This is a genomic window from Vibrio sp. CyArs1 (assembly GCF_022432925.1).
In the GTDB taxonomy this organism is placed as follows: domain Bacteria; phylum Pseudomonadota; class Gammaproteobacteria; order Enterobacterales; family Vibrionaceae; genus Vibrio; species Vibrio mediterranei.
The window spans coordinates 57,672-115,342 of the sequence record NZ_JAKRBO010000009.1; the positions used below are offsets into that span (position 1 = coordinate 57,672).

Genomic DNA, 57,671 nt, shown 5'->3' on the forward strand with positions numbered 1-57,671 from the left:
GATGCGCGTCCAGTGCATTTCTCATCTTGGATGGGGGGCGATCGCGACGGTAACCCATTTGTGACTCACAAGATCACGCGTGAAGTCATGCTTCTCTCTCGCTGGAAAGCAGCAGAACTTTACCTGAAAGATTTCCAAGAGCTGATCACTGAGCTCTCGATGGTCAAATGTAACGACCAAGTTCGTGAGCTTGCTGGCGAACAACACGAACCATACCGTGCAATTCTAAAACCAGTACGTACGTTGTTAATGAATACCCTTGAAGTGATTGAAGCACAAATCAATCGTCAAGAGGTGCCAAACAAACCGATTCTCGAAGATGCCGACCAACTTTGGCAACCGCTAATGGCGTGTTACAAGTCACTGCGTGAAAGCGGTATGGCTATCGTTGCCGACGGTTCACTGCTGGATACCCTACGCCGTGTTAAAGCGTTTGGTGTACACCTAGTACGTCTCGATATTCGTCAAGAAAGCACTCGTCACTCAGACGTTATCTCTGAGCTTACTCGCTACCTAGGTCTAGGCGACTACGACCAGTGGGGCGAGCAAGACAAAATATCATTCCTTATCAATGAGTTGAGCTCTAAGCGTCCATTGCTTCCTCGCGATTGGGAGCCATCGGAAGACGTTCAAGAAGTATTGGATACTTGCCGTGTTATCGCTTCACAATCTCGCGAAGCCTTCGGAGCCTATGTCATTTCTATGGCACGTACTGCCTCAGATGTACTGGCTGTACACCTAATTCTTCAAGAGTGTGGTTGCAAGTTCCGTATGGACGTGTGTCCGCTCTTTGAAACGCTAGACGACCTGAATAATTCTGAAGCTGTTATGAAGCAGCTGTTCGATATCGATTGGTATCGCGGCTATATTCAAAACCATCAAATGGTAATGATTGGTTACTCAGACTCCGCTAAAGATGCCGGTGTTATGTCGGCAGGCTGGGCACAGTACAGCGCTATGGAATCCTTGGTCGAAGTGGGCGAACAGGCCGGTATCGATATTACACTCTTCCATGGTCGTGGCGGTACCATCGGTCGTGGTGGTGCGCCTGCACACGCAGCACTGTTGTCTCAGCCACCTAAGAGTCTGAAAGGCGGCTTACGCGTAACTGAGCAAGGCGAGATGATCCGCTTTAAGCTTGGTTTACCAGAGATTGCTGTAAACAGCTTTAACTTATACGCCAGTGCGATTCTAGAAGCTAACCTTCTGCCACCACCAGAACCAAAACAGGCATGGCGTGACCTAATGGAAGTGCTCTCTGAAGTGTCTTGCGAAGCTTATCGTAAAGTAGTTCGTGGTGAACCTGACTTTGTTCCGTACTTCCGTCAAGCTACCCCTGAACTTGAGCTGGGTAAACTACCACTAGGTTCTCGTCCTGCGAAACGTAACCCTAATGGCGGCGTAGAAAGCTTACGTGCGATTCCTTGGATTTTCTCATGGAGTCAAAACCGCTTAGTTCTGCCTGCTTGGTTAGGGGCCGGAGAAGCGATTCAATACTCCATTGATAAAGGTCACCAAGCTCTGCTGGAAGAAATGTGTCGTGAATGGCCATTCTTTTCGACTCGTCTTGGTATGTTAGAGATGGTGTACACCAAGTGTAATATGGAAATCTCACGCTATTATGACCAACGCTTGGCCGCACCAGAGCTATTACCATTGGGTGATAAACTGCGAGCTCAACTGCAGCAAGACATTAAAGCGGTACTTAATGTAGAGAACCATAACCACCTAATGCAGAGTGATCCTTGGGGTCAAGAATCAATTCGCTTGCGCAACACCTATGTCGAACCACTCAATATGCTTCAAGCTGAGCTGTTGTATCGCACTCGTCAAAGCGAAGACACTGAAGCTGAACTAGAAGAAGCACTCATGGTAACTATCGCTGGCATCGCAGCAGGCATGCGAAACACCGGTTAGACGATATATAATTTTACAAAAAAGACAAAAGGTCGCACATTGCGGCCTTTTATTTTTAGTGGCATACTTATTGAGAGTTTTGTTAGTTTTTTGAAGTGGTATCACGTTCTATTCCACTTCTTGCTTATAGAATTCGATATACTTACTTACCACTGTTCGATAAAACAAAAATACTATTATATCGACAGTGCGGGTCACGTGATCACGTGGCTTCCTAGGTGACAAAGGCTTAAAACAAGGTTACACGTGCCAAGATGATTGGCATTGCTCTTTTGCGCGAGTTTCCTGGAATCATTTTTGAATTCCAAGGCGCTTTCGCAGTCGTACATCTGCGACGTGGAGCAACATAATTATTATTACGTTATTGACCATTTGGACTTAAGACATGTCACTACCACACGTAATCCTTACTGTTCTTAGCACTCGCGATGCGACTGGCTATGACATTACTAAGGAATTTTCTGCGAGCATCGGTTACTTCTGGAAAGCAAGCCACCAGCAAGTTTATCGTGAGCTAAACAAAATGGCGGACAAAGAACTGGTTACTTGCAAACTTGAACCCCAAGAAGGCAAACCAGATCGTAAAGTTTATTCAATCACTGACTCAGGCCGTAGCGCGTTAGGCGAATGGTTTGAACAACCAACTGTACACCCTACCGTTCGTGATGAATTCTCAGCGAAGCTAGCGGCCTGTGCGGTACAACCATCAGCTGCATTCCGCATTCAACTTGAAGAGTTGATCGAAGAATCGAAAAAGCTTGTTGCACACTACCGTGAAATTGAAGCAGCCTACTACGCTACACCAAACACATTAGACAAACACGCTCGCCTTGAGCGTCTAACACTGCGCCGTAACCTACTTGCTCGTCAAGCATGGTTAGAATGGGCAGAAGAAGCGCTGTCTGAATTAGAAGCGTTAGCGTAAAACAAATAGACAAGCTAGGGTCGCTATCGACCTAGTTTGGTTCTTGAGTTCAAAAAAGCGTCAGGAGTATCGTAATACACCTGACGCTTTTTTGTTGTAATTGAGGAAGTCTTAAGAGATCACTAAACTTGGGGGGCGTACGCCTAGTGTATGGCACAGTGCGTAAGTCATTTCAGCACGGTTTAGTGTGTAGAAATGAAAGTCCTTTACTCCTTCACGACTCAATACGCGAACCATATCAATCGCCTGACTAGCACCTACTAATTGGCGAGTCACAGGGTCGTCATCCAAACCTTCAAACTGCTTCTGCATCCAACCAGGTACTTTTACCTTGTTCATGCCGGCAAAGCGTGACGCCTGCTTAAAGTTTGAAACTGGTAGGATACCTGGAACAATTTCCACATCGATACCAGCGGCCACACAACGGTCGCGGAAACGCAGGTAACTTTCTACATCAAAGAAAAACTGAGTAATCGCTCGGTTTGCACCTGCATCCACTTTGCGCTTTAGGTTCAGTAGATCCGCTTGAGCACTCTTCGCTTCTGGATGTACTTCTGGGAAAGCCGCTACAGAAATATCGAAATCATGACGCGACTTTAGCAGTTCAACCAGATCCGAGGCATACATATCCGGCTGACCACCACCCGCAGGGATATCACCACGTAGCGCAACGATGTTCTTGATACCGTTGCTCCAATAATCCTCAGCAATATCAATAAGCTCATCACGAGACGCATCAATACAAGTCAGGTGCGGCGCCGCGACAAGTCCGGTCTCTGATTTAATTTCTTTGATAATTGAGTGAGTACGGTCGCGCTCGCCAGAGTTCGCTCCATAGGTCACAGAAACAAACTTAGGTTGCAGCGTTTTAAGACGGTGAACAGACTTCCAAAGGGTTTCTTCCATTGTTGGCGTGCTCGGTGGAAAGAACTCAAATGAAACGTTGATATTGTCAGAAAGCTCAGCAATATTCTGGTTCAAAGCATCGATGTGTCCAGCGTGTGTGTATCCCATGGTTCTCTCCCTAAATACCAAGGTTGGTTATCCCATCCAACCTTAGATAAAACCTGTCTGTCTATATCTGAATTTTATGTTTTGACGTTTAGACGTCTATATGTCTACAGAATGAAATGAATGGCATTTAAAGTCAATAGAGTCATTATGAATTTTTTTCATGTACTTAGTTAAGGAAACTAAAGCAGAGTCACGCGTTTCAGGAGATCTTCACTTTCGAGAAAGTAACGAGTGATGGGGTAAGAAGGGACATAAGGCAAAAGCAACAAATAAAAAGGCTAGCGGTTATCGCTAGCCTAGAGATAGAACTAATTTAAAACCAACAACTTGTTGTGCGCTAGAAGAAACTCGACATTAGATTTAAATCCGACTGAATCGCACCGGCAGTTACTTCACGTCCCGCTCCCGGACCACGAATTACTAATGGGTTATCTTTATACCACTTACTTTCGATAGCAAAGATATTGTCACACGGCAGCAGATTGGCAAGTGCATGCTCTTTAGACAAAGCTTCAATACCGACACGAGCTTTACCTTGGCGATCAAGACGCGCCACATAACGCAGCACTTTGTCTTCACGCTGCGCCTTCTCTAGACGTTCTTGTAGGATTTCACTCAGTAGCTCTGCCTTTTCAAAAAAGCCATCTAGAGACAACTCCTCAAGCTCCTCCGGAACCAGTGACTCCACCGCTACTGCATCAGGCTCAATATCTAAACCAGATTCACGAGCAAGAATAACCAACTTACGCATCACATCTGAGCCATCCAGATCAGCGCGAGGGTCCGGTTCGGTCAAACCTTGTTGCCAAGCCAAATCTACCAGCTCACTGAAAGGCACGCTGCCATCAAATTGCTGGAACAACCAAGATAACGTCCCAGAAAAAATACCGGACAACGCCACAATATCGTCACCGCTTTCACGCAAATCGCGCACTGTATGGTTAATTGGCAACCCTGCGCCTACCGTCGCGTTATACAGCCAGTGACGCCCCGTCTTCGAGAATGCATCTTGCACTGCGTGATAACTAACACTTGGTGCAGAACCCGCTACTTTGTTGGCCGAAATTAAATGCATGCCATTTTCCGCAATGCTCTGATACCGCTCGGCTAATGCAGGACTCGCCGTCACATCAAGAACAACAACTTCATCGTAACCTTGAAGATTAGCAAGCTGCTGTAACCAAACATCGCCTTGGTACGCCATAGCTTCATCCTCGTAACGCTCCAGCACGGTTTGTTCATTAATGCCTTGGTCATCAAGCCAATACGTTTGGCTATCCACCACGGCAACTAAGTTAAAACTCATTCCACGGCGCTTTTCTAGCTCGCTTTTCTGCTCTTTAAACAGCGCCAGCCAACTAGAGCCAATGTTACCCTTGCCACATAAGGCGACAGCAACGCGTTTTTGAGCTTGGAACAGCTGGGTGTGCACGGACTTAAGCAGAGGTTGAATGTCAGACTTTCTCAACACAGCAGCAAGACTTAACTTAGATTCTGCTTCCGAGAAAAACTCTACCGGCGCATGTTTAAGCTGCTGATAAAAACCAAAACAGTGGTTGGCATTCTTAGTCACACCAGCCCCTACAGCGGCCAGCATAGAATACCCTTCTCTTAGCTTAATCTCCGCTTCAATGGCTAGGTCTTGTAACTCATTGAGTGCACCTGACGCAATTTCTGCAGTATAAGCAAGGCGCAAACGTGCTTGGTCAGACTGCGCTTCAAACGCTAGCGGCTCAAGCTGTGCTCGCTTCAAACCATTCAGCACTTCGTTTTGCGCGCGAGCAAAATCATGACCACTGGCGAATGCGAGGTCAATCAACAGTACTTCATCTAACGAGGTAATTATCTTAGCACCGCGCCCAGACGCCAGTACTCGTTCTATACGCGTAGAGCCTGACTCAGGTTGATAACTGCAACGTAAGTTCAAATCCATAACACTTTGCGCCACAGGTTGAAGCGTACGGCTATGTAGCACAGGGGCGGCCAAGCGAGCCAATTCACTGGCTTCATCCAGCCTTAATAATGGGAGAAGACAGGCATCGCTCACCACACGAGGGTCAGCACTATAGACCCCTGCAACATCACTCCAAATTGTCACGCAAGAGACTTCGGCAAGTGCTCCAATCACAGTCGCCGAATAGTCAGAACCATTTCGCCCTAACAAAACCGTCTCACCTTCATCGCTTTGCGCCATGAAACCGGTAATCACAATACGATGATGAGCATGCTGAGCTAACACATCTTTAATCAAGGCATAAGACTTCGCACGATCGACTTCCGGCTGCGTGCCAAATTCTGCTCGTAAGAAAGCGCGAGCGTCTTGCGCCACCGCAGGCAAATCAGATTGACGTAAAAGCGCCGCCAGCAATCTAGAAGACCATACTTCACCGTGACCAAGCACAGCCGCACGCTGCGCCTCACTCAAGGGATAGCCCAGTTCACCTAAAGTACTGAACTCATCACTGAGCAGCGATTTAAGCTGCTCCGCTTCATCACCTTGCAACAGTTCATCAATGAGCTCGATTTGGAACTGCCTTAAAGACTGAAGGTGTTCGTGAGCAATACGACCATCTTTATTGAGTGCATCGAGAAACTCAATTAAACGGTTTGTGGTTTTGCCTGCAGCAGACACCACAATTAGATCTTCATTGTGTGAGTAATCTTTAAGAATGGAAACGACACGACGATAACACTCAGGATCCGCCAAGCTACTGCCGCCAAATTTATGTAGTTGCTTCTTCGCCGGAGCGGGTGTGGTACTCATAACTCAACTTATCCTTGGAACGTTTTCGCTTTATCAAATGCTTGCTGTAAATCGTCAATCAGATCGGAGGCATCTTCCAGCCCCACAGACAGACGCAGTAGTTGCTGGGAAACGCCCGCCTCTTCTAGGGCTGCTTCTCCCATAGCTCGGTGTGTCATAGAAGCAGGGTGACAAATCAAACTCTCGACACCACCTAGTGATTCAGCCAGTGAGAACAAATTGAGTTCACCCACAAAGTACTTCAACTGTTCAAAGCTTCCTGCAAACTCAAAGCTCAACATAGAGCCAAAACCTGACTGCTGTTTCTTGGCAATCTCATGTCCAGGATGTTCAGGCAAGCTTGGGTGATAAATCACTTTAACCAGTGACTGCTGTTTTAAGAACTCGAGAATATGTTGAGAGCTCTCTTCATGCACACGCATGCGAGCACCTAACGTACGAATACCACGTAGTGTCATATAACTATCAAACGGTGTCCCCGTTGCTCCAATACAGTTGCCCCACCACGCAAGCTCTTCCGCGTGCTCTTCTGTTTTGGTGATCACAACGCCACCAATCACATCAGAGTGACCATTGATGTATTTGGTGGTTGAATGGATAACAAAGTCAGCACCCAGCTCTAAAGGCTTTTGGTACACAGGCGTCAGAAAGGTATTATCAACCGCCACTAGCGCGCCGACTTGTTTGGCTTTTTCGCAAACAGCAGCGATATCGACGACACGAACCAACGGGTTGGACGGCGTCTCAAGTAAAATGAGTTTTGGTTTCGCTTCAAGTGCAGCATCTAACGCCGCCTCGTCGCTTTGGTCGACAAACTGAACTTTAAAATCACCCTTTTGCGCACGAGTATTGAATAGTCGGTAACTACCGCCATAGCAGTCATGCGGAGCTACGATAGTATCTTCAGGCCCTAAAAAAGCCGACACCCACAAGTTTAGCGCAGACGTACCACAGTTAGTGACAACGGCTCCTTTACCAGATTCGAGCTCATACAATGCTTGCTCCAGCAAACCACGGTTTGGGTTTCCAGAGCGGGTATAGTCGTAAGTAGGCACTTCTCCAAACGCAGGGAAACCATAGTTAGTAGAAAGGTAAATTGGCGGTACCACAGCATGGTGCTGGGTATCTGATTCGATACCAGTACGTACGGCTATTGTCGCTGGCTTCCGATTGCTCATAGAAACTTCCTTTATCAAATCGCATTGGGCTGATGGGCTGTTATTCAGTGTCTACTTTTGTCAGTGAATATGGAACCAACAAAAGTGGCAAACATTAAAAAATTAACATTGCGTTAAAATGAATGTCCACTTTACTTTCCATTTTGTGAGACGTCAACACTTCTAGACGTCTATATGTCTTTGCTTATGGCAGTAAATCCCGCTAAAATTGCAGCATTCTTATTACTACTACTTATGATTAATAGAGCGAAGGTGTGCAATGGCAGATTGGAACGGCGAATACATTAGCCCATACGCGGAGCACGGAAAAAAAAGCGAACAAGTAAAAAAGATCACGGTGTCTATTCCGTTGAAGGTGCTAAAGGTATTGACTGATGAACGTACTCGTCGCCAAATCAATAACTTACGCCACGCAACCAATAGTGAACTATTGTGCGAAGCCTTCCTACACGCCTACACTGGTCAACCGCTTCCAACCGACGAAGACTTGAGAAAAGACCGTCCAGACGACATCCCAACAGAAGCTAAAGAGCTGATGACAGCAATGGGAATTGAGTTTGAAGCGTTCGATGAAGAGTAAATTCTGACGTAGAATGAAAAAAGACGGCATTTATGCCGTCTTTTTTATTTACTCGAGTATGAGAAATTAAGCCATATAATTTTCTGGCATCTCAATTCGCGCAACACCGGAATCGACTGCAGCTTGAGCAACCGCCTTGGCTACACGTGGCAGCAAACGTGGATCCATTGGTTTTGGAATGATGTACTCCTTGCCAAAAGTAAGTGACTCTACACCAGCCGCTTTTAGCACCTCTTGTGGTACTTCTTCTTTGGCAAGCTCACGAATTGCCTCAACCGCAGCTAGCTTCATTTCGTCATTAATTTCACTTGCACGTACATCAAGCGCACCGCGGAAGATAAATGGGAAGCACAGGACATTGTTTACTTGGTTAGGGTAGTCAGAGCGCCCTGTGCCCATAATCAGGTCATCACGTACGTCATGAGCAAGCTCAGGTTTGATTTCTGGATCTGGGTTTGAGCAGGCAAACACGATTGGCTTATCCGCCATCAGTTTCAAAGCTTCTGGTTCAAGTAAATCAGGGCCCGATACACCTAGGAACAAATCTGCACCTTCAATGACGTCTTCTAAGGTACGCATGTCGGTGTTGTTAGCAAATAGCTCTTTATACTCGTTCAAATCGTCACGGCGAGTATGAATCACACCTTTACGGTCAAGCATGTAGATCTTCTCACGCATCGCGCCACATTTAATCAATAGCTCCATACACGCGATAGCTGCTGCACCAGCACCAAGACATACAATGCGCGCTTCTTTCAAATCTTTACCTTGAAGTTCAATCGCGTTTAGCATACCTGCTGCCGTTACAATCGCAGTACCGTGCTGGTCATCGTGAAACACTGGCACATCACAGCGTTCAATCAGTCGACGTTCAATCTCAAAACAGTCTGGGGCTTTAATATCTTCTAGATTGATACCACCGAAGGTATCAGAGATGTTTGCTACCGTATCAACAAACTCATCAATCGTGCGATGTTTCACTTCGATATCAATAGAGTCTAGACCAGCAAAACGCTTGAACAGTAGCGCTTTACCTTCCATAACAGGTTTCGACGCCAGTGGGCCTAAGTTACCTAGCCCCAAAATCGCAGTACCGTTAGAGATGACCGCAACCATGTTGCCTTTGGCTGTGTACTTATAAACATTTTCAGAGTTTTGTGCGATTTCACGCACTGGCTCAGCCACACCTGGGCTGTATGCAAGGGCGAGATCAGCTGCTGAGTCAGCAGACTTAGTCAGAGCAATTTCAATTTTTCCAGGGACGGGGTTGGCATGATAATCAAGCGCTTGTTGGCGAAATTCGTCGATTTGTTGGTCATCGGACATGGTGGCAATCCTGCTTATTCTACGAGTATTAAAGACTGAATGTGTGAGTATAAACCGCTTTGTAATTATTAGCTTTGCTTCTAAAGGGTTACAGACTCAACAGAGTGGACAACACGAACGGGGATACTGACGCATGGTCTGTGCGACAGCGGTTCGTCACTCTGATTTATTAATACTACGCTAGATAGTTAGAATTTTGAATGGATTGTATACAGAATTGTTTTATTTTTGCCTCAAAACAAAAAGGACGCCGAAGCGTCCTTTTCTAGAATCTGCAAAAGTAAGATTACTTCTTGCTAGATAGAGCACCGAAACGCTTGTTGAAGCGATCAACACGGCCGCCTGTATCAACGATACGTTGCTTACCAGTGTAGAATGGGTGGCACTTGTCACATACGTCTAGGTGGATAGAATCTTTACCTAGAGTAGAGTTGAATTCGAATGTGTTGCCGCAAGAGCAAGTTGCTGTTACTGCTTTGTATTCTGGGTGGATACCAGCTTTCATGGGGAAACCTCAAAGTTTAGGCCGTGTCGCCATCCGATTCTAAGCCGGACACCACACGTAGTTTAATAAAAGACTTATGATATCGCTGTTACTGCAATAAATGTAGAACAAGCCATACCATCAAGGCGCAGTATAGTAATGAATAGTGCCTTTAGGATCAACTAAAATTGCCACTTTTTTCGCCACCTTTAGGTGGATTGACTCAGTTTATTCAATTAACGGTTTCTCCTAACGGACATAGCTAGGTAGAATGGCGCTCTCTTTGAACAATATCGATTCCACTATGCGCCCAAACGTAGCTCGTGTTGCACTGCCAGTGCCACTGGATAAACAGTTCGATTATCTAGTCCCAACGCACCTTTTCCCTGTGGTGGGCGGCCGAGTATCAGTGCCTTTTGGACGCCAGACCTTAGTTGGTATTGTCACTCAATTCAGCCACCAATCAGACTTCCCTATTGATCAGCTCAAGCCCATCAAAGCGGCACTTGATACCAGCCCAGTCTGGCCAAAGCCACTGTTCGAGCTAATCTCTTGGTGTAGCCAATACTATCAACACCCATTGGGCGACACGTTAAACAACGCTCTACCCTCGTCATTGCGCAAAGGAAAGCCTGCAGAGTTTGCTGCTACCGTTGAGTGGCGTATTACAGAAGCAGGCAAGAATCAACTCATGGCTGGGTTTGGACGAGCTGTGCAACAAGCAAAAGTCATGCATATGCTGGAGTCTGGCCCTTGTGCTCATCAGGCGTTCATTGATAATGAAGTCAGCTCTAGTGTCTTAAAAACACTGACTGAGAAAGGCTGGATTGAATCGCATGAGAAGCTAGCCCCTACTCCACGTTGGCCAGAAACGATGACCAACCCACCGACAGAGCTGAGGCTGAATGCTGAACAAGCTGTAGCGATCGCGTCAGTAAATAGCCAAACCGAATTCGGCTGCTACCTGCTAGAAGGGGTGACAGGTTCGGGGAAAACCGAAGTTTATCTGCAAATGATCGCACCAGTACTTGAGCGCGGCCAGCAAGCGCTTGTCTTAGTGCCAGAGATTGGTTTAACACCACAAACCATTAACCGCTTTAAAAAGCGTTTCAACGTGCCTATTGAAGTAATTCACTCTGGGCTTAACGATACCGAACGGTTGAATGCATGGTTGAGTGCTCGTGATAAAGTCGCGGGTATTGTTATTGGCACACGCTCGGCGTTACTCACACCATTTGCTGATCTCGGCATTATTATTGTCGATGAAGAACACGACACATCATATAAGCAGCAAGACAGCCTGCGTTACCACGCGCGTGACGTCGCCGTCATGCGTGCCAATAAAGAACAGATTCCAATTGTACTTGGTTCTGCAACACCATCGATAGAAACTCTGCAAAACGCGCTGAGTGGTAAGTATCACCATTTGATTTTGAGCCAACGCGCAGGTCTTGCGGTGCCAACAACCAACAAGGTTATCGATGTCAAAGGGCAATACTTAGAAGCGGGCTTGTCCGCTCCCCTTATTGCTGAGATACGTCGCCACATAGAACTGGGCAATCAGGTAATGCTGTTTCTTAACCGTCGAGGTTTCAGCCCAGCGTTGATGTGTCATGAATGCGGATGGACCGCTGAGTGCCCTCGCTGCGACGCCTACTACACCTACCATCAATCCAGTAATGAGATTCGCTGCCACCACTGTGGTTCACAGCGACCCACGATTCATCAGTGCGAAAGTTGTGGCTCCAATCAGCTTGTCACCGTTGGTGTGGGTACCGAGCAGCTTGAAGCACAGCTTGAAAGTCTGTTCCCTGATTTTAATACCATTCGAATTGATAGAGACAGCACTCGTCGTAAAGGCAGCCTTGAGAGTGCGCTTGAGGCGATTAAAAAGAATGAATACCAAATACTGATTGGTACGCAAATGCTCGCCAAAGGTCACCACTTCCCAAACGTGACCTTAGTAGCATTATTAGATGTGGACGGCTCGCTATACAGCAGCGACTTCAGAGCGTCAGAAAGACTGGCACAGCTCTTCATCCAAGTAGCCGGCCGCGCAGGCCGAGCGAGTAAGCCCGGAGAAGTGCTGCTGCAAACGCACCACCCTGACCATCCTCTGCTGCAATCTCTACTGCATAAAGACTATCGTCATTTTGCAGAAACCGTGATTGAAGAGCGTAAATTGGCCATGCTACCACCGTTTAGCTTCCTAACTTTGATTCGTGCCGAAGCTAACAACAGCAATGACGTTGAGGCGTTTTTGCGTCAAGTGAGACATTCACTTGAGGCGCATCCGTTATTTGATCATCATTCGATGGTGTTAGGTCCTACACCAGCACCTATTGCTAAGCGAGCAGGGAAAGCAAGATGGCAGCTAATGCTTCAAGTACCCACGCGTCCATTGATGCAGAAAATCGTCACCAGCGCGAAGCCCGTCATCGCGCAACTGCCACTCGCAAAGAAAGTTCGCTGGTCGATGGATATCGAGCCACAAGATCTCAGCTAAACGGTAAGAATTGATTAATTTCAAAACTATAACTAGCTCTAGTTGTGATAAGCTTCACAATTGCAATGCAAAATATGTTAATCAGCCCGTAACTTTCCGTAGATAAATGAATAATATTTATTAATAGTTCATCATTAAAGCAAACGTTTCATTCGCGCTATTTATTAGATAAATGAAACATTTAACCAAGTTATAACCCGTTAGATTGCATAATAAAACATAATAAGTCGCAGTCTAATTAGTCACACTGAAAATAAGAGGACTCACGTTTATGGCGACAATGAAGGATGTTGCCCAGCTTGCAGGCGTCTCAACGGCTACGGTATCAAGAGCATTGATGAATCCCGAGAAGGTCTCATCATCTACTCGAAAGCGAGTCGAAGATGCCGTTCTCGAAGCTGGCTATTCTCCTAATTCTCTGGCGCGTAACTTACGTAGGAATGAATCCAAGACGATCGTTACCATAGTGCCAGACATCTGTGACCCGTACTTTTCGGAAATCATTCGTGGTATCGAAGATGCGGCAATGGAACATGGGTATTTGGTTCTACTAGGAGATAGCGGACAATCGAAAAAGCGTGAAACCTCGTTTGTGAACTTGGTCTTCACTAAGCAAGCGGATGGCATGCTTTTACTCGGCACCGACTTGCCTTTTGATATCAGTAAGCCAGAACAGAAAAACTTACCTCCCATCGTTATGGCCTGTGAGTTTGCCCCTGAACTTGAGCTCCCTACCGTTCATATCGACAACCTGACTTCAGCCTTTGAAGCAGTAAACTATTTGTCGCAATTGGGACATAAGCGTATCGCACAGATTTCAGGACCTGACACCGCATTTTTATGCCGCTTTAGACAGCAAGGTTACCAGCAAGCGTTGCGAAGAGCCGGACTGCAAATGAACCCTGCGTACACGGTGAAAGGTGACTTTACCTTTGAAGCGGGTGCACGTTTGATTCGCAGCCTACTTGCCCTGCCGGAGCCTCCAACAGCTATTTTCTGTCATAACGACATCATGGCCATTGGCGCGATGCAAGAAGCGAAGAAACTGGGACTGCGAGTTCCTCAAGATCTTTCCGTAGTTGGTTTCGATGACATTCAGTTCGCTCAGTATTGCGATCCTCCGCTTACCACAGTCTCACAACCTCGTTATGAGATTGGCCGCCAAGCCATGTACATGATGTTAGAAGTACTGAAAGGCGCCGATGTTCGAGCGGGATCGAGGTTACTTGATACTGAACTTGTGATCCGCGACAGTGCTGCTCCTCCAAGAATCCTATAGTTAGCACGATACTGACTTGCAACTTGACCTTGTGGTATTTACCATGAGGTCAGTTATTTAATTCAATTTAGAACCTATCTTCGTGGCAAACCGAGACTATGTAAGGCGTGGCAAAGGCACCAGTCGCCGACCAGCAAAAAAGAAACCTTCCGGCAAAAAACCATGGCGCAGTGGGCTATTGGCGATCGTGCTCGCGGGCGTTTTTGGCTATGGTCTTTACACATTAAGTAATGACCCAGAGCCACCAAAACCAACACCATCAGCGACAAAGCCAGTCACCAAGCCAAAGCCTAAACTGGCTAAGCCAATTCCACCTCCGCCAGAAGAGAAGTGGGACTATGTCGATACCCTGCCGCAACGCGAAGTTGAAGTAAAAGCCAAAGAGCAAGTGGTTTCGAAGATTCCGTACATCATGCAGTGTGGCGCCTATAAAACCATGGCTCAAGCCGAAGCACGTAAGCTTGATATTGCCTTCCAAGGGCTCTCAAGTACTATTCGCAAGAAAGAAGGCAGCAGTTGGTTCCGAGTGGTTCTAGGCCCTTACCCACTCAAACGTGACGCTGAGCGAGATAAACACAAACTGCAACGCGCCAAAATAGAGCCGTGTGCGATTTGGAAGGATTCGCAGTAGCTTACTCCTAAACGCGAATTTCCTGCCCCCTGTAAAAGCAGGGGGCTATTTCCGCAACGCAACAAGCCTCTAGAAGATTCCTGTATGCAAAGGTGAACAACCATCGGAATAACAAAACCTATAAAAACAATTCTCCCTCAGGATAACCCCACTTCCCCTTGAAATCCCTTTTCCTCGTCCACATATCCCTTTCATAACCGAATTGAAACCAATATGAGGCAAACGTCGTGACTACTATTGTATCTGTACGCCGAAATAACAAAGTCGTGATCGCTGGTGATGGACAAGTATCCCTAGGCAACACTGTAATGAAAGGGAACGCTCGCAAGGTTCGTAGACTTTATAATAACCAAGTATTGGCAGGCTTCGCTGGCGGTACGGCTGACGCGTTTACTCTTTTTGAGCGCTTTGAAAGCAAGCTGCAAATGCACCAAGGCCACCTAACTAAGGCCGCAGTTGAGCTGGCGAAAGATTGGCGTAGTGATCGTGCGCTGCGTAAGCTGGAGGCGTTATTGGCCGTGGCTGATGAAACTGCATCACTGATCATCACTGGTAACGGCGATGTTGTTCAGCCAGAAAACGACCTTATCGCTATTGGCTCAGGCGGCAACTTTGCTCAAGCAGCAGCAACAGCATTACTTGAAAATACCGATTTAGATGCACGTGAAATCGCAGAGAAATCCCTGAAAATCGCTGGCGATATCTGTGTCTTCACCAACCATTATCACACTGTTGAAGAACTAGAAAGCGACGCGAAATAACGTCCAAAAAACAAAATAGTGTCTGAATTTTTGTAAGGAATTAATTATGTCTGAGATGACTCCACGCGAGATTGTTCACGAACTAAACCGCCATATTATCGGTCAAGATAAAGCAAAACGTTCAGTGGCGATTGCACTACGTAACCGCTGGCGTCGTATGCAGCTTGAAGAGAGCTTGCGTGCGGAAGTATCACCGAAAAACATTCTAATGATCGGCCCAACGGGCGTCGGTAAAACCGAAATCGCTCGCCGTCTAGCTAAGCTTGCTAACGCACCGTTCATCAAAGTAGAAGCAACTAAGTTCACCGAAGTGGGCTATGTGGGCAAAGAAGTTGAAACCATTATTCGCGACCTTACTGACGTCGCGATTAAGATGACACATCAACAAGCGATGGAAAAAGTCACCTTCCGCGCTGAAGAGCAAGCCGAAGAGCGCATTCTTGATGCCCTACTTCCACCAGCTCGTGACGCTTGGGGCCAAAACGAACAGCAAGATGAGAGCTCTTCTAACACTCGTCAGGTTTTCCGCAAGAAACTGCGCGAAGGTAAACTAGACGACAAAGAGATCGACATCGAAACAGCAGCTCCACAAATGGGCGTTGAAATCATGGCGCCTCCTGGTATGGAAGAAATGACCAACCAGCTGCAAAGCATGTTCCAAAACCTAGGTGGCGATACTAAGAAAAAGCGCAAGCTGAAAATTAAAGATGCCTTCAAAGCACTCACTGAAGAAGAAGCCGCTAAACTGGTAAACCAAGAAGAGCTTAAAGAGCAAGCGATCTATAACGTTGAGAACAACGGTATCGTGTTTATCGATGAGATCGACAAAATCTGTAAGCGTGGCGAAGCCTCAGGCCCTGATGTGTCTCGTGAAGGCGTACAGCGTGATCTACTGCCTCTGATCGAAGGCAGCACAGTATCAACTAAACATGGCATGGTTAAAACTGATCATATCCTGTTTATCACATCTGGTGCATTCCAAGTGGCGAAGCCATCGGACTTGATCCCTGAGCTGCAAGGTCGTCTGCCAATTCGCGTAGAGCTTGAAGCACTGAGCAGCGATGACTTCAAACGAATCCTAACCGAGCCAAAAGCATCACTAACCGAACAATACATTGCTCTAATGAAGACTGAAGAAGTTGATGTCGAGTTCACTGAAGACGGCATTCAACAAATCGCCGATGCAGCATGGACAGTCAACGAAACTACCGAAAATATCGGTGCTCGTCGTCTACATACTGTTATGGAGCGTTTGATGGATGAGATTTCATTTGATGCTACAGATAAACCAGGTTCAAAGCTCACCATTGATTCAGGCTACGTGAAGTCGAAGCTTGGTGAATTTGTAGAAGACGAAGATTTAAGTCGCTTTATTCTGTAGATTTAAGCAATCTTAAGTTTGATGAGGTGTCATCTCCAAAAAGGCGGTGACACCTTTTTTTGTGCTACATTTCCCGTATACTAAAACGAACTGAAATTAGAATGCTTGGCTATGAATCAATCTGTTCGTATTTGGCTCGATGCAGCCAGACCTAAAACACTACCACTCGCTTTAGTCTCAATTATCACAGGCAGTGCACTCGCTTTCTCTACTGGCAACATGTCTTGGAGTGTCGCTTTACTTGCTCTGCTTACCGCGACCCTGCTGCAGATTCTCTCTAACCTAGCCAATGATTACGGTGATGCCGTCAAAGGCACCGACAACGAAAACCGTTTAGGTCCAATGCGTGCAATACAGTCAGGCGAAGTGTCACAGCAAGAGATGAAGAAAGCCATCGTGCTGAATATCATTCTGACTGTGATTGCAGGACTAGGTTTAGTCTTTCATGCGCTGGATTCAATTCAAAATATTTTGGCGTTTATCGGGCTCGGTGTCTTAGCTATCATTGCTGCCATTGCCTATACCGTCGGTAATAAGCCCTACGGCTACGTAGGACTAGGCGACATTTCAGTATTTATCTTCTTTGGCCTGCTTGGTGTCTCAGGTACCTACTTTTTACACACTGGCCATATCGACTCTCTACTCTTCTTACCGGCTGTCGGCTGTGGATTACTCGCGGTTGCCGTACTTAACGTCAACAACATGCGTGACATTGAAAATGATAGCGCCTGCGGTAAGCGTACTGTCGCGGTGAGACTGGGTGAGCACAACGCTAAGGTTTACCACTTCACACTGTTATTATGCGCAGTCATCGCCTTTGCGGCTTATCTCGTTCTGCAACAATCACCTTTGTGGATCAGCCTGCCTTTTGTCATCAGTCTTATTGTTGTCATCAAACACGGTAGAGCGGTTTGGCACGCAACACAGCCTGCGCAAATTGCCCCTATGATGCCGATTGTGGTGAAGTGTTCATTAGTCACTAATATCCTGTTTTCAGGAGTGGTTATAGCTCAAACTCTGATGACTTAATTGAGCCTTGTCATTGCATTGACCTATTCACCCGATATACTCGATTTATACCTTTTGTAAACTGCAAAGAAGAGTCGCCATGGAATACAGTACTTCAGCCCTATGTGATATCTACCTAGACCAGGTAGACGTTGTTGAGCCAATGTTTAGTAACTTTGGTGGCCGAGCCTCATTTGCAGGTCAAATCACTTCGGTAAAATGTTTTGAAGACAACGGCGTTATCCGTGAAATTTTAGAGCAAGATGGTGTGGGTAGAATTCTACTTATCGATGGTGGTGGTTCACTGCGTAAAGCTCTTATCGATGCAGAGATCGCTCAGCTGGCAGAAGATAACGAATGGGAAGGGATCATCGTTTACGGCTGCGTGCGCGAAGTTGATGAACTGGAAGACATGAACCTTGGTATCCAAGCCCTTGCTTCTATTCCTGTGGGTGCAGCTCAATCCAATGTTGGTGAAGTAGATGTGCCAGTTAACTTTGGCGGAGTGACCTTCTTACCGGAAGATTATGTGTATGCCGATAATACTGGGGTGATTCTTTCTCAAGAGCCGCTTGATGTGAATTTTGAGGATGAAGAGGCGGTTGAATAACTGTCATAGTACTTATCAGAATTGTGCTCGCTGAGGCAAGGTCCCTGCCTGCGCAGGGATGACGACAGGGTTTCTTTACGCCCAACAGTGGTAAATAACAGACACAAAAAAACGAGAACTCTAGGTTCTCGTTTTTTATTCAAATCAGTAATAGTTAGTCATTACCAAATAAGTCGCGCGTATACACTTTGTCGGCAACGTCAGCTAACTCAGGCAACATACGATTCGAGATAATCAAATCGGCTTCTTGCTTAAACGCATCGACATCTTGAATCACGCGAGAGTGGAAGAAGTGCTCTTCTTTCAGCACTGGCTCATAAACAATGACTTCAATACCTTTCGCCTTCAGACGCTTCATAATGCCCTGAATACTTGACGCTCGGAAGTTGTCTGAACCTGACTTCATGATAAGGCGATACACGCCAACAACCTTAGGCTCACGCTTCAAAATAGATTCCGCAATAAAATCTTTACGAGTACGGTTAGCGTCAACGATTGCACCAATGATGTTATTTGGTACTTCTTGGTAATTAGCAAGCAGCTGCTTAGTATCTTTTGGTAAACAGTAACCACCATAGCCAAAAGATGGGTTGCAGTAGTGGCCACCTATACGTGGATCCAGCGCAACACCTTCGATGATTTGGCGAGTATCCAATCCAAGCGCTTCAGCATAAGAATCTAACTCATTGAAGTAAGCAACGCGCATTGCAAGGTAGGTATTTGAGAACAGTTTCACCGCTTCAGCTTCGGTTGAATCAGTAAATAAGACATCAATATTCTCTTTTTGAGCCCCTTCCACCAACAGGTCAGCGAACACTTTTGCACGTTCACTGCGCTCACCAATAATAATGCGAGACGGATTCAGGTTGTCATAAAGGGCGCTACCTTCACGTAAAAACTCCGGAGAGAAGAACACGTTCTCAGTACCAAGCTCTTCGCGAACACGCGCACTGTAACCAACAGGTACGGTGGACTTGATAACAATGACCGCATCAGGGTTAATCGCCATCACATCTTTAATCACCGCTTCAACAGAGCTGGTGTTAAAGTAGTTGGTTTGTGGGTCATAATCTGTCGGAGTAGAAACAATCACATAGTCCGCACCAGAATACGCTAACTCTTTGTCCAGAGTAGCCGTAAAGTTTAAGTCATCACGCTTCAAAAACGCTTCAATTTCACTATCAACAATCGGCGATTGCCCATTGCACAGCATGTCCACTTTTTCTGCGTTAATATCAACTGCTACTACCTCATGATTCTGAGCTAGCAACATCGCATTTGATAGGCCTACATAGCCTGTTCCAGCAACCGCTATTTTCATTGTTCTGTCTTTTAATTTGTTTGTGATTTGTTTTGGTTGGTTTGTGCCCATACCAGATCGCTAATGCCGTCTGTTGGTACAAATCCCGTTGGAGCATCGAGCATCAACTGGCGCAACTTAGGTTGATCATAATCTTGCGCCGCACTCAACAAATCGTCAAGTAAATGATTGTATTCATCTTGCTCTATCGACACTTCGCTCGCAGTCATAATGCGATCGTGAGACGTCTTCAAAACCAATTCTCCAATGAGAAGTTCTTCAAATAACTTCTCTCCGGGCCTTAAGCCAGTATATAGAATTTCAATATCGCCATCAGGATTATGGCTATCTTTGACCTCTAACCCTGATAGATGGATGAGGTTTTTAGCCAGCTCCGCAATGCGCACAGGCTCACCCATATCCAGAACAAAAACATCACCGCCCTTTGCCATAGCTCCGGCTTGAATAACTAACTGTGCAGCCTCTGGGATAGTCATAAAATAGCGAATAATGTCTTTGTGCGTAACCGTAACAGGACCGCCTTTGGCAATCTGAGCTTTGAACAAAGGAATAACGGAGCCTGAAGAGCCGAGTACATTACCAAAGCGGACCATAGAGAAAAGTGTGTTATGTTCGGTTTGATATCCTTTGGCCAAAGCCTGCAAACCAAGCTCAGCAAGGCGCTTTGTGGTTCCCATTACATTGGTAGGACGAACAGCTTTGTCTGTAGAAATAAGAACAAACGACGAAACCTCAGCTTTAATAGCCGCACAAGCAGCTCGATAGGTCCCCAGTACATTATTTTGAACACCCTCGGTGACATTAAACTCAACCATAGGCACATGCTTGTAAGCTGCGGCATGGTATACAGTGTCGACTTTGTACGCCAACATCGTTTGCTCAAGTCGATTTTGGCTTTGTACATTGCCCATGATAGGCACTAAGTCGACGGTTTGTGTCAGTTGACGAAGCTCTCGGTCAATTCGATACAGCGAGTATTCAGAAGCTTCAAAAAGTATCAAAACCTTCGGCTGATGTTTGATAATTTGACGACACAACTCTGAACCAATCGAACCACCAGCACCGGTAACCATAACTGCCTTATCTTTGATATTTTTCTCTAATAGAGTCTGGTCAGGTGCTACTTGGTCTCGACCAAGCAAATCTTCTATTGCCACTTCTTTTAATTGATCGATCTGTAGTTCGCCATTAACGATATCGCTCAGGTTTGGAATCGTCATGACTTCAACTGGGTAATCAGATAAAAGCTCGATAACAGATTTACGCTCGCCGCGAGATGCTGATGGCATTGCCAGTAAGACTTTCTCAACATTATGCTTATCTATCAAACGCGGTAGGTACTTGCGCCGAAAAACCGTTACACCTTGGATGGTGGCTTTGTGCATTTTCCGGTTGTCATCAACGAAAGCAACAACGCGATACTCGTCACTCTGAGATACCACATTGTACAATTGCCTACCCGCTTTACCTGCACCGTAAATCAGTACTGGAACTCGTCCTGTCACCAAAAAATCCGACAACAAGAATCGCATTAGTAGCCTTGCACCACCACACAGACAAACGAGAAAGGTCGCATAAATAACAGGAACAGAGCGAGGCAAAAAGATCTGAAAATAATATGAGAAAAGCACAATAGACAGTGCAGAGATCACCGCGCCAAAGGCAATAGTCACGACAGCTTGAAGGCTCAAATAACGCAGGATCGCGCGATATAGTCCTGTATTAACAAACGTAATTAGCGTAACAACAGTGACCGAGGCAAGAACATACCAATATTCAGAATCGAGCCAATAGTCTTGGATTGAGCCCATACGAGAGTAAAAAGCCGTCCAAAAAGAAACAAAGATGAAAATGATATCAACAACAATACTGACCACTCTTTTAGCAGGCCTTGGCATTGCCCATATCGGGTTTAGAGAAAGCACCAGTTAACTCCTAGACGCAAAAGACGAACACATTACGATTTGGATACTCGATCACCCGCCCCTTTGCCTGTAGCGGTCGCGATAATATAACGAAAATAGAGCGTGATATTTAATGAATCCAACATTTGTCTATCGGTCTTAGCAAGCAGCTCCGGTGTTGACATATCAATATTACTGATTTGAGCAAGTCCAGTTATACCGGGCAACACATCATAAACACCTAGATTGTCTCTCTCTTCGATAAGTTCTAGCTGATTGAAAAGATTCGGACGTGGGCCAACTAAGCTCATCTCACCTTTTACGACATTAATAAGCTGAGGCAGCTCGTCAATTTTAGTTTTGCGCAAAAATGCACCAAGTTTAGTAATAGAGCTTCGATTTGCTAGATGGCTAGCCACAGACTCTGTTTCTACCGACATAGTGCGAAACTTAATAAGGTTAAATGGTTTTTTGTTTCTACCTACGCGCTCTTGGACAAAAATCGGTGATCCAGTATCAAACAAGCCTATTATTGTGACAATAATCAGTAGTGGCCATAAAAATACCAACCCAAGAAACGCAATTAAAAAGTCTAGAATACGTAACATCATTTTCTCGCAAAGTGTAGTGTGCGTTCTAACTACAGCCTCTTACGCATTTGCGCAAGGCTGTGCTCCATGGAAAATGGAGGGGTCCAGTCTAACACACGCGCATTTTTTTCAATATCGACCTGCAAAGAGCCAAAGAGACGATCAATCACTGCAGACTTCCCTGCGAATCGCCCGACCAATTTGAACAAACTCACGGGTATTGGAACCATCAAAACTTTTCGCCCCTGAGAGCTCGCAAGCAGCTCAATCAGTGTTCGAGTCGACACATCTCGCCCATCAGAGGCTAAAAATATCTGATTTGCGGCTTTAGGGTGTTCAAGACAAACTTCAATAAGGCTAATGAGGTTGTCTATTGAAATGAGGCTCCGACGATTCTCAGATGCGCAACCTAGAGGTAAAGGCCAGCCCTTACCAGCCAACTTGTACAGCATAGCAAAATTGGCTTTGACATTAGGGCCATAAACGAGTGGAGGTCGAATAATAACGACCTCCAATCCAGACTCCTTACCAAAGTCTAAAAGCTGAGTTTCTGCTTCCGCTTTAGACTTTCCATAGTCATCTTGCGGGTTACGAGTATCATCAGCGGTAAAAGCTCTAGCGGTTGTTGATTCGCCATTCACCTTGATTGAACTAATAAAAATGAAGCGTTTGACGCCGCTAGAGGCTGCCTTCTGAGCTAACTCAAGGGTCGACTTTGTATTTACTTTTCGATATTCATCCAATGGGTTGCTGGCATTATCGTTCATGATATGCGCGCGTGCAGCGCAATGAATGACTGCATCAAAGCCCGTAAAATCGACTTCACTTTCGCTAATTCTTTCGAGCTCCCCTGCTATAAACTCACCATTCCAATTAGGTGGGATACGACGCCCGTAGCACACAACGTCATGGTGTTGTGAAAACGAAGTCAGTACGTGCCCACCAACGAAGCCTGTCGCGCCAGTTAAGAAGATCTTCATTGTGTACCCTCTGTAATTGACAACAGTTGAGATGCGATGGCGCCCACAGAAAACTCACGACAGAGGAGTTGATAGCCATTATTTCCTAGCATCTTTCGATAATCCTCGGAATCAAGAATGTTGCGAGCAGACTGCAGTAGCTTTTCATCTTCCCCGTTAACGTGGACGATACCGGCGTTAGAATCATTAACGAGCTCGATAAGGTCATTCCCACTATTGACACTGCCTAACATCGGTTTGCTTTCGACCATATAGCCTAATAACTTACCCGGAAAATTATGAGTCTTGTGATGTCTAGATAACGAGAACAACCCCACATCGATTTGCGTCAGAAGCTTTTTAAACTCTTCTTGTGACACCGATGGCCAATAGGTTACATTATCAAGCCCCCACTCGGTTTGTTTTTTCAGCAACAGTTCGACTTCATCTCCCTGCCCGACAAACAAAAAGTGAGCGCGCGAGTCAGACTTTAAGTTACGAGCTAATCTCAGCAAGTTTTCCGTATCCTGAGAATGACCAATATTGCCTCCATAAAAGAAAACAACTTTGTCATTCCAGTGATGCTCCTTTTTAAGAGATGGTGAGTCACGGTCCACTGAATAGGGGTCCAAATCAGCCCAATTCCTTAAAACCTCCAAGTCATAACTTTGTGGATTTTTCTCTAAGAAATATTGGATGTTTTTATCTGACATCAGACCAATTTTTGTAGCGTTACGGTAATTTAAACGCTCAAAGTAACGAAAATATCTCGCAATCAAGCTTCGCTCTTTGATGAGCCCTTCATCGATCACCCACTGTGGGAAGATATCCCGAAGAATAAGATACACAGGACAAGCGCATGTCTTCTTGATCCAACTGACCAAAGGGCCGAAAAAGATTGTGGGAGAATAATTGATGCAAAGATCAAAATGGTCGCGCTTTACCCTAGAAGATATCGCACGCCAAGCATTCCATGAGATAAGAGACTCATTGATTGCACGATTGACTTTCCCGACTCCACGTGTGTAGCCATTTTTAAAACGCCAAATCTCAATACCATCGATAACGTCGACGACAAGCCGCTCAGATTGATTTGGCTTCCCTGGAGTAATGATTATTGGTGTATGTCCACGACCTTTTAACTCCAGCGCTAACTCATGAAACATTTTGGCATGTACAAGCGTACTATCAGGAAGGTAATCGTCTGGAAATAAAGCTATTCTCATCAATCATACTCACGCCAAACAACACGTTTAACGTAATCTGTATAAGAATGGATAATTCTAACCACTTTATCAGACACATTTGGCATGCTGTAGTCGTACACTTGACGCAGCATACGCTCATCACCGCTAGGCTGAGATTCTAGAACCTGCAAAGCCTGCATGACACGCACAACATTTAATCCAACCATCATAACAGAGGCTTCTTCCATGCCTTCCGGACGCTCATGAGCCTCTCGCAGGTTTAACGCAGGGAAGTTCATTATTGATGATTCTTCATTAATGGTTCCGCTATCCGACAATACTGCTTTGGCATTTTTCTGCAGGTGATTGTAATCATGAAATCCTAATGGTTTCAGAAGCTTAATATTGTCATTAAATTGAACACCTTGAGCCTCAATCCTATTGCGAGTTCTAGGGTGCGTCGACACTATAACAGGTAGACCATAGTGTGTAGCGACCGTGTTTAACGTTTCAGCCAGCTTATTTAGCTGCTTTGGTGAGTCAACATTTTCTTCTCTATGCGCACTAACGACAAAAAACTGCCCCTTAGTTAAGCCTAAGCGAGCCAACACATCAGAAGCATCAATTTGAGGCATGTAATGATTCAATACTTCAAACATCGGGCTACCTGTTTTGATAACGCGATCAGCCGGCAGGCCTTCGGCAAGTAGGTAGTCTCGTGCTATCGAGCTGTAAGTCAAATTGATATCCGCAGTATGGTCAACGATACGACGGTTGGTTTCTTCAGGAACGCGCTGATCGAAGCAACGGTTACCAGCTTCCATATGGAAAATAGGTACCTTACGACGTTTAGCTGGAATCGCCGACAAACAAGAGTTTGTATCTCCCAACACAAGCATCGCATCAGGCTGAATCTCTTCTAATGCCTGATCAACATTGATGATTACCTGTCCAATGGTCTCTGCTGCGTTTTTTCCCGCGGCGTTGAGGAAGTAATCCGGTTTACGCACGCCTAAATCATTGAAAAAAACTTCATTAAGCTCAAAGTCGTAGTTTTGTCCTGTGTGAACCAGAATATGCTCGCAATGTTCATCTAACTGTGCAAGAACTCGAGATAGTCGAATAATCTCTGGTCGCGTTCCAACCACTGACATCACTTTTAATTTTTTCATGATATTGGACTCGCAATCGTATCTGGCTTGTTTCGATCGAAAATTTCATTTGCCCACAGCATCACCACTAGCTCACTACTTCCCGAATTCGTTACATCATGAGACCATCCTGGCACCGTTTCAACAACCTTAGGACAATCCCCAGATGTTTCTATCGTGTGGGTCTCTCCAGTAATAATATTTTTGAACCGAAAAACGGCTTGCCCTTTAATCACTAGGAATTTTTCGTTCTTAGTATGATGATAGTGACCACCTCGAGTTACGCCCGGATGAGCCGTAAAGAAGGAAAATTGACCAGAATCTTTGGTTTTTAACATTTCACAAAACGTGCCCCTTTCATCCGTGTAAGACGGAATTGAATAGGCAAACTGTTCCGGTCGGTAGTAGCTCAGGTACGTAGCATATAATGCTCTCGTCAGCCCAGCCCCAACGCGTTCAGTTAAGAGTGCTGTTTTTGCATCTCTGAATGAATATAAAGCGTCAGCCACCTCGCCTACCGTTGTATCATAGACTTTGGAAATCGTCTTATAGCCGCTGTCACTGGTCTCAGTTAAAACACGCGAAAACTCATTACAAACATCATCAATATATACAAGGGATACGGGTGACGATCGCTCATTTATTTGTATAGGCAACGCATTCACAATATTGTGGCAAAACGTCGCGACAAACGAGTTGTAGTTTGGGCGACACCATTTTCCGAAAACATTAGGCAGTCGAAAAATTGAGTAGTGAGCTCCGGTGGCCTCCCCATACTGAACCACCAGTTTCTCAGCATCGCTTTTGCTAGCGCCATACGGATTATCCAGCTCTGCCTGTGTGGAGGAAGATAGAACTATCGGTGTTTTTCGACCAGATTGCTCAAGCTGGCTAACGATAAACTGAGTAAGACTAGTGTTTCCAGCCTCGAACTCATTAGGGTCTTTAGGGCGATTAACTCCGGCTAGATGAAAGATAAAATCCGCTTTACTTAACGCACCTTTAAACTCATCCTGAGCAGTTTTTCGAGTTACTTCAACAATATTGTCATAACCCAATTCACGAAGGTGCGTACATAGATTTTTGCCAATAAAACCATGAGCTCCTGTAACAACTATATGACTACTAGGCGTCAAGTTCATAGTCTTCTCCGGCTATTTTTGCTCTTACAAAAGGAAGTTTTAGTAGTAGCTGCTTCATTCCTTCTACATCAAGCCTTTCGGTATTATGAGAATTATAATCCTCTTTTTCAGAGATTCTTTTATCACCATCCTCAACATACTTGCCGTAATTCAAATCACGTAAATCTGGTGGAATACGATAATAGTCTCCCATATCTGTCGCTGACACCATCTCTTCTCGGCTAAGAAGCGCTTCATAGAGTTTTTCGCCATGGCGAGTACCTATAACACTGACAGGATGGTTTGTCTTATTGAACAACTCTTTTAGAGCAACGGCCAGGGTATCAATCGTAGCCGCAGGCGCTTTCTGAACAAAGATGTCACCATTGGAGCCATTCTCAAACGCATATAAAACGAGATCGACAGCATCTTCGAGCGTCATCATAAAGCGCGTCATGTTTGGGTCGGTTATTGTAATTGGAGCTTGGTTTTCAATGAGGTCGACAAAAAGCGGAATCACCGAACCACGAGAAGCCATAACATTTCCGTAGCGTGTGCCACAGATCACTGTATTAGTGCCATCAAGATTCCTCGATTTAGCTACCATGACCTTTTCCATCATAGCTTTGGAAATACCCATGGCATTGATCGGATACACAGCTTTATCGGTGCTCAAGCAAACAACACGTGACACATTATTTGTAATTGCCGCTTCAAGCACATTCTCGGTGCCCAGCACATTTGTTTTCACCGCTTCCATCGGATGAAACTCACATGACGGTACTTGTTTCAACGCTGCTGCATGGTAAATGTAATCTACCCCTCGACTCGCAGACAGTATGCTGTTGTAATCGCGAACATCGCCAATATAGAACTTCAACTTGTCAGAGCTATAACGCTTTCGCATGTCATCTTGTTTTTTTTCGTCTCTAGAAAAGACTCGAATTTCTTTGATATCTGTATCTAGAAAGCGGGTCAAAACTGCATTTCCAAACGAACCAGTACCGCCAGTAATAAGAAGTGTCTTACCTTTAAATGTCATAAGTTTCCCTATCTACAGAGTATATAAAGAGCATTTTTTAGTAGTTTAATCCTGTAACCAATTTTCTTAGATAATGGGTTAACTTTTTTTGGAGTTACATTGTTGTTATGTATTCGGTAGTTAATCAGAGCGCACTCTGAGCATACCACTTTCCCTCGCATCAAGTGCATTAAAGCTAAGTAGTGATCATGAGCATAAGCACTACTGGGAAAGCCATCAAAACCAATCTTCTTGAATGCCATACAGCACCCGTAATAATGATTGCTAGTGAATAATCTAACAATTTTTGTCAGTTTAGAACTGTCATTGTAGTTTTTTATGGGTGGTGTTGACGCCAGCTCTGAAACCCCCATGATTTCAGAATCAGCTACACCATTAGAGTCAATCAGCTTAAATGAGTGATGGAACATCGTCAGATTAGGCTCATCTGCAAATGAACGCCTAATCACCTCAAGCTTGTTATCAAACCAAATATCATCCTGATCAGATAAAACGACAACATCACCAGTAGCATGGAGAATCGCTTGTTCGAAGTTTTTTAGATGTCCTAGGTTAAGGGGGTTTATATGAACTCTTACTCGATCATCATTTTCTACCGTATCCCGAACCAAGGTAGTCGTCTTGTCACTAGAACGGTCATCAAAGATCAGCAACTCATCATCATCACCCAACTGAGGAAGTATGGAACGCAATTGCTCTATAACATAATTCTCACCGTTGTAGGTCGTCATACAAACGCTTAACCTAACCAAGCTTGCCTCCCAAGCGCTTTTTTAACTTTCTAATTCCAGGGACCCAGCTTGCGACAGAGACTAACATCTGCTTAACCGCAGATGCATATTCTTGACGGTAAACAAGGCTATTATATTCATGTCCATCAATGATGTTTTCATAGTCATCTCTGATGAAATCGTCGCTTTGCCCCATAGGATCAATATTCCATGAATCAGAGTGAGTCCCATCAAAACCGATGTTGTTAATATAATTAACTTTTGGTACTAAGCATCTCAATTTTTTATCTCTAAAGTATAAATCATAAGCATATGCCCATGAGTCAACCTGTTTTGTTTTGAGTAACCCTGACATCATTGTGACGAATAGCGCATCTCGAAACGAGCCATATCTTGTACTCAATAGCTTTTTTAGCCCCCATTGAGTGACGACATCATCAATTTTGAGACCATCAATTCGATTTCTCCAAGTGCCCCATCCCCAACAATAGAAGCGGTTCGAAGTAACTGCGGATGCGATAGGATTCTTCACAAGATGATTTCTGCCAGAGACGGATGAAATGGTTAAGTCATGTTCAAACGTTTCGAGTGCGTAACTCATATATTCAAAGAACGCTTTGTTTGGAATACAGTCATCTTCCAAGATGATCCCAGAGTCTTCTCTTTGAAACATATATTTGATGGCATAGTCGACACAGGATTGACATCCCATATTTTGAGCGTGGAATATCTCTACAATGTTACAGTCCCAATCAATTGCATCGAGAACCTTCTCCCTGATGTTTGATATAGTCATACTCTCCGTATCATTTCGCGGACCATCAGAGGAGAAGTATATCGTTTCAGGTTTGACTTCAGATAGTGCTGAAATCAAAGCTAGAGTCGTATCAAGCCTGTTAAATGTTAGAATTAAAATGGGTATTTCATAACCATTTAAATTTGATGTCATATAATTGGTGACCTATTAGATATATAATACCTCAAACTTAACGTGTTATTTTCTACTTTATGAAGTAAAACAGTAAATAGTTAAGAAATCCAAATATAGGGATAATAGAACAACAAACTAATAATCTTTGAGGAGTGGAAAGAAAGCAGATGGCAGAACATTATCCGTAATCAATATTCTTCTTCGGTCAGAGCACACCTGGCGTAAATAGTCTAAATACTTATTACTTACGTCAAACTCTCCAGCACTAATGAAACTCGCATCCATCGTTCTTGATAGGTCGTCAAACTCATCGTAGTTGATTTTCGTATATTCAACATTGTCGGGAGCCTCACTTATCAGAGCTAAAAATCCGGAGTTACCCTTTGATAGTTCGTTCACTGCATAATTTCCTATGCCGTATGCATGATCAATATCGTACTGAGTGGTGTACATTACTTCACTGCGCTGGTCAATTCCAGGAATAAAGGCTCTAGCTTGAATTCCGTGATCAATACAGTGATTAACTAAAAGTTGCGCAGCCAGATGTTTACTAGAGCTAAACATTACTTGCCCAGAATAATCCTTGACACCACCGACATTACCCACATCATAGCCTTCAGACATAACGACAATAGCTCTACCACGTTCAGCCACCATAGATTGTATTGCACTTATAACACGATCTACAGGTTGCTGATCTTCAGGTAAAAGTAGTAGCAAAGGAAGTTTTCGGTCCGGATCGGCTAATCGAGCCGCGCCGGCTATAAAGCCAGTCTCTCGTCCAAAAGTTTGTGCGACAAGAACCTTATCATGAGAATAAGCGCCAAGGCTTTCGTTATTGAGCATGGCTACCTTGTGCACCCAATAGTTAACTACACTTGGGAACCCCGGAGTGAAAAAGCAGCGAGATAGCTGGCTATCACCCAAATCGTTATCAACTGTCTTTGGTAAAGACACAAAAGAAACATTGTTTAATCGAGACTCTAGATCACGTGACTGCTTGGCAGTTCCGTTCCCACCAATATTGATCACAGAGGATATAGAGTACTTTTCAATAATTGAATTAAACTCTTCTATTTGACCGTCATCTAGAAACTCAACGCGAGTAGTCCCAATGGCACATGAAGAAGGGGTATATTTTAATTGATCTAACTCGACTGATGTAAGATCTGTCAACTCAACAATGTTATCGCTAAGAACTCCAATTATTCCAGGTACACCAGCAAAGACTCGTTCATACCTACCACTAGATTTTACGGCTTCGATAACACCGCATAGAGTAGCATTGATAACTTGAGTCGTTCCTCCCGACATCATCACTAACAAGTTAGACATTTATTATCCTCCATTTGCTTTCGTATTTGACCATTGAAAAACTCGTCGATACCTGAGCCAATTATTGATTCATTCAAGGGGTAGCCACTGTCATGTAGCCTTTCAAAGAATTCTACTAAAACTGGTTCTATTACTCTTAGTGAGTGCTGCCATTTATATATTAGATGTTCCAACACCCGAGCATCAGAATGTTGTGGTATGAAATTTCCACCTAGTAAATTCATTCTCATTCTAGTTATTTCCTCAATAAACAAATCATTATTGAGAAACCACCAAACACCAAATAAACCCAGATTAGCAAACTTTCTGCTTAAGACTGTAACCTCATATTGGTTCTCACGTGATAACATGGTGACATTGAACATAATTGAAGGGAATGCCTTTAGCACTCTAGCTAGGTTATTTACGTTGGCACGCTGCACCGTGTCTCCGGCAAGTCTATAATCGGGATTCACACCTCTTTGCACGCCGATCATTAAGTTCATCGGAATATTGTGCTCATGACACAATGGGAATATAAACTTCTCTAGGAACTCTTCCGTTTCACTACCTTTATCAAACACATCATCGATAGAAATAGCAAAATAGATAGGTTTTAGCTTCTTTGTGATAGTAGAGACATAATCTTTAAGCTGTTCATCGTTGGATATGTCATAGGTGACATTATCAATAGTAAAGCAACTATCACGTTCTCGAAAACCATCCACTCGAATAGATGCGATAAATGGCTTGATCACGCAACAACGATCATAATACTCAACCTCCTTAGGGTCGAATATATCACAGGTCATTACTATCGATTCAACGTTCGCTAACTCGAGTACTTTACCAATGTAATTACCACTGATAACCTGAGAAAATTGCTGTTTGACGTAATTATACTCACCAATTGTAATATCGAACTTCTTCAATATGGTTAGAACACCGAGTGTTGCTTCAGAAATAGGGAGTCTTTTTACAAAAAGCTGATCCCAAATTACTTCTGCTTGCTTGGACTCCGAAAGAGAATAAAACTCATTTGGTCCAACATACTTAGTTGCGAATAGTTCTGCATGAAGGTAATGATAATTAAGTATATTATCAAACCCGTTTAAGTCGAGATCACCGAACTCTTCAGGAAATAAATGTGTATGATAGTCAATAATTGACAAGTCTTCTTCAAGATACTTTTTCACAAAAGCGCTGATATTAGACTTTTCCATCGTTACCCCTTACTTGAATCAAGGATGTAGGTCATCTTTGAATTTTTCTCTAGGAACTTAATAATTTGACTTTCAACACTAGAGTCAATATTTACATTGAAATATAGCGCTTCACTATCTAGAAAATGACTCATCTCTTGTGTCGTTTCAAGATCATAATGTACTTCGAATGCATTAGTTTCTACTGAATGGACGCCTGTTCCATCGAAACCTATATTATTGATTAGACTATGCTTTGGATACACTATTTTCATATTCTTGCTAAACTGGCGAAGTATCCAGTTTAGACTCCAAATGTCCATCTTTGAGTCTAAGAAACGGTCATCATTACAATAATCGTGTATATCTTTACCAAGCTCAGAAATATCCTTGTTTAGATATTCAGTCTGTGAAACAACCTCACGAAGATTCAGAGAGAAACCAGCCCAACGATCACGCCAAGTTGCCCAACCCCAAGGGCAGAATCTATTTATAGCAAAAAATGGTTCTGCTTTTTCTGCTATTCCTGGGTACATATAACCACAGATACTCCCAATATTTTTATTGTTATGATGAGTTTTTAGCATTGTCAGCATATACTTAATAAAACCGGGCTCTGGAACACAATCATCTTCCAAAACAATTACGGCTTCTTTTCGCTCAAGAACTTCTGTCACTGCTTTTGTTATAGACAAAGCAAGTCCTAGGTTTTGGGCGCGCTCAATCACCTCTACAGAGTAACTGTATGCACCTAACTGGCGCTTGATCGTATTTTGTTCTTTTTCATCAAATTCATTCGTTGGCGCATCTAGGTACAACGTAATTGAATTTACCTTCTCTTTCTCAAGAGCATTCAAAACACTCAATGTATGATGACTTCGGTTGTAAGCCATAACTATGAGCTCAATATCATTTCTATTCATATTAGCCTTTAGGAGTATCTATTTTTCAACGTCTTAAGAAAGGTAACCGCTTCAGTATATGATGTTTCACTTTTTCTTTGATAGACAAATGGTCATGTAGCCCACTCTGAAATTTGCTTTCTTTCTCTTCAAACTGACTAATTTCTTGCCTATTCTGTTTTACTAGGCCTTCAATGTTATCAAACAATTCAGCTACGGTTTTTGTTGATTGAAATTCGTAGAGCCAACTAGGTTCATCACTCTTTACTGGCGAATAAACAATATGATAGTCAACATTGCGGTTTAACACAGGCAACACATTCACACTTTCTTTCTGTGCGATATAACCAAGTGTTTTCTCCGGATTGCGTTTTCCCTTCGAATAAAGCCCATATATTTCCTTCATACTATTGTGTTTCCAGAAAAGAAAAAAGGACGCTTTTGGTGCGATCATTATATGATCGGAAATCCAAGATGAGCTAACTCTTTGGTTATTGGACACAACTACATTACTTGATGAAGAGTTGATGTACTTTTCAAGACTATCAAAAACTAAACAATCCGTGCGTAAACGCACAATATGGGTATATTCATCGGCATCAGGCAGAGCCTCTAGATACTGACAAAGAGCGTTCATAGAGAAGAACATACCCATCGTTGCATTGATGGAGGAGCCGGAATTGGTCTTAGTACCGATTGAATTCTTAAAGTCGTCAACACTATAAGGGTCAGCCGTAATGAAAGCTTTTGTCTTTTTATCACTAGCTAGCGGAAATGCATCGTTATTACTCGAATTTCTGACTTTGTTGCCCAAGTCTTCTTTCCAAATAAAATAAAATGCTGAGTAATCTATCGTCGGAAATAGTCTTTCAAGTGAACGATGAACTTGATCGGCATAACGATAAGGACCAGCAATGAAAACTGCAACTTTCATATAATCTAATCCTTAATTCTACCTACTGTCTTTTCGAAGTATTTAACATTCAGTTCAGTACCTAGGTCAAGCTTTGCCAGTGCAGGAATAACACCAAAATCGTAGTCATTAATGATCTCATTCATAGCAGTAGAGATATAGTATTCTGACTTGGTCATCTTTTTCGTTTCAAACAGACGCTCTAACGCCTCAGCTAACACTCCTTGATTTGGGAATGTATAGATGCCTGTACTCGCAACATTAGACACGTTGATTTTTTCAACAACTTGAGTAACTTCTTTGTTATCTAAATAGATATAGCTCTTACTTTCACCTAAGTCGATATTTGCAACAAGGTAACATGCTGACGATAAATCTTCCGGTAAAGAAAATAGAATATATTGATCTACATTGGCTATTACGACGGGTTTGTGTGATTCAGTCACGCATTTTAGCCCCGCTTCGACTGATTTGGCCGGGCCATCTGGAGTAGTGAGTACAATTTCGTAACTTGCGTTGTTGTGAAGTTGAACTTTTTGAAGCGTATGTGAAATCATTTTTGTTACTTGAAATTCATCTTCAAAGGCCTGCGTAGTAACAAAAATAAAATCATCATCAGAGTCAATGTTTTCGAAAATGGAAATAAGAAACCATTCAAGTATCGTTTTACCTGAAACCTCTATAAACGGCTTAAATTTCCCCAGCGTCTTAGTTCTTGTACCATTGCCGGCAATAGGAAATATCCATGTTTTAGCACTCACTAACTTAACCTCTGTTTGATAAATTGAACTGGAAACAGCACTGCTCTATGAAAATGCGTTATCGTTATTCGAGTTTCTTTAAATAGAACTCCCATCAGATAAAATGATAACGCTCTTGCTATCAACGTAGCGTATGCAGCCCCTTCAGCCCCATAATGGCCTATGAGAGCTAAATTAAGCAGCACATTTATAACCATACCGATGGTCACAGTATAAAGTGATAGGTGTGTTTTACCCTCAGCTAGAAACCACTTACCTCGAATCAGAGCTGATGCGACAAAAACCCCTGAAAAAATATGTATACTTAAAACACTACTTGCACCAGAGAACTCAGTTCCGTAGAGAAGTAGTATTATGTCTTCCGCTAGAAACCACACAAACAAACAAACAATTATCGATATCCAAACCAGTAGCCCATATAAGTTTTGAACCCTATCATTATATTGCTCTTCGCTGGATTTTTTCGCATTCATAATTGCAGGAAACAAGGAACTAACAATCACCATTGGGACAAAGAACCACGCTTCGCTGAGTTTTACAGCCGATGCATAAATACCAACCTCAGTTGCATTGATCATAACATTCAACATCACCTGATCAATTTTAGTATAAATCGTAACGGCTATAGCAGAGAACATGAGAGGCCATGCCTCTTTGAGATAGCTTTTGGCTACATCCGAACTAAAACGCCAATTTAAGATGCTAATTGTCGATTTTCGTTGATAAAAGGTGAGATAGAGCAAGGCTAAAAGGGCACTTTCTCCGACTAGAGCCACAGCAAAGTATTCGAGGGGAGCACTATTAACTATTAAAACTATCTTAACTACGCTAAATGCAAGTTGAGTAATTGTATTGCAGATAGCTGAATATTTAGCTTTAACAAGTGATTGAAAGTAACTATCAACTATACTGGTAGATTGGAATACTAATATTGCAGAGAGTATGACAACAATGGCTGCAGCACTATCATCACTTATAATAAGCTTATTGCTTATAATTAAAAAAGGAATTACTGCAAATGCGGCTACAAACTTCAGGAAAAATACAGTTCCAATTGATTTAGGATTCTCGCTGCCTTTATCAATAAGTTCTCTATAGAGGATATTATCAAGACCTAAAGCAGAAACTGCTGAAAATAGAAGGACAAAACTATGCGAGTAACTCAAAACTCCAAATTTTTCAGGCCCTAAATATCTAGCTATCCAAAGACCAACGACTAAGTTAACGAAAATTCTAATGACTTTTTCTGAAAGCATCCAAACAGTATTAGAAAAATACCTGGACGAAACTAGAGTTAATATTTTATTGGTGATTACAGTTATTTTCAAATTAGATATTCACGTTAATTATTCAAAATCTAACCATGGAGATTGCGCTTTATTAAAAGCATGATAGAAATGTAAATGCTGAACTCGTCTATTAGTTTTCTGCAACATACAGCTTGACAGCACGCATGGCTCTGGTTATCTCCAGGCCAAGATATACCATGCGTACGCGCTATAATAATGCCCCTACAAACTCGAATTAAGCTAAGTGTCTAGCTCATTGCCGCTTTAAACGTCAAGGCACTACCATCTTTCTCTGAGAGTTTTGGAACAGTATCCGTTGGCCATTCAATACCGATATCGGGGTCATTCCACTTTATGGAAACTTCAGACGAAGGGTCATAATAATTTGTGCATTTGTAAACAAACTCAGCTTCATCAGATGTTACATAAAACCCATGAGCAAACCCCTCAGGAACCCACAGTTGGCGTTTATTCTCTGCTGATAGATACACCCCAACCCACTGGCCAAATGTCGATGAATCCTTGCGAACATCAACCGCAACATCAAACACCTCGCCAGACACAACTCGCACTAACTTACCTTGAGTATTTCTGGTCTGATAATGCAGGCCACGCAAAATTCCCTTACTCGATTTAGAATGATTATCTTGTACGAATGGCGTTGGCTTACCGGTGACCAACTCTTCAAATTTTTTTTGTTGCCAGGTCTCCATAAAGAAACCGCGCTCATCACCAAAGACTTGAGGCTCAATAATCTTTACATCTGGGATACTTGTTTCTATTACTTTCATGCTCGATTACCTAGCAATACTGCTCAATGTTGTCTAGCGCGCTTTGCCAGTCACTTGGCGCAACCGCAAATACTTGCTGGATCTTATCGCAGTTCAAACGAGAGTTAGCGGGTCTTGGTGCTGGTAACGGGTATTGAGCTGCGGTGATTTCATTTACCTGAGGTGTTTGCGGTAGCACGCCATGCTTATCTGCTGATTCAAAGATCGCTTTTGCAAACTGATACCAGCTTACATGTGGTGCTCCTGAGAAATGATATACCCCAGATTGCTCAGAACCATTAAAGCCATCCATCATCGCCACCAACGCATTAGCAATATCCCCCGCATAAGTAGGGCCGCCAAATTGGTCACCAATAATACCCAGTTCAGGTCGGTCTTGACCTAAACGAAGCATGGTTTTTACAAAGTTATTGCCGTGCTCGCCAAATACCCACGCGGTACGCAAAATCGCATAGCGGGTGCAGTGCGCTACGACTGCCTGTTCACCTGCAAGCTTACTCTGCCCATAGACCCCTTTTGGGTTCGGTGTGTCGGTTTCTAAATACGGCTCATCCTTCTCACCATCAAACACATAATCAGTAGAGATATGCAGCAGCACAGCGCCTAACGATTCCGCCGCTTGGGCTAAGTGGCGCGGACCATCACGGTTAATGGCATAGCTCATCTCGACATCGGTTTCGGCTTTATCTACCGCAGTGTGCGCCGCACAGTTAATGATAACATCAGGAGTTAACTCGGCCAGCAGAGAGGCTACTTGAGCCTCACTGGTGATATCCAAGACTTCACGATCGTAAGCGATAACATCAATATCGTCACGCACAGACAAGACATTGGTCAAACAATGGCCGACCTGCCCATGACTTCCCGTAATCAAGACTCTCTTCACTTATTTGACCTTTTTGGCGTTGTCATTCACAAGGCGGACTAAATACTGTCCGTACTCGTTTTTCATCATTGGTTTAGCGATCTCAAGCAGCGCCTCATCGGTTAGCCATTGGTTGCGCCAAGCAATCTCTTCAAGACAAGCGACTTTCAACCCTTGAACATTCTCAATCGTTTGAACAAACGACGATGCTTCATGTAAACTCTCATGAGTACCCGTGTCCAACCAGGCGAAGCCACGCCCAAGCAGTTCAACATTCAACGAGCCATCTTCAAGATACATCTGGTTGAGGGTGGTAATTTCCAGTTCACCGCGTTCAGACGGCTTCACCTGCTTAGCCCAATCGACAACGCGATTGTCATAGAAATATAGGCCGGTGACGGCATAGTCTGACTTAGGGTGCTGAGGCTTCTCTTCAATTGAAACCGCCTTCATTTCGCTGTCAAATTCCACCACACCAAAACGCTCAGGATCTTTCACTTGGTAACCAAACACCGTCGCTCGCCCTTGTGAAGTGAGCTCTCTAGCACGCTTAAGCTGCTGACTAAACGATTGACCGTAATAGATATTGTCGCCAAGTACCAAACATACCGAATCATCACCAATAAACTCTTCACCGATAATGAAGGCCTGGGCCAAGCCATCTGGGCTAGGCTGTACTTTGTACTCTAGATTAATCCCAAAGTCGGAACCATCGCCTAATAAGCGCTGAAAGCCCGCCTGATCTTCTGGTGTAGTAATGATTAGGATGTCACGAATACCCGCCAACATTAATGTTGATATCGGGTAGTAAACCATTGGCTTATCGTAAATTGGCAAAAGCTGTTTGGACGTTCCTCGGGTCAACGGATAAAGGCGGGTGCCCGACCCACCAGCGAGAACAATACCTTTCATAATAAATAGGTCCTAGGTTCTTGGTACTAGGTTCTGGAGAGCCTCCAAAAACCGAGCACTAAAATGAGTGGGTTCGATTATTTTGTGCCTAGACGCTCACCGGAATATGAGCCATCTAAAACACGAGTCCACCATTTACGGTTGTTTAGATACCACTCTACCGTTTTGCGAATGCCAGACTCAAAGGTTTCTTCTGGCGTCCAGCCCAACTCGCGCTCAATTTTTGATGCGTCAATAGCGTAACGGACATCATGTCCTGGACGGTCTGTCACGTAAGTGATCAGATCTTGATATTGATTCACACCCTGTGGCTTATTCGGCACCAACTCTTCAAGTAAAGTACAAATCGTTTTTACCACCTCAATATTGGTCTTTTCGTTATGACCACCAATATTGTAAGTCTCACCCACTTTGCCTTCGGTGACTACTTTGTAAAGTGCACGTGCGTGATCTTCCACAAACAGCCAATCGCGGATCTGCAAGCCATCGCCATAAACAGGTAACGGCTTTCCTTCTAACGCATTTAGGATCATCAATGGGATCAGCTTTTCAGGGAAATGATATGGACCGTAATTGTTAGAGCAGTTAGTCACCAATACAGGGAAGCCATAAGTACGCCCCCAAGCACGAACAAGATGGTCTGAACCCGCTTTACTTGCTGAGTATGGGCTACTTGGCTCGTAAGAGGTTTCTTCAGTAAACAGGTCGTCAGTCCCCTCTAAATCGCCATACACTTCATCAGTTGAAATGTGCTGGAAGCGAAATGCCGATTGCTTAGCCTCATCAAGTGTTTTCCAGTACTGACAAGCGACCTCAAGCATATTGAAGGTGCCAACCAAGTTGGTTTGGATAAAAGCAGCAGGGCCGTCGATAGAGCGGTCGACATGTGATTCCGCCGCCAAGTGCATAATTGCATCTGGCTGATACTTTTCAAATACTGCTTCGAGCGCACCAAAATCACAAATATCAACCCGTTCAAACACGTAACGACCTGATTTTTCAGCATCAGGTAGCGACTCTAAATTACCCGCATAGGTCAGCACATCCACATTAACAACGCTGTCAGATGTTTCATTTAAGATATGACGAATTACTGCGCTGCCAATAAAACCTGCACCGCCCGTCACTAATATTTTCATATGCTTTCCTAAAATTTGGCACGCTACCGCCCTTGAGTCATACCCTCAAAAGCAAACACTAACGATAACTTGGAGGGGATTTAGCCTCCATAAAAAGTGACTGAATTGTACCTGACTTAGTGACAACGCGCGAATATTAATGTTTACAAACAAGTATAGGTTTAGGGGTCAATAGATAACAGAAACCAATGGGGCATTTTGGCATAACCTATCCACGAGTTCCATCTTTCCAGAAGTTTCACCATGGATAAGGTGAACTTGTTTAAGTCGGCCTGAACACCCAGCCACAAACGCAAGGAGGTCTTGTTGATCGGCATGCGCTGAATACCCCGACATTGAGTGTACTTTAGCGTTCACTTTAACGCGCTGTTCGTCAATGATGACAAATGGGCGCCCCGCCTGAATATCACGCCCTAAAGTACCAGCCGCCTGATAGCCACAAAACACTACGTCCGTTCGCTTGTCAGACAGCAGTGCGTGCAGGTATTTCACAATACGCCCACCCTGACACATACCAGAGACAGCAATCACTATCGCTGGCTCTCCGGTAACACGAAGCCGATTAACGATCTTTGTATGTTCATGGTGTGACTCCACCACGATACATTGATCGAAGCTTAACGGACGCCGTCCAAGCAGAACCTTTTCTTGTGCCTCTTTACTCCAAAGCTTGCGATACCGCCGATAAGTGTTCGTCACCTTGGCTGCAAGTGGAGAGTCAATAATAATCGGTAAGCGCTCACTAAGCTGGTGTTGCGATAACAGCATTTCTATATCAAACAGTAACTCTTGGGTGCGTCCAATACTAAATGAAGGAATCAGAATGACACCACCATCACTGACGCTACGCTGAATAATTTCTAGTAGTCGCCGAGAGCGGGTTTTAACATCTTCATGATTGTTATCACCATAGGTGGATTCCAAAAACAGATAGTCAGCTCGTTTAGGTGGCTTTGGGTCGGGTAGCAATGGCGTATTATCAGGGCCTAAATCGCCTGAAAATACAACAACCTCCGAATTTGGCAATTTCACCTCAACATAGGCACTGCCTAAAATATGCCCTGCTGGTTGAAATCGAATGTAAGAGAAATAACGCTTATCGACAGACTTAATCGGCACCCATTCATCATATCTTACCGGTTTGATATGCCTCTTTATCAAAGCCAATAGACGAGTGCGTTGTACCTGACTCATCCCAAGCTGCAGTTTTAGGCCATCTTCCAACATCAACGGTATTAAATGTGCCGTCGCGTGAGTGCAATAGACCGGACCACGAAAACCAGCAGCAAACAACCAAGGTAAACGGCCAATGTGGTCAATATGGGAGTGAGTGAGCACTAACGCACGAACAGCACCAAGAGGGAAGTCGATATCTAGCCTTGAACCCAGTGCATCTGTACCTTGGAACAGACCGCAATCAATTAGAATTGCGCTGCCGTTGATACTAAGCTCATGACAAGAGCCAGTGACGGTATTTTTACCGCCGTGGTGAGTGACAAACACACCCTCTGTTAATTCCATGTAAGCTATCCCTTTTCTCTAATTAAACGAGCTAGAATCTAGGAATTAATACCGCTACCAACACCACATCTCTGGTTTGAGAGTGACCATTCACTTCAATGTCATTTATCTAAAAATGGTGAACCACCAATGCACAACTGTTCACATATTAAACGATACCCCTATTGACATTAACTTTCACACTTATAAGCCCCCCCCTGTACTACAAAGAATTAAGACCACTTTTTTATGTGGATAACGTTATCTTGCGTCAACATTGTGAGAGTTTTTATGCAACACGCCCCTAATTAACAATACTATTATTTAGAAGCTAGTTCCATTTTTTGTGAACTGGGTTAATAGAACTATGCTGGCAGCCGTACTATCTTAATATCGTCTGTTTACGATTTTCACCACTTAATAAGCAGAGAGTCCAGGACGGAAGCTTTAACAGAACTAGGAGATCTCTTTCATGTCATTTGCTCTAACCCTTCGTTATGCGTCGTTTCGTCATAAAAACAAAGGAGTGGGTCGCGCTCTTGAGCTTGCTGTAATTGCAATCGCGATGGTAGCGATTGGTACACTACTAACAACCGATAATATCCAACTCATTTTGGCATCACTTGGTACACTTTTTTCTTGTATCGGTTCATTTTGGTTTTTCAAGAAGTCGGATGATATGCGCCGCTCTATGCCCGACTAAATAGCGTGTCAACAATCTCATTTAGTAATGAATCTGTAGCCTATATACGATAATAAACGATGCCAGTAGAAGGCTCTAAACAGTGTGTAATACCTCTGTTTAGAGCCTATTTCGCATACCTATCTCCATGAATAAGATGAAAGTGCTTCAATTCCTAGAGACAGGCGACAAACAATTAGTACCCCATGAACTCAGCTCGTCGATTCAACCACACTCAATGCCTGACTTCGCTCTCCCTCAACGACACCACTTTTTATTGCGCTCACCATCTGCGAAACAACTGGGCTCACTTCTCCTTCGCTGTTCGCCAAGAAGTAACTGTGTCCAACGGGATAATCAAAACGCTGATTAAAGTAATCACAATCGAACTCATACTCATTTTTCGGCAAAACACTAAGCTGTTCGGGACCCGTCATCCAAGACGGCGCGATGTATTGATATTTTTGAGGTTGGCGACTTTTGAAGCAGACATGACGAGAGCATCACTGGCATAAAACACCAACACATTTTTCGCCGAATCAACAATATGCCGCCCATCTTCTCCTCCTTCTAAGCAATGATTCTCCGCATCGGCCGCGACCATAAACACGTTTCGAAACAGGAGAAGCATGCCACTAAGACGCTCGTCTTTCACCCATGATGACATGGCACTTTTCAGCACTCGATTTCCCATCGAGTGCGCTAAAACATTCATCCGCTCTAGACACGGAAACTGCTGTTGCGAAGCCTCTCGACACCACATATCAAACTTGTAAAACAGCCGCGCAATCGCGACAACATGGTCATCATCACAAGGCCAGATCATCGGTATCACAAGCGCTAAGCCAAGTTGCTGTTTATCCAGTAACGCTTGTAACTGAGCACTACGTTCAAACACCTCTGGCTCCATGTTGTTATTAAAGCTGTGAAGATAGAAAAGTAGCTGAGTTTGTTCTGGCAAAGTCTTGAGAATAGCGTGGAAGAGAGAATCTCAACATAATCATCCTCACCACGTCGCTCACAGAAGTAGAGCCATTTTGATATGTCAGTATTTTGAGCATCAAATGAGATAGCGAGATTCATTCTAGAACGCGCTGACTGAGTGGGTATTCGGTTAGTGATGAATAACATACGTGCGCCCTTCCATTACTCGATAAATCTGTCGAGAATAAAAAGCAACATGTTCATTCTCTGAGAAGAAGTCGGTAATTGCGATCCATGAGACACAAAAACCTAGGGCGTACATTTAGACCACATAAAAAGCAAAATTCCTGTCAATCTCAAAAAGCACATAGCTAACCTAAAAAACACAACCAAATTTCTCATGCATGAGAAATAACAAAACGGTGCATCGATAGGAATACACCGTTCATCTTTCATGAAATAACTAAAATCAACCCTGTACTGATCAGTTGCTAACCCGCTTTATCCAATTTACGCCCATAAATGCAAACAACAATCCGGTGAGATTCGCAATCCAATCGTAAACTGACCCTTGCCTGCCCGGCTGCGTGGCCTGTATCAGCTCTATGCCCCCACTCATAAACCAAAATGCGCAAAGAGTAAGGATATATCGTCTTCCGGAAACTAGCATAGCCGTTATCAGCCCTAAGACAAAATAGGCGGCGGTATGTTGCACCTTATCAAACCCATTAAGCTCTAAAAGATTAACAGACGTGGGTTTTAAAGACAGAAAAAGGATGCTGGCTAACGCGCCAAAAACGACAACCGCTGCAAACTTCGGGTAGTTAGGTGACTGAGTGAAAGCGAGAAAACGTTGACGCATGATTTAGCTCTCAGATTTGTATGTTTTGCGAGCATACGCAAGTTTTGAGGAGTTGGGAAGGGGGAATGCGGGCTTTGAGCTGCGGGCTGCGGGCTGCGGGCTGCGGGCTGCGGGCTGCGGGCTGTAGATGTTAATGCATGTGTTGATAAAGATACCACGTGGATTGAAATTACGCGGTATCTTTGAGAATTATTGTTTTAAGCTGGGGAGAGTTCTTTTGTCTCAGTTTCAGTCTTGATTGGCTGTTGCTGTTTAGGCTTTAGGTAAAGGTTTTGGTAGCAGTAGTTTGTTGCTTCCATGTAGCCTTCAACGCTACCGCAGTCGAATCGCTGACCTTTAAACTTATACGCCATCACACAGCCTTGTTGAGCCTGTTTTAATAGCGCATCAGTGATCTGGATTTCACCGCCCTTATCTGGCTTAGTGTTCTCGATATGTTCGAAAATGTCTGGCGTTAGAATGTAGCGTCCGATGATAGCAAGGTTGCTTGGTGCCTTGCCCGCTTCTGGTTTTTCAACCATGTTGTCAACTCGGAATAGATTATCCTTGAGCTGCTCGCCAGCAATCACGCCATACTTATGCGTTTCCGATTCTGGTACTTCTTGCACAGCAACGATAGAGCAACGGAACTTGTTATAGAGCTCAACCATCTGTGCGAGTACACCGTCATCTTCATTGACACATAGGTCATCCGCCAGCACCACGGCAAATGGATTATCACCTACAAGTTCTTTGCCGGTAAGAATAGCGTGGCCTAAGCCTTTCATCTCACGCTGGCGAATATAGGTATAAGACGCCGAATCAATTAATGAACGAATATCAGTAAGCAGCGACTCTTTTGCGGTACCACTAATTTGATGTTCTAATTCATAGTTCTTATCGAAGTGATCCATCAATGTGTGTTTACCACGGCCAGTGACCATAGCCATATAGTTCATGCCAGCCTCTATAGCCTCTTCAACGCCGTATTCAATCAATGGTTTATTAACCACTGGCATCATTTCTTTAGGCATAGATTTTGTGGCGGGGAGGAAGCGAGTACCGTAGCCTGCGGCGGGGAATAAGCAGTATTTGATCACGAGGTTGTCCTTGTATAAAGGGCTATCTAACTACGGAATTTCCATAGCTCGATAGCCCTGCAGTATTGTTGTTATATTTTTATGTGTCGTTGGTAGCTCGTAGCTCGTAGCTCGTAGCTCGTAGCTCGTAGCTCGTAGCTCAAAGATAATAACCTTCAACTTTTTCAATAAAACTTTTTAAATCAGATTCTGGTAAGCAATTTATACCCGCAGCAGCTGCACGACCGCCGCCTGTCTCAAAACTCGCGCAAATATCACCTGCACCTTTCTTGTTATTTAGTGGGGCACGAAGTGACACAGTAAAACTGCCATCTTGATTACGTGTGAGCACGGCATGAGCTTTCTCAGGAGATTGATTGGCCAGTAAATTGCCATAAACACCACTGATTCTGCGTGATGCAGCGGAATCAGGAAGCTCAAACACTGCAAGTGTTTCAGAACTATGCTCCGGTTTGATCGCTAGAGCTAGCGCTAAATCGGCCTCGTAGGCTTGTTTTAGCGTAAAGTAAGGTGATGACGTGTCTTCAAGCACATCAAAAGGAGAAGCATAGTTCAGCAAAGCTTTATATAGTTCAGTTGGATCAAAGTGTAGATCTGCAACACTTGCACCATAGCCATTATAGTTAATGAGCGTCCCTAGCTCTTTAAGGAAGGCGCATTGCTCTTCACTAAACCCAGCGTTAGTCGCAAGTTCATCTGCTTTTGCAATGAGATTGTCACCATACGCAGCGGTAATAGCCCAATCGCGAAACTGCCCTTTGAGCAATTTATCCACAATCAAGGCCGTACAGGTATTCGCATCCAAATCGATATGAGCCTCTAGTAACTCAGACTCAGGAATATCTCCCGCTCGATGATGGTCAGCATAAAACACCTTAGCCTGAGCACTAATTGCGTTTTCCAACCCTTGAATATTCTTTTCCATCGAAATATCCAAAACCGTCAATTGATCGCCAGCCTGAGCCTCAACCCCATCAACCAACTTAATATCTCGCTTTACACCCGTTACCAGCACAGCCTCTCTAGGCTCTGCCAATCGCAATTGCAGCAATGAGATGATGCCATCTGCATCCCCATTAAAAATATCGTAATTCATCATTTTCCTTTTACTAATAGCCCGCAACCCGCAACCCGCAACCCGCAACCCGCAACCCGCAACCCGCAACCCGCAACTAAATTATTTTCATCGCCTGAAGATGCGCAACAATAAAATCAGCACACTCTTCAATAGATTTATCAGCAGTTTTCACACATATATCAGGACTCTCGGGAGCCTCGTAAGTTGAGTCAATTCCGGTAAAGTTCTTGATTTCTCCTGCGCGGGCTTTTTTGTAGAGGCCTTTGGGATCGCGCTGCTCGCACACTTCGAGTGGTGTGTCGATGAACACTTCTAAAAACTGACCTTCAGGAAGTAATTCTTTTACTAAAGTTCGATCTTCGGTAAACGGCGAGATAAAGGCCGTAGAGACCAGTACACCCGCATCAACAAATAGTTTAGCAACTTCACCAACGCGGCGAATATTTTCCACACGGTCTGCATCGGCAAAGCCAAGATCGCCATTGAGGCCGTGGCGTACGTTGTCGCCATCCAGCACGTAGGTTTTCACGCCCAACTCATACAACTTACGATCAACGGCATTTGCCACCGTAGATTTACCTGAGCCACTTAGTCCAGTGTACCAAAGCACGACTGCTTTATGCCCATTAAGCTTAGTGCGCTCATTACTCGAGACGCTCGCTTTATGCCACACGACATCCGATGATTTCTCGATGACATCGTTTTTTTCAATATAAGGAGACATAATTATCCTATTACAAATAGATCCAGTACAACGCACTGACTGTCGTTGCACCATAAATCAAACTTACTGGCAGCCCAATTTTGACAAAATCTTTAAGACGATAGCTGCCCGCATTAAACACCATTAAATTTGTCTGATAGCCATAAGGGCTAATAAAGCTGGCACTAGCACCAAAGGCCACGGCCAAGATGTAGGGAAGCGATGGTGCCCCTATCGAACTCGCGATGCTAAGCGCAATAGGTAAGATAAGCGCCGCTGCGGCATTATTAGTAACCAACTCAGTGAGCCACCAAGTAAGGAGATAGACCAATATCAATGCTGTTAATGGTGTTAAGGTGCCTTCCAGCTGACTTAACCATAGCTCCAATGACTCTAGCAGCCCGGCCCCCATTAAAGCCTGAGACATAACCAGCGCAGCCGCAATAATGACCCAGATATCTTTAGGTATCCGCCGCATTAACTCGTTAACGGTTAAGCACTTAGTGAGGATGAGTGCTCCTAGCAGCAAAAACGTCCCTTTGAACAAGCTCATCAAGCCCAGAGCGGCCATAGCGATAACTGATATAAACCCGACACCCGCAAACCATTCTCTCCATCCGACAAGCGAGTCATCAGGCTCCACTCCGCTTAAAACAATAAAGTTTTTAGACAGGTTTTTTCGAGATTTAAAGTCTTGTCCCACTGCGAGTATGAGAAAGTCACCACCTTTCAATACCAACTCACCAAGCTTGCCGGAAACCCGCTCACCATCGCGCTTAATAGCAACCACCGCAGCATCAAAGCGAGCACGAAAGCCCGCCTCTTTGAGAGTCCTGCCCACCAAAGTCCCATCGGTACGCACTACCACTTCGGTAAGGTTGTTTATAGGCAGCCCATTTTCGTGTGCAAACAGATACAAACCATCAAACTGGCTTAGTTGGCGAACTTTGTGGACATCGCCACTAAAAATCAATCGATCACCAGGCTGAATAACCTCTGAAGGAGAAACAGGGCTGAGCAGTCGCCCTTCACGGACAAGCTCAACCAGAAACAGCGACTCTAAATGGCGCAAACCATTTTGCTCAATACTTTTTCCAATTAGCGCAGACTCTGGCTGAACTTTAGCATCAATTAAGTACTCTTTAACTTGCTGCTTCTGCAACTGTCTTACAGGTAGGAATTGACTACAAACAAACAAAGCCAAGCCACACAACAGCACCAAGAACAGTCCTACTTTGCTAAATTCAAAAAAGGCCAACTCGGCCTCTCCGGATTCGATTAGCAAGCTATTTACGATCAAGTTGGTGGAAGTCCCCACTAGGGTAAGCGTCCCGCCTAATATCGCAGAATAGGACAGCGGAATAAGTAGGCGGCTTGCAGGGTGATGGGGATTGCTACGTATCGGTGCCAGCATCGTAGACACGACCGCAGTATTGTTCAAAAACGCCGACGATAACACGGTGGAACCAAACAGTCGTAACCACGTGCTGACATAATTAGCCTTAATCACCTTTGTCGCGACTGTTCTAAGAAAACGCGTTTTCTCAAGCGCTAACGAGCTCAGCATAAGTAAAATGAGCGTCAGCAACCCCTTATTCGAGGCACTAGCAATCACCTGCTCACTCGATACTACGCCGGTGACATACAAAACCAACAACGCACTGGCGAAAATGTAAGCCGGGCGACGCTGGATAAAGATCAACGCTAGGATAGTGGCGATGAAGGTGGTTAGGGTGATGATGGAGGTTAGGGGCATTAGCGATCTTTATAGTTCGAGGAGGGTCCTTGGTCCTTGGTCCTTGGTCCTTGGTCCTTGGTCCTTGGTCCTTTAGTGTATTTTCTGAGAGCTGAAAGCCAATAACTGTCAGCTTTCCGTTAGTAGCTGTTCAAACCAAACTAATAAGCATTCTTATCAACGAACCCCTTAAACACCGTCAAAAATAAAATCTTTGTATCAAACATCACTGACCAATTCTGAATGTATTCAAGGTCATATTTGACGCGCATTTCCATTTTATCTAGCGTATCTGTTTCGCCTCGCCATCCATTAATTTGCGCCCAACCAGTGATACCGGGTTTGACTAGATGACGTAGCATATAGCCATTGATCAGTTTACGATATTGTTCATTGTGTGCGATTGCGTGAGGTCTTGGCCCAACTATCGACATACTTCCTTGGACAACATTGATAAACTGAGGTAACTCATCCAAAGAGGTTCTGCGTAAAAAGCCGCCGATAGGAGTGAGTCGCGAATCTCTCTTCTTGGCTTGGGTTACAACATCACCATCCTCCATGACCGTCATTGAACGAAACTTCCACACTTGAATCGGTTTACCATCAATGCCATATCTATTTTGTTTGAAAAACACTGGTCCTTTCGAGGTTAATTTCACCGCTGCTGCGATGCAAAGCATTGGGATAGAGATCAATGCTAGAATCAGACTGCCACAGATAAGGTCAAAAGAACGTTTTACTATTCGATTAGAGCCGTCCATTGGCGAAGAATAAATACTAATAACTGGCAGGCCGCCTAGGTTGTCTGCTCTTGCATGCAATAACTCAAACGTAAACACATCCGGCAGATAGCAGACTGTACAACTGGTATCTGCTAACTCTGCAATGACATCTGCAATCAACTTTTGATGAGAAAACGGAAGTGCAATATAGACCTTATCAAACGCTCCCTGCTTGGCTTCACGGATCATATCGTCAATGTTGCCTTTGGTTTTCTCAGGCTCTAGCTCATGGATTTCATCGGTATAGTCTTCCGTATCGTAAAATCCAGCGATGTTATATCCCATCCAAGGCGATGTTTGAATACGATGCGCTACGTCTTGACCCAGGCGTCCAGCACCTACAATAGCAATTTTTCGAGTATTAAAACCGTGTTCTCGAGCCTTTCTCAGTGTGGTTTTAAGCAAAAGGCGATAAGCGAGCAACCCAAAAGCGATAGAGAAGTACCACACCACTGTCTGAAACGGGCTAGCTGTTAACTCAAAGCCAACAAACGACTCAAAACCTAACGACAAAAAGAAAGCAAACGTCCAGTTTATTAACAGCTTAGACGCCTCCATTCTAAATGGCGTGGTGCGCCAGGAGATGTAAAATTGTTGAATCTCGCAGATTGCGTAAAATGCGACAACAGCGACGATACTCGCAAGGTAGGACACCTCGTTAGTATCACCTAAGCAATAATAGCTCACTGCCATTGAGCAAATAAAGATAACGGCAGCATCACAGGCACGATTAAGCATTGCGACCGTGGTTTGCCGACTTTGGAGAACACCCCTGTAGTTTGTCATTGTTATTTCCTTGCCACTGAAATATTAACAGCTGTAAGCTGTAAGCTGTAAGCTGTAAGCTGTAAGCTGTAAGCTGTAAGCTGTAAGCGATTTTACATGCCATTTGGCGTGCGTTCATTTTTATTTTGCAAAGATATTAAGTGTATTGAAGCCGAGAGTTCTCTTTACATGAAACACGCAGAGTAGATTCTGAAACGCCACTGAAAATGCCGTCACCCAAGCAGCGCCAATCACGCCATAGCTAGGGATAAGCACAGCGCTACCAGACATCATAATAAAAGATGAAATAAAAACGTTATTTCTGAGCACTTTCTCATAACCTGTCATTTGTAACAGGTAACCCACTGAGCCGGTAATGACATTCACAAACTGCCCTAATGCTAGAATACGTAGAATGTTTGCACCTTGAGTAAAATCTTCACCAAACAAACTCATTAACCATGGTGCGAATAGCATCATGATACCGACTATAGGGAGTGCACATAATGTCATTAATCTACTCGACATTTTTGATAAGGCGCGCACTTGAACTAGGTTATCTTGCTTGAAGGCTTCAGCAAATTTCGGCGCTGCAATCGCGTTTACGGCTATTAATATAAAACTTGTTAGTAAAGCTGTCCTTTGGGCAACAGAAAACAATGCAACGTCTTCTGCACTACTCCACGCACCAAGCATCAACTGGCCTGCCCATTGAGTCACCTGCGCAAGGACTACAATAGCAAATAAGGGTCTAGCAGTATTTAAGACTTTATGCTTTTCTTCGCCACACAACGATAACAGCTTAGGTATTCTGTTTCTGTTCCAGAAATAAAAGGAAAGACTACAAACCACTACACTCGAAAATAGATAATACTGCATTGCCGATCTAGCATCACTAGGCTGGACAGTCCAAACAACTAAAATGGCTAGTATTGACATGGCTGCTGATTGAAAAAACATCGCATGAGCAATCTTTTTCTGTCCTTGAAAGCAAAAACCATGCAATTGACTTATTGCTATAGGTACTACCGCCAAAGAAGACCACTTTAATGCTAGCTCTAATTGGGGTTTAGAGAAAATATTCTCAGATACCCATCCACTTGTTGACCAGAGTAATACTGTTATCAAAACGCCGGCGGGTAGCACTCGAGACAATGATAGACTGTAAATACCAGCGACCAAATCCGGCTTATTCATCACTTGATAACCAGCAATATATCTAACGAGTGTATTATCTAAGCCTTGTCTAATAAACACAGTCAAAATTAGTAAAACAGCTTGCGCCAAGAAGAAATATCCCGCTTGCTCTGCCCCTAATTTTCGAGCTATGACGATATTAAGAAAAAACGCTCCTATAACACCAATGATTTTGATTATTAGAGCAAACATCGCCTTTAAGGCAATTTCATTCTTGGTCCATAATTTTAACTTTTGTATCATCTAAGTGGACCTAAAGCCTAGCTAGCACATAAGCTAAGCTTTTTTTCCAGTTTCTATTAACCGCTACCAATGATTCCAATGTACTACAATCCATGACAGAATAATTTGGTCTGGGCGCTGGCAACGGATAGTCTTCTGTTTTTATAGCATTTAACTTGGGCAAACAATTAATAATTTCCATTCGATTTGCAAGTTGCAGAATAGCTCGGGTAAAACCATGCCAAGAAGTGGCTTCATCACCACTAAAATGATGAACACCATACCCTTTCCAATCATCTTGCTCTAACGCAATAGTTAGCATTGACAACAACATTTGCGCTAAGTCGCCAGCATAAGTCGGGCAACCATATTGATCGGCAATAACCCCTAACTCTTCCCTCTCTTTTCCGAGGCGAAGCATCGTTTTAACGAAGTTATTTCCATATTCACTAAACACCCATGAAGTGCGAATAATAGCGGTTTTTTGATGGGCTTCAAGTACGAAGTTTTCACCCGCTAGTTTTGTCTTTCCATATGCGCCAACAGGGCATGGGATATCGCTTGGTTTATATGCTTCACAACCTGTACCATCAAACACATAATCTGTGGATACGTGAAACAACGGGACATTAAGCTTACTTGCCATTAACGCTAGATACTTAGGACCTAGTGCATTGACGTTATAAGCAGCGTCAAACTCTACCTCTGCCTTATCAACAGCCGTATAGGCAGCGGCATTAATAATCGCCGCCGGTTGTATTCGATTTATGAAATCAACCACTTCGCTTTGTTTGGTGATGTCTAAATCGTTAAAATCTACCGCAACGAATTCAAAACCGAAGCTGCTGGCGCGATCTTGTAAGCAACGGCCAAGTTGCCCGTTACTACCTGTAATCAAAATTTTTGCCATTATAGATCCTTAAAGCTCGCCGCTACTGCATCTTTGCACGATAGAATTGGAGAATCACATGGCCATTCAATACCAATATCAGGATCATTCCAGATTAGGCTACCTTCATCGCTCGGATCATAAAAGTCGGTGCACTTGTATTCAAAATCGGCTGTTCCCGATAACACAACGAAGCCGTGGGCAAAGCCCGGTGGTACCCAGAACTGCTTTTTGTTTTGCTCTGAGAGAATCACACCTTCCCATTTCCCATAAGTTGGCGATCCTTTTCGAATATCGACCGCAACATCAAATACTTCACCGCGAACGACTCTAACAAGCTTGCCCTGCGGTTTAGTTTTTTGAAAGTGCAAACCACGAAGAACGTTTTTAGAAGAACGCGAATGGTTGTCTTGGACAAAATTCAAGTCATTGCCAATGACTTCTTGGTAGCGCGTTGCCTGAAAAGTTTCCAAAAAGAAACCGCGCTCGTCACCAAATACCTTGGGTTCAATGATTTTTAAGTCAGGAATAGATGTTTCTATAATTTTCATACTGTTTTTGATTCCTTAACTTGCGCTAACAAATATTGACCGTATCCAGTTTTGTGTAACTTTTCTCCCGCATTTAGCATGCCCTCTAATGAAAGCCAACCCTGCTTAAACGCTATTTCTTCGAGGCACGCAACTTTGAGCCCCTGCCTGTGTTCAATAGTCTGTACAAATGAGCTCGCTTCAAGTAAAGAGTCGTGGGTTCCTGTATCTAGCCATGCGAAGCCTCGCCCCAATAGGTTCACATTAAGATTACCCCTGTTCAGATAAACATTGTTTACATCAGTGATCTCTAGTTCTCCTCGGGGCGAAGGTTTAATCTCCTTTGCGATAGCTCGTACATCATTATCGTAAAAATATAGGCCTGTAACCGCGTAATTTGATTTTGGGAGTGCTGGTTTTTCCTCAATACTGGTAGCCACACCATTTTTGTCAAAATCAACCACACCAAATCGCTCTGGATCAGTCACGTGATAGCCAAACACAGTTGCACCAGTTTCCCGGGTGACTGCTTGCTTGAGCTTGTCGGAAAAGTGCTGTCCATAGAAAATATTATCCCCCAATACTAAGCTTACGTTATCATTGCCAATAAAATTATCGCCAATGATGAATGCTTGCGCCAGGCCATCTGGGCTTGGTTGAACAGCATACTCTAGGCTAATACCAAAACGACTACCATCACCCAGTAACTTCTGAAAGCCTGGCAAATCATCGGGAGTGGAGATAACCAAAATGTCTTGAATTCCAGCTAACATCAAAACCGAAAGCGGATAATAAATCATCGGCTTATCATAGATCGGCAGCATTTGTTTGGAGACACCCATTGTAATGGGGTGTAATCGTGTGCCCGAGCCGCCAGCAAGAATAATACCCTTATACTTTGCCATTATTTAACCTCTTCATTTCCAAGACGACCTAACTGATAATCGCCCGATAGAACGCGTTGCCACCATTGTGTATTTTCTAAATACCAAACAACGGTTTTACGAATACCCGATTCAAATGTTTCTTCAGGTACCCAACCAAGTTCACGCTGTATTTTTGAGGCATCAATAGCATAGCGAACATCATGGCCAGGGCGATCTGTCACAAAAGTAATAAGGTCTCGATAAGTATCAAGTCCCTGAGGTTTACTTGGCGCTAGTTCTTCCAATAAGTCACAAATGGTTTCAACGACTTCAAGATTGCGCTTTTCATTGTGCCCCCCAATATTATAGGTTTCTCCCACCACACCTTCGGTAACAACCTTATAAAGGGCTTTAGCATGATCTTCAACGAACAACCAATCACGAATTTGACTACCATCTCCATAAACCGGTAATGGTTTGCCAGAAAGCGCGTTCAAAATCATATGAGGAATCAGTTTCTCAGGGAAATGATAGGGTCCATAGTTATTGGAACAGTTTGTTACTAGCACTGGTAGCCCGTATGTTCTCCCCCATGCTCGAACTAAATGGTCCGACCCAGCTTTACTGGCCGAGTACGGGCTGCTTGGCTCATAGGAGGTTTCTTCTGTAAATAAATCAGTTGTCCCTTCTAAATCACCGTACACTTCATCAGTAGAAATATGGTGGAATCGAAATACAGATTTACTCTCAGTAGGTAGTTCACTCCAATACTGTCTAGCAACTTCTAGCATATTAAAGGTACCAACAACATTAGTTTGAATAAACTGTGCGGGTCCATCAATTGAACGATCAACATGTGACTCAGCCGCTAGGTGCATTACTGCATCTGGCTGATGTTTTTCAAAAACGGATTTCAGCGCTTCAAAGTCACAAATATCAACATGCTCGAAGCAATAGCGATCACAATGAATCGTCTCTGGAATAGATTCAGTATTTCCTGCATAAGTTAGTGCATCAACATTGATAACGCTATCATTGGTATCGGAAATAATATGACGAACAACAGCACTGCCAATAAAACCTGCACCACCGGTAATTAGTATTTTTTTCATAATAACTTATTTGATATATTTTAAAATTAATGTTTCGTACTGCTTGAGAATGTTATTCCAAATAAATCGCTCATGAAACTGCTTTTTAGCATTCATCTTTTTCTCCAAAACTAAATTATTATCGTGATATTCATAATCAAAGAATTTTGCTAATTCATTTTGCGAAGAAAAATAAACGGCAGCATCTGAGGCGACCCATTGGTTAAAGTGATTACCGTGAGCAAGAACCGCACACCCGGCACCTAACGCTTCAACCAATGAAGGGTTAGTGCCCCCTACTTGGTGACCATGTATGTAGAAACGTGAGTAGTATCGTAATGCACCAACAATATCATGTTCATATATTGCACCAGGGAACATGACTTCATCACTGGCTGAATCAATTACTGACTTATGATACTCATTGTCATTAGGGCTAAAATTACCCAGTACAACTAACTTTTGATCTCTTTTTGTTTTAGAGAATGCTTGCACAACTTCTAAAATTGAATTTTCTGGCTCTGGTCGTGCAATAATAATAGAGTACTTCTCAGGCTTTAGACCAAATTTTTCTAAATGTTTAATATCGGCAGAGGAAACATCTGGTGCACCATAAGGGATCATTGTAATTTTATCCCGTTTCACACGTGTCGCTAAGTGATCTTCAATACGAGGGTGATCCGCGACTAAATGATTGCCAAACCAACAGCCAAAACGTTCATTGAGCCAAAACCAAGCCTTAGCGACTTTGCCCCACTTCTGTCGTTTCCATTCAATACCATCCATGTTGATGATGGTTGTTTTACCAAAAATACGATGTAAAATGTTAAAACAGGCTGTATTGTACCCTAGGGTTAAATATATACCATCTTGCTTCAATGAATGAACAACAGACTTTAAATCAAAAATAATAGTGCCCAACGGCCCAGTTTGACTGACTGGAACATGAATACGTTTAACCCCTTCCCATTCAGACTCATAAATATCCCCCTTACCATCTTCCTGACAGTAAACTGTCACTTGCCAATCTTTAACAATTAAGTATTTGCAGAGATATTCAGCAAATGTTTCAAAGCCGCCATGATTTGCAGGCACACCTCGAATCCCTAAGATATTTATAACTTTGTTAGACATTTTTTTTCTCAAATTTTATTGACTTATACAATAGGACAAAAGCAAAAAGTATAACAGGGACTTGTATAGCGTTATAAATCCCAGTAATAACAAAAGAACTTAAAAATACACAAGTAACCAAACCAAAACACAAATTTTTGAGCGTTGTATTTTCTTTGATTAAAACTACTTTTTTGTACATTATAAAAATCAAATATAAATATAAACCTGCTCCAAAAATACCAGACTTCATGACTAAGTATAAAATGCCATTATGCAGTATTGGTGCACTCTCAATTTCTTCACCGGTACTTAGATTAAAGGTACCATCAAGATATATAGAGGAACCAGCTCCCAATCCAAATATGTTATAAAAAACACTCGAAGTTGACAACCTGTCCAATAATAAATAGCTTTCATATGAGCGCCAATTATGTACAATATCTACTTTTTCAGCATTTTTAAAATCTAGAGTCCCTAGCTCAGAATATATTGACGCTATTTTTGAAATTAGCCAATTATCAGAATAAACATTTGAAGCGAAATAGAACAAAACAAAAAATAAAAGTGCAGATAAAGCCCAAATAAATACTGTTGATAATTTTACTTTACCATTAACCAAAAAAGAAGCCGCTAAACCAACAAGAAAGAATAATATTGACAATCTTGACATCGATAAAAAAAGTAACACTAGACCAATTACAATAAGAATTGTTGCCTGTTTTAAGCTAAGGAGCAACCTATTTTTGATAAAAAAGAATCCAAGAAAAAAAGACAATATATATACGCCTCTTCCTACCTCTGTTCGTAACAAATCGATATTAGATATTCCTTGACTAGCATAAGCATTAACAAACATTAACAACTGAATAAAGCCAATAGCTATTGAGCAATTAATAAAATCATTTAAAATTCTACGTTTATCTTTATATGAATAGAATAGTGCTACTGCTGCAAATACCACAACTATTGGCTTTGTTAAATAATAAAGATCTCTTAATATAGATCTTGTTCCATTTGAATAATCGGTTGCAACAAGTGAAACAAGAGGAATGATTATCATCACTAATAATATTGAAGATAAGTCTTTTGGCTTATATAAACCCAAAGTTAATATCATCGTGATGCATATAAAATAAAGTAACGCTTGACTTTGAAGCGGAATTGATAACATCAATGCGAACAATAATATTGGAGGATATCTTATGCTCATTATATAATCTTCTGATATAAGAGTTCATTATATTTAGAAATAGTAAATAATTCATTTACACGGATAATTCCATTTCCCTCATAAATTTCCCTTAGTTCTTGACTGATCACAAGAGAGTCAATCTTCTTAGCTAGGGCTTTTGAGTTGCCAATTTCAAATAAAGACCCTGTTATTCCATCAGAAATAATCTCCTTAGGCCCTCCAGCATCTGACGCAATCACAGGAATACCTATAGCCATTGCTTCAATAACAACTAAACCAAAAGGCTCAGGTTTTATTGAAGGTACAACACATATATCAATATCCCCCCAAACATCATGAGGTGAATCAGAAAACTCTTGAATAAAAATTCTATCTTTGTATTTATGATTATTTACTGCATCTAGAAATTGACTTTTAAACTTTGAGCCTTCAACAAATGAACCAACAAATTTTATGTTATATTCTTTACAAACTGTTTCATTCATTGCTTTTAATAAAAGCAGATGCCCTTTCCAGTCATTGATTCTTCCAACAAGACCAATTACTACTTTATCTAATTTCTCTTTTTTTAACTGAGGTTTATATATATTAACATCAACTCCATTTAATACAATGTCAGATTTAATATTAGATATATTTTCAATATAATTAGAAGTAGCGCTTGAGTTGACAATTACATTATCAGTGAAATTTCTTAATAGAAATCCATATATCTTATTAAATATTCCTAAGTCATTTAAAATTTCATGTACATGCCATGAATGTTTCAGCTTTCTATTAATTATCTTTAAAATTACCCCATCCATAACAGCTAGTGTATTTGAGTATATATACTGTATTTTTTTATCTTTTATTATTTTGCTATACCTGAAAGGTAGAGCAATTAAGTTTTTAATTAATATTAAAAAATCTTTAGGCTTAAATATTCCTCTGTGAAGCTTAATAATTGGTAAAATAATCACATCGGCATTAATTTCATCTAATTTTTTCTTTAATGGACCATCGCAAGGTAATACAACATAAACTCCATCCTCTCTCGTTTTTATATATTTAACAAATTCTAGTAGAG

53 protein-coding genes (2 of these 53 cut by a window edge) are annotated in these 57,671 nt (G+C 43.3%); 11 read left to right on the forward strand and 42 right to left on the reverse strand.

Going from position 1 to position 57,671, the window contains the following annotated elements; translation table 11 throughout:
* Positions 1-1,917, forward strand: the 3' portion of a protein-coding gene (gene ppc / locus MMA19_RS21640) for a phosphoenolpyruvate carboxylase (RefSeq protein WP_240207194.1). Its footprint begins 717 nt before the window's first position; 1,917 of the gene's 2,634 nt are visible here — the last part of the coding sequence; its start codon lies off the left edge, out of view; it ends in the stop codon at positions 1,915-1,917.
* 385 nt (positions 1,918-2,302) lie between these two features.
* Entirely contained in the window at positions 2,303-2,842 is a 540-nt protein-coding gene (locus MMA19_RS21645; RefSeq protein ID WP_006071159.1) for a PadR family transcriptional regulator, read from the forward strand.
* Between the two features lie 111 nt (positions 2,843-2,953).
* Here MMA19_RS21645 and metF read toward each other — a convergent pair whose 3' ends face one another.
* The 3 genes from metF to MMA19_RS21660 all read right to left on the reverse strand — a co-directional run bounded on the left by metF (position 2,954) and on the right by MMA19_RS21660 (position 7,798).
* Positions 2,954-3,856 (reverse strand): methylenetetrahydrofolate reductase, encoded by a 903-nt coding sequence (metF, locus tag MMA19_RS21650; RefSeq protein WP_124940366.1) that lies wholly within the window; start codon positions 3,854-3,856, stop codon positions 2,954-2,956.
* Positions 3,857-4,193: 337 nt separating this feature from the next.
* A complete protein-coding gene (locus tag MMA19_RS21655; protein ID WP_240207195.1) occupies positions 4,194-6,620 on the reverse strand; it encodes a bifunctional aspartate kinase/homoserine dehydrogenase II in 2,427 nt (808 codons plus the stop codon).
* An 8-nt stretch (positions 6,621-6,628) separates the two neighbouring features.
* Positions 6,629-7,798, reverse strand: a complete 1,170-nt coding sequence (locus MMA19_RS21660; protein WP_240207196.1) for an O-succinylhomoserine (thiol)-lyase — start codon at positions 7,796-7,798, stop codon at positions 6,629-6,631.
* A gap of 259 nt (positions 7,799-8,057) precedes the next feature.
* Between MMA19_RS21660 and metJ the strand changes: the two genes are divergently transcribed.
* A complete protein-coding gene (gene metJ, locus MMA19_RS21665; RefSeq protein WP_006071165.1) occupies positions 8,058-8,378 on the forward strand; it encodes a met regulon transcriptional regulator MetJ in 321 nt (106 codons plus the stop codon).
* Between the two features lie 66 nt (positions 8,379-8,444).
* Here metJ and MMA19_RS21670 read toward each other — a convergent pair whose 3' ends face one another.
* Together MMA19_RS21670 and rpmE are read right to left on the reverse strand one after the other, a co-directional pair.
* Positions 8,445-9,704 carry a malic enzyme-like NAD(P)-binding protein gene (locus MMA19_RS21670; RefSeq protein WP_006071167.1) on the reverse strand — a complete coding sequence of 420 codons (1,260 nt, stop codon included), beginning with the start codon at positions 9,702-9,704 and terminating at the stop codon, positions 8,445-8,447.
* Between the two features lie 286 nt (positions 9,705-9,990).
* Positions 9,991-10,209 (reverse strand): 50S ribosomal protein L31, encoded by a 219-nt coding sequence (gene rpmE, locus MMA19_RS21675; RefSeq protein ID WP_006071169.1) that lies wholly within the window; start codon positions 10,207-10,209, stop codon positions 9,991-9,993.
* 283 nt (positions 10,210-10,492) lie between these two features.
* Between rpmE and priA the strand changes: the two genes are divergently transcribed.
* From priA to rraA, 7 genes are all read left to right on the forward strand, one after another.
* Positions 10,493-12,694, forward strand: coding sequence for a primosomal protein N' (gene priA, locus MMA19_RS21680; protein ID WP_240207265.1), 2,202 nt, complete (start codon positions 10,493-10,495; stop codon positions 12,692-12,694).
* 271 nt (positions 12,695-12,965) lie between these two features.
* Complete coding sequence (gene cytR, locus MMA19_RS21685; RefSeq protein ID WP_006071173.1) at positions 12,966-13,973, forward strand: DNA-binding transcriptional regulator CytR; 1,008 nt, start codon at positions 12,966-12,968, stop codon at positions 13,971-13,973.
* Positions 13,974-14,055: 82 nt separating this feature from the next.
* The gene (locus MMA19_RS21690; protein ID WP_240207197.1) at positions 14,056-14,604 is read left to right on the forward strand and encodes an SPOR domain-containing protein; all 549 of its coding nucleotides are present in this window, start codon (positions 14,056-14,058) and stop codon (positions 14,602-14,604) included.
* Positions 14,605-14,831: 227 nt separating this feature from the next.
* Positions 14,832-15,365: an ATP-dependent protease subunit HslV gene (gene hslV, locus MMA19_RS21695; protein ID WP_006071177.1), complete on the forward strand. Its 534-nt coding sequence runs from the start codon at positions 14,832-14,834 to the stop codon at positions 15,363-15,365.
* Positions 15,366-15,411: 46 nt separating this feature from the next.
* Positions 15,412-16,746 carry an HslU--HslV peptidase ATPase subunit gene (gene hslU / locus MMA19_RS21700; RefSeq protein WP_006071179.1) on the forward strand — a complete coding sequence of 445 codons (1,335 nt, stop codon included), beginning with the start codon at positions 15,412-15,414 and terminating at the stop codon, positions 16,744-16,746.
* Positions 16,747-16,857: 111 nt separating this feature from the next.
* Positions 16,858-17,775, forward strand: a complete 918-nt coding sequence (locus tag MMA19_RS21705) for a 1,4-dihydroxy-2-naphthoate polyprenyltransferase (protein ID WP_240207198.1) — start codon at positions 16,858-16,860, stop codon at positions 17,773-17,775.
* 79 nt (positions 17,776-17,854) lie between these two features.
* Positions 17,855-18,364, forward strand: coding sequence for a ribonuclease E activity regulator RraA (rraA, locus tag MMA19_RS21710; protein WP_198558389.1), 510 nt, complete (start codon positions 17,855-17,857; stop codon positions 18,362-18,364).
* Positions 18,365-18,518: 154 nt separating this feature from the next.
* On the opposite strand, the gene MMA19_RS21715 is transcribed toward rraA, so the two are convergent.
* The 21 genes from MMA19_RS21715 to MMA19_RS21815 all read right to left on the reverse strand — a co-directional run bounded on the left by MMA19_RS21715 (position 18,519) and on the right by MMA19_RS21815 (position 40,910).
* A complete protein-coding gene (locus tag MMA19_RS21715) occupies positions 18,519-19,685 on the reverse strand; it encodes a nucleotide sugar dehydrogenase (protein WP_063603926.1) in 1,167 nt (388 codons plus the stop codon).
* An 11-nt stretch (positions 19,686-19,696) separates the two neighbouring features.
* The gene (locus MMA19_RS21720) at positions 19,697-21,610 is read right to left on the reverse strand and encodes a nucleoside-diphosphate sugar epimerase/dehydratase (RefSeq protein ID WP_276574106.1); all 1,914 of its coding nucleotides are present in this window, start codon (positions 21,608-21,610) and stop codon (positions 19,697-19,699) included.
* 32 nt (positions 21,611-21,642) lie between these two features.
* On the reverse strand, positions 21,643-22,197 hold the full coding sequence (locus tag MMA19_RS21725) for a sugar transferase (RefSeq protein WP_171392688.1): 555 nt from the start codon (positions 22,195-22,197) through the stop codon (positions 21,643-21,645).
* Between the two features lie 32 nt (positions 22,198-22,229).
* Positions 22,230-23,159, reverse strand: a complete 930-nt coding sequence (locus tag MMA19_RS21730; protein ID WP_240207199.1) for an SDR family oxidoreductase — start codon at positions 23,157-23,159, stop codon at positions 22,230-22,232.
* Entirely contained in the window at positions 23,156-24,364 is a 1,209-nt protein-coding gene (locus MMA19_RS21735) for a glycosyltransferase family 4 protein (RefSeq protein ID WP_240207200.1), read from the reverse strand. The genes MMA19_RS21730 and MMA19_RS21735 overlap by 4 nt, the downstream gene beginning before the upstream one ends.
* Positions 24,364-25,497, reverse strand: coding sequence for a UDP-N-acetylglucosamine 2-epimerase (non-hydrolyzing) (gene wecB, locus MMA19_RS21740; protein ID WP_240207201.1), 1,134 nt, complete (start codon positions 25,495-25,497; stop codon positions 24,364-24,366). The genes MMA19_RS21735 and wecB overlap by 1 nt, the downstream gene beginning before the upstream one ends.
* Positions 25,494-26,618: an NAD-dependent epimerase/dehydratase family protein gene (locus tag MMA19_RS21745; RefSeq protein ID WP_240207202.1), complete on the reverse strand. Its 1,125-nt coding sequence runs from the start codon at positions 26,616-26,618 to the stop codon at positions 25,494-25,496. Before MMA19_RS21745 ends, wecB begins: the two co-directional genes overlap by 4 nt.
* Positions 26,602-27,639 carry a polysaccharide biosynthesis protein gene (locus MMA19_RS21750; protein ID WP_171392660.1) on the reverse strand — a complete coding sequence of 346 codons (1,038 nt, stop codon included), beginning with the start codon at positions 27,637-27,639 and terminating at the stop codon, positions 26,602-26,604. The genes MMA19_RS21745 and MMA19_RS21750 overlap by 17 nt, the downstream gene beginning before the upstream one ends.
* 8 nt (positions 27,640-27,647) lie before the next feature.
* Positions 27,648-28,370: a glycosyltransferase gene (locus MMA19_RS21755; RefSeq protein ID WP_171392661.1), complete on the reverse strand. Its 723-nt coding sequence runs from the start codon at positions 28,368-28,370 to the stop codon at positions 27,648-27,650.
* A 13-nt stretch (positions 28,371-28,383) separates the two neighbouring features.
* The gene (locus tag MMA19_RS21760; protein ID WP_240207203.1) at positions 28,384-29,319 is read right to left on the reverse strand and encodes a hypothetical protein; all 936 of its coding nucleotides are present in this window, start codon (positions 29,317-29,319) and stop codon (positions 28,384-28,386) included.
* A gap of 117 nt (positions 29,320-29,436) precedes the next feature.
* Positions 29,437-30,636 carry a 6-phosphofructokinase gene (locus MMA19_RS21765; protein ID WP_240207204.1) on the reverse strand — a complete coding sequence of 400 codons (1,200 nt, stop codon included), beginning with the start codon at positions 30,634-30,636 and terminating at the stop codon, positions 29,437-29,439.
* A complete protein-coding gene (locus MMA19_RS21770; protein WP_240207205.1) occupies positions 30,621-31,838 on the reverse strand; it encodes a hypothetical protein in 1,218 nt (405 codons plus the stop codon). Before MMA19_RS21770 ends, MMA19_RS21765 begins: the two co-directional genes overlap by 16 nt.
* A 2-nt stretch (positions 31,839-31,840) precedes the next feature.
* The gene (locus tag MMA19_RS21775; RefSeq protein ID WP_240207206.1) at positions 31,841-32,740 is read right to left on the reverse strand and encodes a glycosyltransferase family A protein; all 900 of its coding nucleotides are present in this window, start codon (positions 32,738-32,740) and stop codon (positions 31,841-31,843) included.
* Positions 32,741-32,765: 25 nt separating this feature from the next.
* On the reverse strand, positions 32,766-33,653 hold the full coding sequence (locus MMA19_RS21780) for a hypothetical protein (RefSeq protein WP_240207207.1): 888 nt from the start codon (positions 33,651-33,653) through the stop codon (positions 32,766-32,768).
* 5 nt (positions 33,654-33,658) lie between these two features.
* The gene (locus MMA19_RS21785; protein ID WP_240207208.1) at positions 33,659-34,393 is read right to left on the reverse strand and encodes a hypothetical protein; all 735 of its coding nucleotides are present in this window, start codon (positions 34,391-34,393) and stop codon (positions 33,659-33,661) included.
* Complete coding sequence (locus tag MMA19_RS21790; RefSeq protein ID WP_240207209.1) at positions 34,393-35,721, reverse strand: flippase; 1,329 nt, start codon at positions 35,719-35,721, stop codon at positions 34,393-34,395. Before MMA19_RS21790 ends, MMA19_RS21785 begins: the two co-directional genes overlap by 1 nt.
* Positions 35,722-35,930: 209 nt before the next feature.
* On the reverse strand, positions 35,931-36,473 hold the full coding sequence (rfbC, locus tag MMA19_RS21795) for a dTDP-4-dehydrorhamnose 3,5-epimerase (protein ID WP_171392669.1): 543 nt from the start codon (positions 36,471-36,473) through the stop codon (positions 35,931-35,933).
* Positions 36,474-36,483: 10 nt separating this feature from the next.
* Positions 36,484-37,359, reverse strand: a complete 876-nt coding sequence (rfbD, locus tag MMA19_RS21800) for a dTDP-4-dehydrorhamnose reductase (RefSeq protein WP_171392670.1) — start codon at positions 37,357-37,359, stop codon at positions 36,484-36,486.
* On the reverse strand, positions 37,360-38,250 hold the full coding sequence (gene rfbA, locus MMA19_RS21805) for a glucose-1-phosphate thymidylyltransferase RfbA (protein WP_171392671.1): 891 nt from the start codon (positions 38,248-38,250) through the stop codon (positions 37,360-37,362).
* A gap of 77 nt (positions 38,251-38,327) precedes the next feature.
* Positions 38,328-39,389 (reverse strand): dTDP-glucose 4,6-dehydratase, encoded by a 1,062-nt coding sequence (gene rfbB, locus MMA19_RS21810; protein ID WP_240207210.1) that lies wholly within the window; start codon positions 39,387-39,389, stop codon positions 38,328-38,330.
* 168 nt (positions 39,390-39,557) lie between these two features.
* On the reverse strand, positions 39,558-40,910 hold the full coding sequence (locus tag MMA19_RS21815) for an MBL fold metallo-hydrolase (protein WP_240207211.1): 1,353 nt from the start codon (positions 40,908-40,910) through the stop codon (positions 39,558-39,560).
* Positions 40,911-41,361: 451 nt separating this feature from the next.
* Between MMA19_RS21815 and MMA19_RS21820 the strand changes: the two genes are divergently transcribed.
* Positions 41,362-41,592, forward strand: coding sequence for a hypothetical protein (locus MMA19_RS21820; protein WP_240207212.1), 231 nt, complete (start codon positions 41,362-41,364; stop codon positions 41,590-41,592).
* Positions 41,593-41,783: 191 nt separating this feature from the next.
* Here the strand turns inward: MMA19_RS21820 and MMA19_RS21825 are convergent, their stop codons facing one another.
* The 16 genes from MMA19_RS21825 to MMA19_RS21900 all read right to left on the reverse strand — a co-directional run.
* Complete coding sequence (locus MMA19_RS21825) at positions 41,784-42,008, reverse strand: hypothetical protein (RefSeq protein ID WP_240207213.1); 225 nt, start codon at positions 42,006-42,008, stop codon at positions 41,784-41,786.
* Entirely contained in the window at positions 42,005-42,469 is a 465-nt protein-coding gene (locus MMA19_RS21830; protein WP_240207214.1) for an alpha/beta hydrolase, read from the reverse strand. Before MMA19_RS21830 ends, MMA19_RS21825 begins: the two co-directional genes overlap by 4 nt.
* Before the next feature lie 510 nt (positions 42,470-42,979).
* On the reverse strand, positions 42,980-43,357 hold the full coding sequence (locus MMA19_RS21835; protein ID WP_240207215.1) for a VanZ family protein: 378 nt from the start codon (positions 43,355-43,357) through the stop codon (positions 42,980-42,982).
* Between the two features lie 197 nt (positions 43,358-43,554).
* A complete protein-coding gene (gene galU / locus MMA19_RS21840; RefSeq protein ID WP_240207216.1) occupies positions 43,555-44,436 on the reverse strand; it encodes a UTP--glucose-1-phosphate uridylyltransferase GalU in 882 nt (293 codons plus the stop codon).
* Positions 44,437-44,575: 139 nt separating this feature from the next.
* Positions 44,576-45,532, reverse strand: coding sequence for a DHH family phosphoesterase (locus tag MMA19_RS21845; RefSeq protein WP_240207217.1), 957 nt, complete (start codon positions 45,530-45,532; stop codon positions 44,576-44,578).
* Positions 45,533-45,608: 76 nt separating this feature from the next.
* The gene (gene cysC / locus MMA19_RS21850) at positions 45,609-46,241 is read right to left on the reverse strand and encodes an adenylyl-sulfate kinase (RefSeq protein ID WP_276574108.1); all 633 of its coding nucleotides are present in this window, start codon (positions 46,239-46,241) and stop codon (positions 45,609-45,611) included.
* 7 nt (positions 46,242-46,248) lie between these two features.
* A complete protein-coding gene (locus MMA19_RS21855) occupies positions 46,249-47,973 on the reverse strand; it encodes an SLC13 family permease (protein ID WP_240207219.1) in 1,725 nt (574 codons plus the stop codon).
* A 140-nt stretch (positions 47,974-48,113) separates the two neighbouring features.
* On the reverse strand, positions 48,114-49,520 hold the full coding sequence (locus tag MMA19_RS21860; protein WP_240207220.1) for an undecaprenyl-phosphate glucose phosphotransferase: 1,407 nt from the start codon (positions 49,518-49,520) through the stop codon (positions 48,114-48,116).
* A 120-nt stretch (positions 49,521-49,640) separates the two neighbouring features.
* A complete protein-coding gene (locus tag MMA19_RS21865) occupies positions 49,641-50,939 on the reverse strand; it encodes a flippase (RefSeq protein ID WP_240207221.1) in 1,299 nt (432 codons plus the stop codon).
* Positions 50,940-50,949: 10 nt separating this feature from the next.
* On the reverse strand, positions 50,950-51,828 hold the full coding sequence (gene rfbD, locus MMA19_RS21870; protein ID WP_240207222.1) for a dTDP-4-dehydrorhamnose reductase: 879 nt from the start codon (positions 51,826-51,828) through the stop codon (positions 50,950-50,952).
* On the reverse strand, positions 51,828-52,358 hold the full coding sequence (rfbC, locus tag MMA19_RS21875; RefSeq protein ID WP_240207223.1) for a dTDP-4-dehydrorhamnose 3,5-epimerase: 531 nt from the start codon (positions 52,356-52,358) through the stop codon (positions 51,828-51,830). The genes rfbD (MMA19_RS21870) and rfbC (MMA19_RS21875) overlap by 1 nt, the downstream gene beginning before the upstream one ends.
* Positions 52,355-53,242, reverse strand: coding sequence for a glucose-1-phosphate thymidylyltransferase RfbA (gene rfbA, locus MMA19_RS21880; protein WP_240207224.1), 888 nt, complete (start codon positions 53,240-53,242; stop codon positions 52,355-52,357). Before rfbA (MMA19_RS21880) ends, rfbC (MMA19_RS21875) begins: the two co-directional genes overlap by 4 nt.
* Positions 53,242-54,315, reverse strand: coding sequence for a dTDP-glucose 4,6-dehydratase (gene rfbB / locus MMA19_RS21885; RefSeq protein WP_240207225.1), 1,074 nt, complete (start codon positions 54,313-54,315; stop codon positions 53,242-53,244). Before rfbB (MMA19_RS21885) ends, rfbA (MMA19_RS21880) begins: the two co-directional genes overlap by 1 nt.
* Before the next feature lie 6 nt (positions 54,316-54,321).
* Entirely contained in the window at positions 54,322-55,428 is a 1,107-nt protein-coding gene (locus MMA19_RS21890) for a DUF1972 domain-containing protein (RefSeq protein ID WP_240207226.1), read from the reverse strand.
* Positions 55,421-56,620: a hypothetical protein gene (locus tag MMA19_RS21895; protein ID WP_240207227.1), complete on the reverse strand. Its 1,200-nt coding sequence runs from the start codon at positions 56,618-56,620 to the stop codon at positions 55,421-55,423. Before MMA19_RS21895 ends, MMA19_RS21890 begins: the two co-directional genes overlap by 8 nt.
* Positions 56,620-57,671, reverse strand: the 3' portion of a protein-coding gene (locus MMA19_RS21900) for a glycosyltransferase family 4 protein (protein WP_240207228.1). It continues 52 nt past the right edge of the window; only the last 1,052 of its 1,104 coding nucleotides appear in the window; the start codon falls outside the window, past its right edge; the stop codon is at positions 56,620-56,622. Before MMA19_RS21900 ends, MMA19_RS21895 begins: the two co-directional genes overlap by 1 nt.

What these genes read in the sequence shown, in the direction of transcription:
- MMA19_RS21645 (WP_006071159.1), top strand. Translation starts at nt 2,303, where the DNA reads ATGTCACTACCACACGTAATCCTTACTGTTCTTAGCACTCGCGATGCG.
- metF (WP_124940366.1), bottom strand. Translation starts at nt 3,856, where the DNA reads ATGGGATACACACACGCTGGACACATCGATGCTTTGAACCAGAATATT.
- MMA19_RS21655 (WP_240207195.1), bottom strand. Translation starts at nt 6,620, where the DNA reads ATGAGTACCACACCCGCTCCGGCGAAGAAGCAACTACATAAATTTGGC.
- MMA19_RS21660 (WP_240207196.1), bottom strand. Translation starts at nt 7,798, where the DNA reads ATGAGCAATCGGAAGCCAGCGACAATAGCCGTACGTACTGGTATCGAA.
- metJ (WP_006071165.1), top strand. Translation starts at nt 8,058, where the DNA reads ATGGCAGATTGGAACGGCGAATACATTAGCCCATACGCGGAGCACGGA.
- MMA19_RS21670 (WP_006071167.1), bottom strand. Translation starts at nt 9,704, where the DNA reads ATGTCCGATGACCAACAAATCGACGAATTTCGCCAACAAGCGCTTGAT.
- rpmE (WP_006071169.1), bottom strand. Translation starts at nt 10,209, where the DNA reads ATGAAAGCTGGTATCCACCCAGAATACAAAGCAGTAACAGCAACTTGC.
- priA (WP_240207265.1), top strand. Translation starts at nt 10,493, where the DNA reads ATGCGCCCAAACGTAGCTCGTGTTGCACTGCCAGTGCCACTGGATAAA.
- cytR (WP_006071173.1), top strand. Translation starts at nt 12,966, where the DNA reads ATGGCGACAATGAAGGATGTTGCCCAGCTTGCAGGCGTCTCAACGGCT.
- hslU (WP_006071179.1), top strand. Translation starts at nt 15,412, where the DNA reads ATGTCTGAGATGACTCCACGCGAGATTGTTCACGAACTAAACCGCCAT.
- MMA19_RS21705 (WP_240207198.1), top strand. Translation starts at nt 16,858, where the DNA reads ATGAATCAATCTGTTCGTATTTGGCTCGATGCAGCCAGACCTAAAACA.
- rraA (WP_198558389.1), top strand. Translation starts at nt 17,855, where the DNA reads ATGGAATACAGTACTTCAGCCCTATGTGATATCTACCTAGACCAGGTA.
- MMA19_RS21715 (WP_063603926.1), bottom strand. Translation starts at nt 19,685, where the DNA reads ATGAAAATAGCGGTTGCTGGAACAGGCTATGTAGGCCTATCAAATGCG.
- MMA19_RS21725 (WP_171392688.1), bottom strand. Translation starts at nt 22,197, where the DNA reads ATGTTACGTATTCTAGACTTTTTAATTGCGTTTCTTGGGTTGGTATTT.
- MMA19_RS21730 (WP_240207199.1), bottom strand. Translation starts at nt 23,159, where the DNA reads ATGAAGATCTTCTTAACTGGCGCGACAGGCTTCGTTGGTGGGCACGTA.
- MMA19_RS21735 (WP_240207200.1), bottom strand. Translation starts at nt 24,364, where the DNA reads ATGAGAATAGCTTTATTTCCAGACGATTACCTTCCTGATAGTACGCTT.
- wecB (WP_240207201.1), bottom strand. Translation starts at nt 25,497, where the DNA reads ATGAAAAAATTAAAAGTGATGTCAGTGGTTGGAACGCGACCAGAGATT.
- MMA19_RS21745 (WP_240207202.1), bottom strand. Translation starts at nt 26,618, where the DNA reads ATGAACTTGACGCCTAGTAGTCATATAGTTGTTACAGGAGCTCATGGT.
- MMA19_RS21750 (WP_171392660.1), bottom strand. Translation starts at nt 27,639, where the DNA reads ATGACATTTAAAGGTAAGACACTTCTTATTACTGGCGGTACTGGTTCG.
- MMA19_RS21755 (WP_171392661.1), bottom strand. Translation starts at nt 28,370, where the DNA reads ATGACGACCTACAACGGTGAGAATTATGTTATAGAGCAATTGCGTTCC.
- MMA19_RS21760 (WP_240207203.1), bottom strand. Translation starts at nt 29,319, where the DNA reads ATGACATCAAATTTAAATGGTTATGAAATACCCATTTTAATTCTAACA.
- MMA19_RS21765 (WP_240207204.1), bottom strand. Translation starts at nt 30,636, where the DNA reads ATGTCTAACTTGTTAGTGATGATGTCGGGAGGAACGACTCAAGTTATC.
- MMA19_RS21770 (WP_240207205.1), bottom strand. Translation starts at nt 31,838, where the DNA reads ATGGAAAAGTCTAATATCAGCGCTTTTGTGAAAAAGTATCTTGAAGAA.
- MMA19_RS21775 (WP_240207206.1), bottom strand. Translation starts at nt 32,740, where the DNA reads ATGAATAGAAATGATATTGAGCTCATAGTTATGGCTTACAACCGAAGT.
- MMA19_RS21780 (WP_240207207.1), bottom strand. Translation starts at nt 33,653, where the DNA reads ATGAAAGTTGCAGTTTTCATTGCTGGTCCTTATCGTTATGCCGATCAA.
- rfbC (WP_171392669.1), bottom strand. Translation starts at nt 36,473, where the DNA reads ATGAAAGTAATAGAAACAAGTATCCCAGATGTAAAGATTATTGAGCCT.
- rfbA (WP_171392671.1), bottom strand. Translation starts at nt 38,250, where the DNA reads ATGAAAGGTATTGTTCTCGCTGGTGGGTCGGGCACCCGCCTTTATCCG.
- rfbB (WP_240207210.1), bottom strand. Translation starts at nt 39,389, where the DNA reads ATGAAAATATTAGTGACGGGCGGTGCAGGTTTTATTGGCAGCGCAGTA.
- MMA19_RS21815 (WP_240207211.1), bottom strand. Translation starts at nt 40,910, where the DNA reads ATGGAATTAACAGAGGGTGTGTTTGTCACTCACCACGGCGGTAAAAAT.
- MMA19_RS21820 (WP_240207212.1), top strand. Translation starts at nt 41,362, where the DNA reads ATGTCATTTGCTCTAACCCTTCGTTATGCGTCGTTTCGTCATAAAAAC.
- MMA19_RS21825 (WP_240207213.1), bottom strand. Translation starts at nt 42,008, where the DNA reads ATGACGGGTCCCGAACAGCTTAGTGTTTTGCCGAAAAATGAGTATGAG.
- MMA19_RS21835 (WP_240207215.1), bottom strand. Translation starts at nt 43,357, where the DNA reads ATGCGTCAACGTTTTCTCGCTTTCACTCAGTCACCTAACTACCCGAAG.
- MMA19_RS21845 (WP_240207217.1), bottom strand. Translation starts at nt 45,532, where the DNA reads ATGAATTACGATATTTTTAATGGGGATGCAGATGGCATCATCTCATTG.
- MMA19_RS21855 (WP_240207219.1), bottom strand. Translation starts at nt 47,973, where the DNA reads ATGCCCCTAACCTCCATCATCACCCTAACCACCTTCATCGCCACTATC.
- MMA19_RS21860 (WP_240207220.1), bottom strand. Translation starts at nt 49,520, where the DNA reads ATGACAAACTACAGGGGTGTTCTCCAAAGTCGGCAAACCACGGTCGCA.
- MMA19_RS21865 (WP_240207221.1), bottom strand. Translation starts at nt 50,939, where the DNA reads ATGATACAAAAGTTAAAATTATGGACCAAGAATGAAATTGCCTTAAAG.
- rfbD (WP_240207222.1), bottom strand. Translation starts at nt 51,828, where the DNA reads ATGGCAAAAATTTTGATTACAGGTAGTAACGGGCAACTTGGCCGTTGC.
- rfbC (WP_240207223.1), bottom strand. Translation starts at nt 52,358, where the DNA reads ATGAAAATTATAGAAACATCTATTCCTGACTTAAAAATCATTGAACCC.
- rfbA (WP_240207224.1), bottom strand. Translation starts at nt 53,242, where the DNA reads ATGGCAAAGTATAAGGGTATTATTCTTGCTGGCGGCTCGGGCACACGA.
- rfbB (WP_240207225.1), bottom strand. Translation starts at nt 54,315, where the DNA reads ATGAAAAAAATACTAATTACCGGTGGTGCAGGTTTTATTGGCAGTGCT.
- MMA19_RS21890 (WP_240207226.1), bottom strand. Translation starts at nt 55,428, where the DNA reads ATGTCTAACAAAGTTATAAATATCTTAGGGATTCGAGGTGTGCCTGCA.
- MMA19_RS21895 (WP_240207227.1), bottom strand. Translation starts at nt 56,620, where the DNA reads ATGAGCATAAGATATCCTCCAATATTATTGTTCGCATTGATGTTATCA.